Origin of the sequence: Streptomyces sp. TSRI0107 (genome assembly GCF_001905845.1) — a bacterium.
GTDB lineage: Bacteria > Actinomycetota > Actinomycetes > Streptomycetales > Streptomycetaceae > Streptomyces.
This window is the reverse complement of the sequence record NZ_LIVZ01000005.1, coordinates 572,325-626,176: the sequence shown is the minus strand read 5'-3', so window position 1 is coordinate 626,176 and position 53,852 is coordinate 572,325. Positions and strand designations below refer to the sequence as shown.

Sequence of the window (53,852 nt, the reverse complement as noted above, 5' to 3'; positions counted from 1 at the left end):
GAGGAATAGTCCCCTCGCACACAGCGTCCTCGCTGTGTTTTTTCAAAGGAACCTCGACCATCGGTCATCCGATGGACGGGGTATCAACATATCTGGCGTTGACTTTTGGCACGCTGTTGAGTTCTCAAGGAACGGTCGCTTCCTTTGTACTCACCCTCTCGGGCTTTCCTCCGGGCGCTTCCCTTCGGTCTTGCGTTTCCGACTCTATCAGATCTTTTCTCGATCCGATTTCCTCGGTGCTTTCCAGGTTCCCGCTCTCGCGTTTCCCTTTCCGGCGCTTCCGACTTTATCAGAGTTTCTGAGTCGGATTTCCCGCCCCCTTGAGGGGACTGGTTCCGGCGCACGAGGCGGCCGGGTTCCCTCCGGGGCAGGGCCGTAAACGTACTGGAGCGGAGCGCCCCGATGCAAATCGAGGTGCCCCGCTCCGAGTTCGCGCGGACGACCAGGTGTCCGACGGGTCAGACCTCCACGACGACCGGGAGGATCATCGGCCTGCGCCGATAGGAGTCCGAGACCCACTTGCCCAGCGTCCGGCGGATGAGTTGCTGCAGCTGGTGGGGCTCGACCACGCCGTCCTGAGCCGAGCGCTCCAGGGCTTCCGTGATCTTCGGGAGGACCGCGTCGAAGGCGGAGTCCTCGATGCCGGAACCGCGCGCCTGGACGTGCGGGCCGCCGGTGATCTTGCCGGTGGAGGAGTCCACGACGACGAAGACCGAGATGATGCCCTCCTCGCCGAGGATCTTCCGGTCCTTCAGCGCCGGCTCGCCCACGTCGCCGACCGAGAGGCCGTCGACGTAGACGTATCCCGCCTGGACCTTGCCGGAGATCTTGGCCTTGCCCTCGACGAGGTCGACGACCACGCCGTCCTCGGCGATGACGATGCGGTCGTGCGGGACTCCGGTCATGGCGCCCAGCTCGGCGTTGGCGCGCAGGTGGCGCCATTCGCCGTGGACCGGCATCAGGTTCTTCGGGCGGCAGATGTTGTAGAAGTACAGCAGCTCGCCCGCGGACGCGTGGCCGGAAACGTGCACCTTGGCGTTGCCCTTGTGGACGACGTTCGCGCCCCAGCGGGTCAGGCCGTTGATCACGCGGTAGACCGCGTTCTCGTTGCCGGGGATCAGCGACGACGCCAGGATCACCGTGTCGCCGTGGACGATGCGGATCTGGTGGTCCCGGTTCGCCATCCTGGACAGGGCGGCCATCGGTTCGCCCTGGGATCCCGTGCAGACCAGGACCACCTCGTGGTCCGGGAGGTCGTCGAGTGTCTTGACGTCCACGACGAGGCCCGGGGGGACCCGCAGGTAGCCGAGGTCACGGGCGATGCCCATGTTGCGGACCATGGAGCGGCCGACGAAGGCGACCCGGCGGCCGTACTCGTGCGCGGCGTCCAGGATCTGCTGGATGCGGTGGACGTGGCTGGCGAAGCTGGCCACGATGATCCGCTTGCGGGCGCCCGCGAAGACCTGGCGCAGCACGTTGGAGATGTCCCGCTCGTGCGGCGTGAAGCCGGGGACCTCGGCGTTGGTGGAGTCGGTGAGCAGGAGGTCGATGCCCTCCTCGCTCAGCCGCGCGAACGCGTGCAGGTCGGTGAGGCGGTTGTCCAGCGGGAGCTGGTCCATCTTGAAGTCGCCCGTGTGGACCGCCATGCCGGCGGGGGTGCGGATGGCGACCGCCAAGGCGTCCGGGATGGAGTGGTTGACCGCGATGAACTCGCAGTCGAAGGGGCCGATGCGCTCCCGGTGCCCCTCCGCCACCTCGAGGGTGTACGGACGGATGCGGTGCTCCTGGAGCTTGGCCTCGATCAGGGCCAGGGTCAGCTTGGAGCCGATCAGCGGGATGTCCGGCTTCTCGCGAAGGAGGAACGGGACGGCGCCGATGTGGTCCTCGTGGCCGTGGGTGAGGACGATGCCCTCGATGTCGTCGAGACGGTCCCGGATGGACGAGAAGTCCGGGAGGATCAGGTCGATGCCGGGCTGCTCCTCCTCGGGGAAGAGCACGCCGCAGTCGACGATCAGCAGGCGGCCGCCGTACTCGAAGACCGTCATGTTTCGGCCGATCTCGCCGAGGCCGCCGAGCGGGGTGACGCGCAGGCCGCCCTCGGGCAGCGGCGGGGGCGGGCCGAGTTCAGGATGCGGATGACTCAAAAGACTCTCCTCAACCACACGCGCCACGTACCGGTCGGGCACGTGGCGCGCGTGACGTTCGTGCAGAAGCAGTTGTCGTTGTGGGGTGCAGGCACCGGTGGCCTGCGCTATTCAGTTGTGGAGCTTGTTGCTGCGAAGCGTCGGCTCCGCGAAGTCTGATGTCAGAGTTCTACCCCGCCGGCAGCAAGATCGATCTTGAGCTGCTCGATCTCCTGGGGCGTGAGTTCGACCATCGGGGGGCGCAGCGGTCCGCCGGGCAGGCCCTGGAGGGTGAGCGCGGCCTTGGTGGTCATGACGCCCTGGGTGCGGAACATGCCGGTGTAGACCGGGAGCAGCTTCTGGTGGATCTCGGTCGCCTTCTGGACGTCACCGGAGACGAAGGCGTCGACGAGGGCGCGCAGGTCCGGGGTGACCACGTGGCCGACGACGGAGACGAAGCCGACCGCGCCCACGGAGAGCAGCGGGAGGTTCAGCATGTCGTCGCCGGAGTACCAGGCGAGGCCGGACTGGGCGATGGCCCAGCTGGCGCGGCCGAGGTCGCCCTTGGCGTCCTTGTTGGCGACGATCCGCGGGTGCTCGGCGAGCCGGACCAGGGTCTCGGTGTTGATCGGGACGCCGCTGCGGCCGGGGATGTCGTAGAGCATGACCGGCAGCCCGGTGGCGTCGGCGACGGCCTTGAAGTGCCGGTACAGGCCCTCCTGCGGGGGCTTGTTGTAGTACGGCGTGACGACGAGGAGGCCGTGGGCGCCGGTCTTCTCGGCGGCGCGGGCCAGCTCGATGCTGTGGTGGGTGTCGTTGGTGCCGACGCCGGCCACGATGTGGGCCCGGTCGCCGACGGCCTCCAGGACCGCTCGTACGAGGTCCGATTTCTCCGCGTCGCTGGTGGTGGGGGACTCGCCGGTGGTGCCGTTGATGATCAGGCCGTCGTTGCCTGCGTCCACCAGGTGCGTGGCGAGCCGCTGCGCGCCGTCGAGGTCGAGTGCGCCGTCCGCCGTGAAGGGCGTGACCATGGCGGTGAGGACCCGCCCGAAGGGGGTCTGCGGAGTGGAGGTCGGAGCCATGGGTTACACGCTACTCGTTGCTCAAGGCGCGGTCTGCCCTCGGGGGGCGGGATAAGTCCTGACATATGCGGAGCCCGGCACTGCCTGCTCGGGGGTTCAAGCAGTGCCGGGTCCGTTTGATCAGGCTAGATGAACTTCTCTAAATGCCGCAATACGGACACTTCATGCGGCTGACCGTTACGGCGCCACACGTCCGTTCGCGTTGAAGGCGGCGTGGGTGAGCGGCATGAGCCTGGCCCACTCGGCCTCCATGCGCTCACCGACCATCTCGATCTCGCGCTGCGGGAAGGACGGGACCTTGGCCAGCTCGTGCTGGGTGCGCAGGCCGAGGAAGTGCATCAGCGAGCGGGCGTTGCAGGTGGCGTACATCGAGGAGAACAGGCCGACCGGGAGCACCGAGCGGGCGACCTCGCGGGCGACGCCGGCGGCCAGCATCTCCTGGTAGGCCTCGTAGGCCTGCCGGTAGGAGTCCTCCATGACGCGGCCGACCAGTTCCTGCTGGGCCTGGGTGCCCTCGACGAAGCGGTACTTGCCGGGGCGGCCCTCCTGGACCAGCTTGCGGGACTCGTCCGGGACGTAGAAGACCGGCTGGAGCTCCCGGTAGCGGCCGCTCTCCTCGTTGTACGACCAGCCGACGCGGTGCCGCATGAACTCGCGGAAGACGAAGATCGGGGCGCTGATGAAGAACGTCATCGAGTTGTGCTCGAAGGGGCTGCCGTGCCGGTCCCGCATCAGGTAGTTGATCAGGCCCTTGGAGCGCTCCGGGTCCTTGTCCAGCTCGTCCAGGGACTGCTCGCCGATGGTCGAGACGCGGGCGGCGAAGAGCACGTCGGCGTCGGACGCGGTGTGCTTGACCAGTTCGACGGTCACATCACTGCGGAAGCTGGGCTTGAGGTCGTCGGCGGGGGTGTCGGTCACGGCTCGGAGGGTTCCCTTCCATCACTTCTCGGGCGGCGCCCACTCTACGGCCCGCCACTGACAACGGGGCGTTCGGTGCCGGGGCGCGACATTCGCCTGTGAACTTGGTGAAAGAGGGCACCTTCCGGGGCACTCGCGCGTCTGTACCAGAGACAGCCATCCGTACGAACCTCTCAGAGGAGGATGTACTTCCCATGTTCCGTCGGCGCGAGCCCGTACCCTTCGCCTTCGTCGCCGAAGCCGACAGGTTCCGCAGCAATGTCACTCCCCCGCCCCGTGAGCGGGCGTCCCTCGGTGAGGTAGCCGGGCGCTGGCTGATGGGGCTCACGATCGTCGCCGCGCTGGTGGGGTCTCTGGTGGTGGGGATGCCGGCGCTGGAGCTGGATCAGTCGTCCACGCCGGCCCAGCAGTCCCAGGCGTCCGACGGGCGCTGAGCCCCCACTGCCCCGGACGGGCCCCCTAGGGTGGTGAGCCGGGACACAGGTCGATAACCTCACCGGGCACAGCCCACGCCTGGATCGAGTGAGGATTCGCCGTGCCCCTGCCCTTCCTGACGGCCGACCGGGCCCTCGACGCGGCGGACGACGTCGCGTTGCCGTTCGACGACCGCGACCGCTGGCGGCGGCCCTACCGGCCCGGCCCCTGGCGGGTGGGCGCGGCCGCCATCTGGCTGCTGCTCGCCTCGTACGTGCTGTTCGCGGCGGTCATCATCGCCCTGACGGGCACGCCGGCCGCCGCCGGCGCGGTGCTCGGCGTCGCGCTGGTGGTGATCGCCGTGGCGCTGCGGCTGCTGCGCATGGGCGTGTGGGTGAGCGCGCGGGGTCTGCGGCAGGTGGGCTTCCTCGTCACGCGCACGGTGCCCTGGAACCAGGTCTCGGCGGTACGGACGGCGCAGCAGCCGGTGCGCTGGCTGGGACTGCCGCGTACGGTCCAGGGGCAGGCCCTGACCCTCGTACGCGGGGACCGGCCCGCGGCGGATGTGACGCCGCTGATGACCACGCACAACGCCGATTTCCTGGCGCGCGTCGAGGCGTTCGACCGGGCGGCGGACACGGTGGAGGCGTGGGCCGCGGAGTACCGGCACGGCTGAGCCCGGTTTCCGGTCGGTGGATGTGCGAAGGGGCCGGTCCGCGAAGATCGCGGGCCGGCCCCTTCGGCGTACGGCTCAGGCCTGGACGGGCTTGCCGTCGTGCAGGGCGATCGCGCGCTGCATGGCCTTGCGGGCCCGCGGGGTGTCGCGGGCGTCGTGGTAGGCGACGGCGAGGCGGAACCAGGCGCGCCAGTCGTCCGGGGCCGCCTCGGTCTCGGCCCGGCGCCTGGCGAAGACCTCGTCGGCGGAGTCACGGTCGATCCGGCCGCTGGGCATGCGCTTCAGCTCGTCGACGGGCAGGCCGCCCTCGGCGTCGAGTTCCGCGGCGAGGGCGTTGGCCCGGCGGACGAACTGGGTGTTCTTCCACAGGAACCACAGCCCGATGACCGGCAGGATCAGCACCGCGACCCCGAGGGTCACGGTGAGCAGCGTGCCGGCCTGGATGAGCATGACGCCACGGCTGCCGACAAGGAGGAAGTAGAAGACCAGGACGGCGGCCGTGACGGCGTAGGACAGCTTGGCTCGCATGGCTCGGGTCAGCCCAGGTCCAGGAAGTTTTCCAGGCCGAACGTCAGACCCGGGGTGGTCACCACGCGGCGGGCGCCCAGCAGGATGCCCGGCATGAAGCTGCTGTGGTGCAGCGAGTCGTGCCGGATGGTGAGGGTCTCGCCCTCGCCGCCGAGCAGCACCTCCTGGTGGGCCAGCAGGCCGCGCAGACGGACCGCGTGGACGGGGACGCCGTCGACGTCGGCGCCGCGCGCGCCGTCCAGGGCCGTGGCGGTGGCGTCCGGGGCCGGGGCGGTGCCGGCCGCGCGGCGGGCCTCGGCGATGAGCTGGGCGGTGCGCGTGGCGGTGCCGGACGGGGCGTCCACCTTGTTCGGGTGGTGGAGTTCGACGACCTCGACCGACTCGAAGTACGGCGCGGCGATCTGCGCGAACTTCATGGTCAGCACGGCCCCGATGGAGAAATTGGGCGCGATGAGCACACCGGTCTCCGGGGACTCGGCCAGCCAGCCCCTGAGCCGCGCGAGGCGCTCGTCGGTCCAGCCCGTCGTACCGACGACGGCGTGGATGCCGTGCCGTACGCAGAACTCCAGGTTGTCCATCACCGAGTCCGGCGTGGTGAGTTCCACGGCGACCTGGGCGCCGGTCTCGGTCAGCGTCTCCAGCTTGTCGCCGCGGCCGAGGGCTGCCACCAGCTCCACGTCCTCGGCGGCCTCGACCGCCCGTACCGCCTCAGAGCCGATCCGGCCCTTGGCGCCGAGGACCGCCACGCGCAGCTTGCTCATGTCTGTTGCTTCCTTACGGGACTGGGGTGGATCAGGCGACGGCGTCGTGCAGCCGGGCCGCCTGCTTGTCCTTCAGCGGGCCGATGACCGACAGCGAGGGCCGTCGTCCCAGGATGTCGCGGGCGACCGAGCGCACGTCGTCCGGGGTGACCGACGCTATCCGGGCCAGCATGTCGTCGACGGACATCTGCTCGCCCCAGCACAGCTCGCTCTTGCCGATGCGGTTCATCAGGGCGCCGGTGTCCTCCAGGCCGAGGACCGTGGAGCCGCGCAGCTGGCCGATGGCACGGTCGATCTCCTCGTCGGACAGGCCGTGCTCGGCGACGTGGTCGAGCTCGTCGCGGCAGATCTTCAGCACGTCGTGCACCTGCGACGGCCTGCAACCCGCGTACACGCCGAACAGGCCGCAGTCGGCGAAGCCGGAGGTGTACGAGTACACGCTGTAGGCCAGGCCGCGCTTCTCGCGGACCTCCTGGAAGAGCCGCGAGGACATGCCGCCGCCGAGGGCGGTGTTCAGCACGCCCATGGCCCAGCGGCGGTCGTCCGTGCGGGACAGGCCGGGCATGCCGAGGACGACGTGCGCCTGCTCGGTCTTGCGGCCGAGCAGTTCGACGCGGCCCGCGGTGCGCAGGACGCGCTGTCCGCCGCGCGGGGCGATCGGCTCGGCGGCCGGGTCGCTGAGCGCGCCGGCCTTCTCGAAGGCGGCGCGGACCTGTCGTACGACCTTGTTGTGGTCGACGTTGCCGGCGCAGGCGACCACCAGGTGGGTGGGGTCGTAGTGCTTCTTGTAGAAGCGGCGGATGCGGTCGGCGGTGAGGGCGTTGACCGTGTCGACGGTGCCGAGGACCGGGCGGCCGAGGGGGTTGTCGCCGAACATGGTGTGCGCGAACAGGTCGTGCACACAGTCGCCCGGGTCGTCCTCGGTCATCGCGATCTCTTCGAGGATGGCGCCGCGCTCGACGTTGACGTCCTCCTCGAGGATCAGCGAGCCGGTCAGCATGTCGCAGACGACGTCGATGGCGAGCGGCAGGTCGGTGTCGAGCACGCGCGCGTAGTAGCACGTGTACTCCTTGGCCGTGAACGCGTTCATCTCGCCGCCGACGGCGTCGACGGCCGAGGAGATGTCCAGCGCGGTCCTGCGCGAGGTGCCCTTGAAGAGCAGGTGCTCGAGGTAGTGCGTGGCGCCGTTCAGGGCCGGGGTCTCGTCGCGGGAGCCGACGTGCGCCCAGATGCCGAAGGTCGCCGAGCGGACCGACGGCAGGGTCTCGGTGACGACGCGCAGACCGCCCGGGAGGGTGGTCTTGCGGACGGTGCCGATGCCGTTGGTGCCCTTGATCAGGGTTTGGGTACGGGCGACGGCCCGCGCCTCCGAAGAGGTGCGGGCCGTCGCCTTGGAGCCACGGGACGTCACTGGTCGGTGTCGTCCTTCGCCTCGTCGCCGGAGCCGTCGGACTCGCCCTCGCCCTCGACCACGGGGACGAGGGAGAGCTTGCCGCGGGAGTCGATCTCGGCGATCTCGACCTGGACCTTCTGGCCCACGCCGAGGACGTCCTCGACGTTCTCCACGCGCTTGCCGCCGGCCAGCTTGCGGATCTGCGAGATGTGCAGCAGGCCGTCCTTGCCGGGCAGCAGGGAGACGAAGGCACCGAAGGTGGTGGTCTTCACGACCGTGCCCAGGTACCGCTCGCCGACCTCGGGCATCGTCGGGTTGGCGATGCCGTTGATCGTGGCGCGGGCGGCCTCGGCGGACGGGCCGTCGGCGGCGCCGATGTAGATCGTGCCGTCGTCCTCGATGGTGATCTCGGCGCCCGTGTCCTCCTGGATCTGGTTGATCATCTTGCCCTTGGGGCCGATGACCTCACCGATCTTGTCGACCGGGATCTTCACGGTGATGATCCGCGGCGCGTTCGGGGACATCTCGTCGGGCCGGTCGATGGCCTCCATCATCACGTCGAGGATGTGGAGACGCGCGTCGCGGGCCTGCTTCAGGGCGGCGGCCAGGACGGAGGCCGGGATGCCGTCCAGCTTGGTGTCGAGCTGGAGGGCGGTCACGAACTCCTTGGTGCCGGCGACCTTGAAGTCCATGTCGCCGAAGGCGTCCTCCGCACCGAGGATGTCGGTGAGGGTGACGTAGTGCGTCTCGCCCTCGATCTCCTGGGAGATCAGGCCCATGGCGATACCGGCGACGGGGGCCTTCAGCGGCACACCGGCGTTCAGCAGCGACATGGTGGAGGCGCAGACCGAGCCCATGGACGTCGAGCCGTTCGAGCTGAGCGCCTCGGACACCTGGCGGATCGCGTAGGGGAACTCCTCGCGCGTCGGCAGCACCGGCACGAGCGCGCGCTCGGCGAGGGCGCCGTGGCCGATCTCGCGGCGCTTCGGGGAGCCGACGCGGCCGGTCTCACCGGTGGAGTACGGCGGGAAGTTGTAGTTGTGCATGTAGCGCTTGCGGGTCACCGGGGAGAGGGTGTCCAGCTGCTGCTCCATGCGGAGCATGTTCAGGGTGGTGACGCCCAGGATCTGGGTCTCGCCACGCTCGAACACGGCCGAGCCGTGAACCCGCGGGATGGCCTCGACCTCGGCGGCCAGCGTGCGGATGTCGGTGACACCGCGGCCGTCGATGCGCACCTTCTCCTTGATCACACGCTCGCGGACCAGCTGCTTGGTCAGCGAGCGGTACGCGGCGGAGATCTCCTTCTCGCGGCCCTCGAACTCCGGCAGGAGCTTCTCGGCGGCGAGGCCCTTGACACGGTCCAGCTCGGCCTCGCGCTCCTGCTTGCCGGCGATGGTGAGCGCCTGGGCGAGCTCGGGCTTGACGGCGGCCGTCAGGGCCTCCAGGACGTCGTCCTGGTAGTCGAGGAAGATCGGGAACTCGGCGGTCGGCTTGGCGGCCTTCGCGGCGAGGTCCGACTGGGCCTTGCAGAGCACCTTGATGAAGGGCTTCGCGGCGTCCAGACCGGCGGCGACGACCTCCTCGGTGGGCGCCTCGGCGCCGCCCTCGACCAGCTTGATGGTCTTCTCGGTGGCCTCGGCCTCGACCATCATGATCGCGACGTCGCCGTCCTCCAGGACGCGGCCCGCGACGACCATGTCGAAGACGGCGTCCTCGAGCTCGGTGTGCGTCGGGAAGGCCACCCACTGGCCGCGGATCAGCGCGACGCGGACGCCGCCGATCGGGCCGGAGAAGGGCAGACCGGCCAGCTGCGTCGACGCGGACGCGGCGTTGATCGCCACGACGTCGTACAGGTGGTCGGGGTTGAGGGCCATGATCGTGGCGACGACCTGGATCTCGTTGCGCAGGCCCTTCTTGAAGGACGGGCGCAGCGGGCGGTCGATCAGACGGCAGGTGAGGATGGCGTCCTCGGAGGGACGGCCCTCACGGCGGAAGAAGCTGCCGGGGATCTTGCCGGCGGCGTACATCCGCTCCTCGACGTCCACCGTCAGCGGGAAGAAGTCGAGCTGGTCCTTGGGGTTCTTGGATGCGGTGGTGGCCGACAGCACCATGGTGTCGTCGTCCAGGTACGCGACGGCGGAACCGGCGGCCTGCTTGGCCAGGCGGCCCGTCTCGAAGCGGATGGTACGGGTGCCGAAGGTGCCGTTGTCGATGACGGCTTCGGCGTAGTGGGTCTCGTTCTCCACTAGCGTTTTCTCCTCGTCTTCGTCCCTGCTGCCCGTGTGGCAGTGGGACGGTCGCGGAGCTGCGCGCCGTGCTGTGCGGGCCGGTCTTCGATCGAAGCCCTCGGGGCTCGCTTCCCCCCGGGGGCCACTACCGAGGACCGGCGGCGGCGTGGTGCGCTACTCCTCAATCTTGTCGTGCTGTGTCGTACGTCATGCGTTGTGCTACCACACTACAAAGGTGCGGTGACACTCCGCACGTACAGCAAAGGGAGCGGCCCCCTCGAACGGGAACCGCTCCCTTCACGGCGTCTTACTTGGCGCCCGCCGCACCACGGCGGATGCCGAGGCGGTCGACCAGCGCACGGAAGCGCTGGATGTCCTTCTTGGCGAGGTACTGCAGCAGGCGGCGGCGCTGACCGACGAGGATCAGCAGGCCGCGGCGGGAGTGGTGGTCGTGCTTGTGGGTCTTCAGGTGCTCGGTCAGGTCGGAGATCCGACGGGACAGCAGAGCGACCTGGACCTCGGGGGAGCCGGTGTCACCCTCCTTGGTACCGAACTCGGAGATGATCTGCTTCTTCGTGGCGGCGTCGAGCGACACGCGTACTCCTCATGGGTCTGTGAGTGGCCACCGAGTGCCCCCGGTCTACATCTCGGGGGAGCTTCCGTTACTCGGGAGGCGGGGATCCGCTGGGCGCGGCCTCCAGAGCAGGGCTCCGGGGGCGCGTACACAAACGGCCGTCACTCAGGGTACCAGCACGTGGACGGCGCCCGTCGCGGGGTCCGGGAACCCACCGGTCGGCGGGGTCGCGGCCACTAGGGTGAGCCGTCGGATCGTACGCGAGCAGCACGCGGGGAAGGGGTCGCTGAGGCATGGCGGAGACGGAAGCGGAGATCAAGGCGCGCAAGGAGCGGGAGCGGGACGAGCTCTACGCGCTCGACATCTCCGGCGTCGAGTGGCACGGCGCGCCGGGCACCGAGGAGCACGAGGAGCGGGTCGAGATCGCCTACCTGCCCGGCGGCGCGGTGGCGATGCGGTCGTCGCTCGACCCCGACACCGTGCTGCGGTACACCGAGGCGGAGTGGCGGGCGTTCGTGCTGGGGGCGCGGGACGGGGAGTTCGACCTGGAGCCCAGCCCCGGGGAGTAGGGGGTACGCGCGCGTGGGCCGTGTCCGAAGCCCACGCGCGCGTACGCCGTCGTTCTACGGCTGCCTTTTGGCAGCGTCGCTCTCGACGCCCAGGGCCAGCCACACCCATGCCTTGCCGCTTCCGGACGGGAGCTCGGCCGCTCGGGCGCCGAAGAAGAGGCGGCCGTCCTGGACGACGGTGTCGGCCAGCGACAGGGAGGTCAGGGGCGTGCCTTCGGCGGGCAGGTCGAAGTAGAGGTACGGGGTCTCCGCGCCGGTCTTCGGGTCGAGGCTGACCAGGCCCATCGGGGAGATGTCGTCGCTGCTCGTGCGCAGCGCGAGGAGCTGGTCGCCGCTCATCCGCAGGGGGCGGAGCAGGGCGTCCCGGCCGGATTCGAACTTCTTGACGGAGTTGCCCGTGACCAGGTCGAAGCCGACGATCCAGTTGGCGTTCTTGATGATGTCGCCCTGTTCCTTGCTGGTCAGGAACACCTGCCCGGCGCCGACCACGACGGACGGGCACTCGTCGGCGGCGAGGTAGTCGAGCTCGTCGGTGCACTCGGCGACGTACGCGCCGCCTTGCAGCGGGACGGTGGTGCGGTACTTGCCACGCTCGTCCAGCGAGATGATCTCGGTGATGTCGATGTCGCCGGCCGAGGTGGCGAGGACGACGGGGGCGGCGGAGACGATCCGGACGTCGCCGACGCCGGCGACGGGCTCGTACGTCCACTTGGCCGCGCCGGTCCTCGGGTCGAGTCCGCGTACCTCGAACGTGCCACCGTCGCCGTCCGCCTGACGGCAGGAGTACCGGACGACGAGGGCACGGCCGCCGCCCGCGCCGCTGGAGTGGCAGTTCTCGCCCGGCTTCGCCCGCCAGCGCAGTTTGCCGCCGTCCATGTCGTACGCGTCCGTGCCGCCGCCCCAGGTGACCGCGACGGTGGCGTGCGTCAGGGTGACGCCCGGCTTCTCCTGGCCGACGGCGTCGTCGGGGGTGTCGGCGCCGGTCCCGGAGACGGGGAAGTCGGACTGCCACACCAGCTTGCCGTCGTCGAGGTCGACGAAGGCGACGTGGTTGCAGAGGGAGTCCTTGTCCCCGCTGTCGCGGAAGAGGACGGCGGTTCGGTTCTCGACGGTGACATGGCGGGTCTTGCCGCAGATCGGGCCGCCGAGCCGGAGCTTCCAGGCCTCGTCGCCGACGGCCGCGTCCGTGCCCATCTTCAGGCCGATGAGGGTCTGGTTGACGCCCCGGGCGAGGATCTTGTCCGTGGCCCACAGGCCGGGCAGCTCGTAGCGCTCGCCGGGGCCCATGTCGTCGGCGGAGAACCGGACGGCCATGACGCCCCGGGGGCTTGCCGGGCGCCGCTCGACGGTCTCGCGGACGTCGAGCCTGTCCTGGCCGGCCGCGGCCGCGGGCTTGGGGTCCTCGGGCGCCGTCTCGGGCCACCACAGCCACGCGGCGGCGGACGCCGCCAGCACCGCGACCGCGACGACGGCGGTGAGCAGGATCGTACGGCGCTTCCTGCGCTGCCGGTCGGCCGTCACGGACTGGGTGAACACGGACGGAGGCGGGCCGAAGCTCACGCTGGGTGATCCCTTCGCTGGTCGTCGCGGGCGGCGGCTCAGTTGCCGGCCATGGACCGCGCGGACGCGTACACGTCGAACACGGCGAGGGCCAGCGGGACCAGCGTCAGCAGGACGAACGTCTCGGCGATCTCCGTGAAGCGTCCCCAGAAGGGGGTGACGCCGCTGCGCGGGGCGATCAGACCGATCGCGGTCAGCAGGGCGGCGGTCGCGGCGATCGCGGCGGCGAGCCACACCGAGCGGATGTCGAGGCCGGTGGTGTCGCCCTGGAGGGCGTCGCGCAGGAACTCCACGGGCGGGTTCAGGGCGAGCCCGAGGCCGAGGAAGACGAGGGCGGCGAGACCGGCGGCGAGCGTGGCGCCGACCTGCGCGGTGTACCGGAACAGGTGGGCGCGCATCAGCATGGCGATGCCGGTGGCGAGGGCGAGGAGCTGCGCCCACACGTTGTCGGAGAAGCCGAGGACGATGGACGCGCCGACCGTGACGAGCGCGCAGCCGCCGACGAGGCCGACGAGGAGTTCGTGACCGCGGCGGACCTGGGCGGCGATGCGCTGGGCGTCGACGGGCTCGTGCTGGGCGGTGGGCTCCTCGGTGGTGTAGCCGCGGCCGGGGTTCGGCGGTTCGAAGCCGATGGGCAGCCGGGCGAAGCGCATGGACAGGCCGGGCAAGAACGCGAGGGCGCAGACCGCGAGCGGCGCGCAGACGGCGGCCGTCTCGATGGGCTTCAGATGCGTGAGCATCGCGACGAACGTGGTCAGCAGGCCGATCGTGGCGGCGAACACGAACGCCACGAAGGGGCCGTCGCCGCTGGGCGACACCAGCGTGAGGACCAGTGCGGCGACGAGGACGGCCGCGCACGCGAGCAGGAACTGCAGGCGTCCGATGCCCTGGCCCTCCGACAGCGGGAGCAGTCCGGAGCCGGCCACGGCGATGTTCGGCAGGGCGCCCAGACCCAGGGCGACGGCCGAGCCGCGGTCGTCGTAGACCCGGGCGCGGACGCACGCGATGGTGACCAGCAGGACGCCGGTGACGGCGGCCAGGATGCCCTGGAGGCTGTTCATGTCGTGGCGGATCTCCGAGCTCCACACCACGAACGCGAGCAGCGCGGGCAGGACTCCGCCGGCGACCAGGCCGGCGGCGCGGGTGAGGGTGCCGCTCCACAGGGTGCGGTCCTCGGTCACGGCGGAGGCGACCGCCTCGGAGACGTCGTCGTGCACCGCGGGCGGCAGCGACTCGGCGAACGGACGCAGCGTCAGCAGCTCGCCGTCCAGGATGCGCTGGGCCGCGAACGAACGGGAGCCGTCGAGGACGGTGCCGTCCCGGCGCACGAGGTGGTAGCCGACCGGGGCGCCCTCGGCGGGGCTCTGCCGGGAGAGCCGCAGGATCTCCGGGTAGAGATCGGCGACTGACACGTCGTCGGGCAGCGCCACGTCGATACGGCTGTCCGGTGCCACGATGGTGACTCGGCAGAACCCGAACCCGGTGCCGGCCCCGGAAGGGGCTCCGGTGCCCGCTCCGCCGGTCGCGCCGGTCGGCGCGGAGGCCGTCATGCTCACCTGCTGTTCCCCCTCGTCGGTGGTACGGCGTTCGCGCCGTCGAGCGCGCGATCGCCTGTAACGATCCTGTGTAGGTTGTGCGCTGCCGCCCGTGCCGCCGGTCGCACGCGCCGTGCTGCCCGGGTTCAGGCGGCGGGCACTCACCACGAACAGTGCGGAATGTCTGGTTTTCTGGCGCCCGATTCGCAACTGCTCACACGTCTCACGGGCACCCTACCGCCCACCGTTGTCAGTGGTTGTCAGTAGGATCGCGCTTCGCGATCGACGTTCGCCGGACACGGGGCGGCGCACGGAACGGTCGGTCCGGCAAGGGAATTGGTGCGAAGTGAGCCACATCGTCGTCAAGCGCCCACCGAGGGCTCTGCCGCGGGAAGTGCCCACGAACGAGGTCGTCTTGCAACCGCCGCCGGAGCTGCCGCGCGGGGAGCGGGAAGGCGCCCTGATGCAGCTTCTGCCCATGCTCGGCATGGGCGGGTCCGTGGTGTTCTTCTTCAACCCGCAGGCCCAGCCCTTCATGAAGATCATGGGCATGGTGATGATCGCCTCCACCATCGCGATGGGCATCGCGATGCTGATCCGCTACCGGCGGGGCAGCCAGGGGCAGATCGCCGACATCCGCCGCGACTACCTGCGGTACCTGTCGCAGACCCGGCGTACGGCGCAGAAGACCGCCAAGACGCAGCGCGACGCCCAGTACTACCTGCACCCTTCGCCGGAGCAACTGTGGGCGCTGGTCGCCGAGGGCAGCCGGGTGTGGGAACGCCGGGCCGGCGACGAGGACTTCGGGCAGGTGCGCGTGGGCCTCGGCGCGCAGTCTCTGGCCACCCCGCTGCTCCCGCCGGAGACCGCGCCGGTGGACCAGCTGGAGCCGCTGACGGCGGGCGCCATGCAGCGCTTCCTGGCCACGCACAGCACCCTCGAGGACCTGCCGATGGCGGTCTCGCTGCGGGCCTTCTACCACGTGTCGATCAGCGGTGAGCCGGTCACCGTGCGCGGCGCCGCCCGCGCGGTGACGGGCGCCCTGGCCTCGCTGCACTCCCCCGAGGACCTCGTCATCGCCGTCGCCACCGGGCGGGAGTCCGCGCCCGAGTGGGAGTGGGCGAAGTGGCTGCCGCACGTACAGGCCAGGGGCGAGGCGGACGGCGCCGGCAGCCTGCGTCTGATCACCACGAACCCCATCGAGCTGGAGGACCTGCTGGGCGCCCGGCTCCAGGGCCGCCCGCGCTTCCACCCGAGCGCGCCGCCGGTGCCCGAACAGCCGCACCTGGTGGTCGTCCTGGACGGTGTCTCCCTGCCGCCGACCTCGCTGCTCGCCAGCCCGGAGGGGCTGCAGGGCGTGACGGTCCTGGAGGTCGTGCCCGGCGAACTCACCACCGGACGCGGCGACCTGTCCATCGTCGTGCACCCGCGCGAGCTGCGCCTGGAGTCGGCGCACGGCATGGTCTACGAGGGCACCCCGGACGTCCTGTCCTACGAGGCGGCGGAGGCGCTCGCCCGGCAGCTGGCGCCGCTGCGCATGGCCTCCGGCGGGGACGACGACGAACCGCTGCTGGCCAACCTGGAGTTCACCGATCTGCTGAACCTCGGGGACGCGGCCACCGTCGACCCGCGGCGCACCTGGCGGCCGCGTTCGCAGTCCGAGCGGCTGCGGGTGCCGATCGGTGTCGGCGAGGACGGGCGGCCCGTGATGCTCGACCTGAAGGAGGCGGCGCAGGAGGGCATGGGCCCGCACGGCCTGTGCGTCGGCGCGACCGGTTCCGGCAAGTCGGAGCTGCTGCGCACGCTGGTCCTCGGTCTCGCGGTCACCCACTCCTCCGAGACGCTGAACTTCGTCCTCGCCGACTTCAAGGGCGGTGCGACGTTCGCGGGCATGTCCCAGATGCCGCACGTGGCCGCGGTCATCACCAACCTCGCCGACGACCTGACCCTCGTCGACCGCATGGGCGACTCGATCCGCGGTGAGCTCAACCGCCGCCAGGAGATGCTGCGCGACGCGGGCAACTACGCCAACATCCACGCCTACGAGAAGGCCCGCGCGGCCGGTGCCGCGCTCCAGCCGATCCCCTCGCTCGTCCTCGTCATCGACGAGTTCAGCGAACTGCTCACCGCCAAGCCGGACTTCATCGAGATGTTCGTGCAGATCGGCCGTATCGGCCGGTCGCTGGGCGTGCACCTGCTGCTGGCCTCGCAGCGCCTGGAGGAAGGCCGGCTGCGCGGCCTGGAGACCTACCTCTCCTACCGGATCGGTCTGCGCACCTTCTCGGCGGCCGAGTCGCGTGCCGCGATCGGCGTCCCGGACGCCTACGAGCTGCCGAACGTGCCGGGTTCAGGTTTCCTGAAGTACGGCACGGACGAGATGGTCCGCTTCAAGGCGGCGTACGTCTCCGGCGTGTACCGCTCCAGCGCCCAGCAGGCCGCGTCGTACGGCGGCCCGCTCCCGGTGGACCGCCGGCCCGTGCTGTTCACGGCGGCGCCGGTGCCCGTGCAGTACGTGGCGGTGCCGCAGCAGCGGCAGGAGGAGGAGCCCGACCAGACCGACGACGCGCTCGCCGACACCGTGCTCGACGTGATCGTGCGGCGGCTGGAGGCGCAGGGCCCGGCGGCCCACCAGGTGTGGCTGCCGCCGCTGGACAGCCCGCCGTCGCTGGACTCCCTGCTGCCCGGCCTGGCCGCCGTGCCCGGCCGTGGCCTCACCCAGCCCGGGTACGAGGGCGCGGGCCGGCTCGTCATCCCCGTCGGCATCGTCGACAAGCCGTACGAGCAGCGCCGTGACCCGCTGTGGACCGACTTCGGCGGCGCGGCTGGCCACATGCAGATCCTCGGCGGTCCGCAGTCCGGCAAGTCGACCCTGCTGCGCTCGATCGTCGCCTCGTTCGCGCTCACCCACACCCCGCAGGAAGTCCAGTTCTACGGCCTGGACTTCGGTGGTGGCGGTCTGGCGTCCGTGGCGGGCCTGCCGCACGTCGGCGGCGTCGCCTCACGCCTCGACCCGGAGAAGGTCCGGCGTACGGTCGCCGAGGTGTACGGCATCATGACCCGCCGCGAGGAGTACTTCCGCACCTCGGGCATCTCCTCGATCGCCGAGTTCCGCGCCCGCCGCGCCCGCGGCGACATCTCCACGACCGACCAGCCGTGGGGCGACGTCTTCCTGGCCATCGACGGCTGGGGCAACTTCCGCCAGGACTACGACGGTCTCGAACCGGCGGTCCTGGACATCGCGGCGCGCGGCCTCGGCTACGGCATGCACCTGATCCTCACCGCGTCGCGCTCCATGGAGGTCCGCTCCAACCTCAAGGACCACCTGATGAACCGCCTGGAGCTGCGGCTCGGCGACCCCATGGACTCCGAGTTCGACCGCAAGGTCGCGGCGAACGTGCCGACCGGCGTCCCGGGCCGCGGCCAGACCCCGCAGCGGCAGCACTTCATGGCGGCGGTACCCCGCATAGACGGTCTGTCCTCCGACACCGACCTGGCCGAGGCGACGCAGGCGCTCGCCGCGGAGGTCTCCCGGCACTGGCAGCAGCCGGGTGCCCCGGAGGTACGGCTGCTGCCGCGCGAGTTCCCCGCGCAGCAGCTCCCGCCGGGCAACCGCTTCCCCAACCGCGGCGTCGCCTTCGGCCTCGACGAGGACAACCTCGAGCCGGTGTTCGTCGACTTCGAGCAGGACCCGTTCTTCCTCGTCTTCGGCGAGAGCGAGTCCGGCAAGTCGAACCTGCTCAAGCTGCTCATCCAGCGGATCACCGAGCGCTACGACGGCAACGAGGCGAAGCTCTTCGTGGTCGACAACCGGCGTTCGCTGCTCGGCGTGACCCCGGACTCGCATCTGGCGGAGTACATCCCCATGTCCAACCAGATGCAGCACCACATGGACGCGCTGGTCAACCTGATGCAGCGCCGCACGCCGACCGCCGACGTCACCCCCGAGCAGCTGCGCGACCGCAGCTGGTGGCAGGGCCCCACGGTGTACATCGTCATCGACGACTACGACCTGGTGTCCACGTCCAGCGGCAACCCGCTGGCCGGCCTCACGGAGATGCTCCCGTTCGCCCGGGACGTCGGCGTCCGCTTCATCATCGCCCGCTCCACCGCGGGCGCGGGCCGCGCGGCCTACGAGCCGTTCATGCAGCGCATGAAGGAACTCGGCGCCCAGGGCGTGGTCCTCGCCGGCGACTCCGGCGAGGGCGATCTGCTGGGCGGCGTACGGCCGCGCCCGATGCCCGCGGGCCGGGGCGTGTTCGTGTCGCGGAAGCGGGGGAAGCCGTTGGTTCAGGTGGGGTTGGTGGCGGATCCGCTTCGGTGAGGTCGTCGCCGGTTCGGCTTCGGGGTCGCTCTGCTTCGGTGGGGCGGCCCCGTTGCCGTTGGGCGGGGGTCAGAAGACGGGGAGGGCGTGGAGCGAGGCGCCGTGCCTGACGAAAGCCCTGTTGCCGCCGACCGCCAGGTCCTTCCGCTCGGCCTCGGGCAGTTCGTAGGTCCAGCCGGGAAAGCCGTCCTCCACGTTCACCGCGTGCACACTGGTGTCGATCGAGTCGTCGATCATCCACACACCGGTTCCCTGGACGAGGAGACGGCCGGCAGCCATGCCGTCACGCCTGGAACTCCATATCTTGGCACCGTCGCCGACGAGACGCCGTTCCGGGAACATGCCGCCCGTCGAGTAGACGGAGCCCTCATGGACGGTCACCGGTCCCCATTCGGCGGGGATGTCGTACATGTCGGTGGTCCGCTGCGACCAGACCTCGGTGCCGTCCGACGCCTTCCACGCGCTCAGCGTCCTGCCGTTGACGTACACGGTCTCACCGTCGACGGCAGGTACGATCGCCGCCTTCTCGGCCTGGTCGCGCCGCTCCCAGGCGAAGCGCCCGTCCTCCGACGCCAGGGCCAGGACATGGCCGTCCGTGGTCGGGAGCACCAGACGGCCGCCGCCCGGCACCGCCTTTTTGGAGAGTTTGCCGCGATGCGCCGCCGGGAGCTTCGCCGTCCAGCGGATCGTGGCGTCCGAGCGCCGCACACCGCGTACCCGGCCGTCTTCCGTCAGGACGTACACGAGCTCCTTGTCCGCGGCCAGCAGGGCCTTCGCGCCGACGTCCGCGGTCCATCTGGGCTCACCGGTCGACGGCACGAAGGTCACCAGCGTCCCCTTCGTGTCGATGGCGGCGATCAGCTGATCGGACAGCGACAGATACTCGCCGGACAGCAGACCCGACCGCTCCCAGCGCCGCTTGCCGTCGACGACGTTGTGGGCCGCGACACCTCCGAACGCTCCGATGACGACGACGTCCCGCACAGGCAGCGGAGCGGGGGATTCGGAGTCCACCACCGTGTCGACGCTCCACAGTGCCTTCGGGGACCCGTCGACGATGTAGTCACCCGCATCCGCGTCGAGCAGACGGGCCTGCGGTGTCCGCACGGCGTCCGGCAGGGAGAACAGGGCCTCTCGCGCTTCCTTGCGTGACTTCTCCTGGAGCTGCCACCACCCCGTCGCGGCGCCGCCCACGGTCAGTACGGCGCCGCCGGCGGCCAGGCCGGTGAGCAGTCGGCGTCGGGACACACCGGGGGAAGCGGTGGCCGTGGCGGGGGCGTCGGGCACCGGCGGCGCGGCGAGCCTCCGCATGCGGCTCTCACGGTCCTTGATCTCCTCCGCCCACGGACCGCCCATCCACACTCGCTTGCCGCTCTTGGGAGCGCCGAACGCCGCGGCGATCTGTCCGAGGCCCGGTCGTGCGGCCTCTTCCTTGGCGAGGCAGGGCGCGATCAGAGCGTGCAGGTGAGGCGGCAGTCCGTGCCACTGCGGCTCACCGTGGACCACCTCGTACTGCACCGCGGCCACGTGGCCGCCCTGGAAGGCGCGCTGCCCGGTCGCCGCGTAGACGAGGACGGCACCCAGGGAGAACACGTCCGCGGCGGGCGTCACCCGCCGGCCCAGGACCTGCTCGGGGGCGCCGTACCCCGGTGTGACCGGGACCTGACCGGTGGTGGTGAGCGTCAGCCCGTGCTCGGGGCGCGCGATGCCGAAGTCGATGAGCCGCGGCCCGGTCGCCGTCAGGACGATGTTCTGGGGCTTGAGGTCGCGGTGGATGAACCCGGCGGTGTGGACGTCCGTCAGCGTGCGGGCGATCGACGTGGCCAGGGCACGCAGCCTCTCCTCGTCGAGCGGGCCGTACTTGTCGACCGCCTCGTCCAGCGTGAGTCCGGCGAGGAACTCGGTGGCGATCCAGGGCCGCCCGCCCTCGGTCTGGGCCCCCAGCACCGCCGCCACGCCGGGACTGCGGACCGCCTTGGCCGCGAGCGCCTCCCGGACGAAGCGCTGGGACAGGTTCTGGTCGTGGGCGAGTTCCGGTCGGAGCACCTTCACCGCGGCGACGGCTCCGGCCCGGTCCTGGCCGACGTAGACCTTGCCCATGCCGCCCTCGCCGAGCACGCCGAGCAGGCGGTACGGCCCGAGGCGGAGGGGGTCGCCGGTGCCCAGGGGTTTCATCGCTGATCAGCCTTCTGTCGGGATCGGGGTCGTCGGGTCCGGTGGCCGCTTACTCCAAGTGGCCGCTTACTCCAAGGGGAAGGCGGCGAGGAACTTGCCGCCGAGCGCGACGGTCACCTCTGCCTTCTCATGAGCGACGAAACGGTCGCCGGTGGTCCCGTAGGAGCGAGTGGGTGTACGGGACGAGAGATCGATCGCCCAGAGTTCCGAGGACCGCCTGCTGTAGACGTGGTCGGTCCCGATGACGGGGGCCGCCGTCAGGTCCGCCTTCGCTCCCCCGCCGCCTTTCTCCTCCCAGGTGACCCGTCCACTGCCGGCGTCCACCGCGACCAGGCCGAGGCCCTTCTCGACGGCGTACACCACACCGTCCTTGACGGCCGGAAGGCCATAGGTGCGACCGGGGCGTTCCGTCGAGGAGTCCCACACCTGGCTGCCGTCGCTCAGCCGGAGTGCCTGGAGGCGGCCGGTGCCCAGGTAGAGGTTGCGGGAGTCGGCCGCGAGGGGCTGCCGCAGGCGGTCCGGTGACCGGCCGTCGAGCGGCTTCTCCCAGCGGACGGCACCCGTGCGGGTGTCATGGACGACGACGCGCACCTTGCCGTCGTTGGTCTCCCGCAGCGCCACCAGATGGCGGCCCACGACACGAGCCGTGAGGAAGTACAGGCGCTCCGATCCGTCCGCACGGCCGGGCAGCGGCACGGTCCACAGCCGCTTTCCGGTGCCGAGGTCGACGGCGAGCAGGAACCAGGACTGCGACGCCCGGAAATAGACATCGTGCTTGCCCCGGCCCGCCGCGACGTACGCGACGCCGTCGGCCGTGCACAGGAGCTGGTCATAGAGCATGGCGCCGTTGAGATCCGTGAACGACGCGAAGGTTTCCCCGGCCTTGCCGGTCGCGGGGTTCAGGGACACGAGCATCATCGGAGGCCCGCCGGCCTTGCCCTCCTCCTCGTCGGCCCCCTCCGCGAGCCGCACGATCCGCTCGCCGTCCGTCGCCACGATCCACGGTGGCTCGGAGTTCCCCGTCGTCCACCGGACGTCCCCTGTAGTGGCGTCGATTCCGGCCAGCCCCGAGCCTGTCACCACGCTGACCAGGTCCCGTACGACGAGCGGCTCGGCCGGATGGTCGTACGCCGGGTCGGAGATCTGCCGCTGCCAGATCGAGTCGAGGTCCTTGGTGGGCAGCACGCTGTTGCTCGGGCCGACGACGGGTGGAGCCGGTTCCGAAGCCGGCCGCCGGCTCCACGCCCAGGCTCCCGCGCCGGCGGCCACCGCGGCCACCGTCAGGCCGCTGCCCGCCAGCAGCAGTCGCCGCCGGGACATCACTGCGGGCTCCGGCGCGTCACCTGCCTCCTCAGGAGACGGGGCGGGGAGCCGCTGCGGGGTGATGTGCCAGACCTCGGTCGCGCGACGGGCGATCTCCGCGAGCAGCGCATCGGGGAGATGGCCGGCGAAGTGACCGGTGCCGTCGTGGAGCCGGGCGGCCAGTTCGGCGGTGGTCGGTCGCTGGAAAGGGTTCTTGTCCAGGCACTGCGCCAGGACGGGAACGAGAGCGGCGGGTACGCCGGTGAGGTCCGGGTCGGCGTACCGGACCCGGTAGAGCAGGTCCTGGGTCTGGCCGTGACCGAACGGCGCCCGCCCGGTGGCCGCGAAGACGAGCACTCCGGCGAGCGCGAAGACGTCTCCCGCCGCGTCGTGGTCCTGCCCGGTCGCCTGCTCCGGGGACATGAAGGCCGGCGTGCCGACCGCGGCGCCGACCCGGGTGAGCCGGTCGTCGCCGATGGCCCGCGCGATGCCGAAGTCGATGAGCTTCGGCCCGTAGGCGGTGACCAGGATGTTGGACGGCTTGAGATCGCGGTGGACGACTTCCGAGCCGTGCAGCCGGCCGAGCGCCGAGCACAGGGCGGCGCCCAGCGCGCGTACGGCCTCCTCGGGCAGCGGCCCCGAGGTCTCGACGGCCTCGTCCAGCGGCGGCCCGAGTACGTACTCCGTGGCCAGCCAGGGCGTGGGGGCGAGCGGATCGGCGTCCACCACCCGTGCGCCGAACTCGCCGCCGATGACCCTGGCCGCGTCGGCTTCCAGCCGGAAGCGGGTACGGGCGGCCGGATCGGCGGCGATGGCGGCGTGCATGGTCTTGAGCGCGACCGTACGCCCGCCGGCGGAGCGTGCCGCGTACACGGTCCCCATGCCGCCGCTGCCCAGCCGGGCGATGAGCCGGTAGGGGCCTAGGGCGACGGGGTCGTCGTGGGTGAGGGGGAGGGGCATGGGCTTCTTGTTCGTCAGTGGCCGGGGGTCCGTCAGTGGCCGGGGAGGGCGACGGCGGGGGCCGGGGCGCGGGGCTGCGGAGGCAGCTGGATCTCCGCGGAGAGCACGGCCGCCGACTGATGGGCGAGGGCGGCGACGACCGGTGCAGGCAGCCAGCCGGGGGTGAGCAGTGCCTCGGCTCGGGTCCCGGGACTGGAGTCTGCCGGAACCTGCACACCATGTTCCGCCAACACCTCGATGAGTTCCACGAGTTGCGGCCGGTGGGCGGGATCACGGGCCAGGCAGCGCGGAACGATCGAGCGGAGTACCGGGGGCAGTTCCTCCCGGGCGGGTGCCGTGTGACCGGTGGCGGCGTAGGCGAGGGTCGCGCCCAGGGCGTAGACGTCGCCCATGGGCCGCGGTTGGCCACCGGCCGCCTGCTCGGGCGGAAGGCTGCCGGCGTCCAGCCCGGGCACCTCACGGCGGGGCGTCCCGTCCGGGGCGGCCGCGCGAACGGCTCCGAAGCAGGTGAGCCGGGGGCCGTCCGCGGCGAGGAGGACGGCGGCGGGGCAGATGCCCGCGTGGGCCAGCTGCTGCCCGTGCAGAACGGCCAGGGTCTCGGCCAGTGCGACTCCCAGGGCACGCACGGTGCGTTCGGGCAGGGTCCCCCCGTACACGGAGAGCGCGGTGGGGAGCGGAAGGGCGGGAAGATAGGGCCGGGCGTGCCAGGGCCGGTCGCCGTGGGCGGCCAGTTCGGTGGTCGGGAGGATCCAGGGACCGACCAGGTAGCGGGCGGTGTCGGCCTCGGTCATGAACCGCTGTGCGTCCGTGGTGGCCAAGGGCGTGCCGACCAGGACGGTGCGGTCTCCGTCGGGGCTGCGGGCGATGAAGCGGTGCTCGGGCGGGGCGGCGCCCGGGGCGGTGCTTCCGCTGTCCAGTCGGGTGACGACGGTGTACGGACCGATCTGTCGCTGTTTCCGCATCTGCCCCGTCACCTCCCCCGCTCCTGCCGCAACCGCAGGACCGCGATTCCCGTGGTGGCGAGACCGATGACCGTGGCCGCGGCGGAGAGGGAGAGCCAGAGGGGGTGGTAGTGGTTGCGGAACGGTGTCGCCGATGCCTCGACGACCGACGCCTCCGCCGAGGACCGGTCCGCGTCGTCGTCCGGTGCAGACGAGTTCTCCGCGGCGGAGTCGGCCAGCAGGTCGCCGCCGTTCTCCTTCGCGAGCGGGTCGACGTCCGCGGGACCGGGGTCGTAATCGGCGTTCTCCAGGACCTTGCGGGGGCGCACGAGTCCATAGCCCGCATACCGGCTCGGGTCGTCCTTCGCCCACGAGCGGCCGGCCGTGTCGATCAGCGACCGGGTGACCTGGTTCACCGTCCAGTCGGGGTGCGCGGACCAGATCAGCGCGGCCGAGGCGGAGGCGAGGGCGGCGGCCGTCCGTGTGTCCGGTTCGCCGACGCAGTAGGAGCGGAAGGTCTCGTCACACCAGCGCGGGATCTTCTCGCCGGGTGCCGCCAGGTCGGCGTACCCCTGTGCGGTGCCCTTCGACACCGTGCCGGAGGAATCGCTGGACGTCACTCCCACCACGTAGGGACGGTCGGAGGGAAAACCGACTTTCCGCTCCTCTCCGATCCCGACGGACGCGATCACCAACTTGCCTTTGGAGGCCGCGTATTCGATCGCTGCCTCATCGTTGCCGGTGACCCACTTCCAGGTGAGCGACAAGTTGATGATCTTCGCATCCGTGTCGGCTGCCGCCGTGATGGCATCCGAGAGGTCGGGGGTCTTCTCCTGCTCCTTCGCCCCGACTTGCAAGGCGTCCAGCTCTACTCGGTACGGAACGATCTTGGCGCCGGGTGCCAGACCCTTCAGGCCGCCTCCCGCTCCCGTACCCGCGATCAACTCGGCCACGGTGGTGCCGTCGCCGGTGTAGTCGTCGGTGGTGCGGTAATCCACGGCCTCGGGGACCTCGTCGACGAGGACCTGCCCTTTCAGCGAAGGCGTGTCGGCGTTGACGCCGGTGTCGATGACGGCGACCTTGACGCCCTCTCCCGTGCTGACCTTCCACATCCGCTCGGCCTGCATCGGCTTCAGATACCACTGCTTCGACTGGGCGTCGGCCGCGGCTGCGTTCGGGGCGAGTCCCGTGGTCGTGGTGACGACCACGGCCAGGGCCCCCACCAGAGCGCCGCCCGCGGCACGCACGCGCCGGCCCCTCTCTGACGTCATGGTGTTCCTCGCCCCGTTCCGTGCACAACAGCAGGGTGGGCGCCTCCCGCGCGCGCCCACCCTGTGATCGTCCTGCGAACCAGCCGTCCTCTTACAGGAAGTAGCTGGCGGCCTTCTTGTCGCCTTCCATGTACGTACCACCGGACTGGCCGACGACGTGGCCGATGCCCGTCAGCGCCTGGTGGATGTCGTTGGCCTCCTTGTCCCAGCGGGCCAGCTTGTCGCCGAAGGAGCCCTGGGCCTGACCCGCCCAGTACTGCTTGCTGCTCTCGACCAGCTTGCGGAGCTCCGCCAGGTCCTGCTCCAGCGCCTTGGCCTCGTTGCCGATGTTGGTGGCCGCGAAGTCCAGCGCGTCATAAGAGACGGAAAGCCCGTCACCGTTGAGGCTCATGCCTGCCTACCTTGTCTCGCTCGTGTGCGGTGGATGATGTGGGTGAACCGTCGTGCTAGATGTCCTGAACCGAACGACCTCGGTTCAGGCCGCTCACATCGAGTTGAAAGCAGACGGCTGAACGGTGGGGGCACCGTCCTGGAGGTTGATCCGGTTGACCGCCGCGCGGACCTCGTCTTCCTTGCTGTCCTTGATGTTGCGCGTCGTGGTCATGGCCTCCATGACCTCACCGAGGATGTTGCCGATCTTGACCAGAGACTCGTTGATCTCGTACTGCTTCTTGTCGAACTCAGCACGACCGATACCCTGCCACTGGCCGCCCTCAAGGCTGTCGATGACGCCCTGAAGGTTGTGCACCCGCTTGCGGATGGCCTCGTACTTCTCGTACATCTGCTTCTGCAGCTTGACTACTGCTGCATCTTCGAGCTTCTGGTCCATAGCCATGGCCAGCCTTCCCTTCGTCTGTCTGTCTTCGGGTCGAATTGGTTCAGATGGCGAGGCCGCACCCAGTCGCCCACGCTCGCGTGGCCACTCGGCTCGGACCGCTGGTTCAGATCACCTGGCGCGCCGCGCCCGCAGCACGGCCGCACCGGCTCCACCGATCACGATCACCGCTGCCGCGCCGCCCAGCGCGATCCACAGGGTGTTGTTGTCGTCGGTGGCCGACTTCGTGTTCGATCCTGCCGCCGATGTGCCGCCGGTTGAAGACTTTTCCGGGGCCTGTGACGCGCCTGATGCAGAAGCGGAGGGCTCGGACGAGGCGTCGTCCCCACTGCCTGTGTTGTCAGTGTTGCTCGCGTCCCGTGCCCCCGCCTTGGCGAGCACGTCACCCTTGTTCACCTTCGCCAAGGGGTCGACGTCCGGCGCGCCGGCGTCGTAGTTGGGGTCCGCCAGGACGACTCGCGGACGGATCAGTCCGTAGCCCGCGTACATGCTCGGATCGTCCTTGGGCCAGCCGCGGCCGGCGGTGTCGAGCAGGGCACGGGTGACCTGGTTGACGGTCCAGTCCGGGTGGGCGGACCAGATGAGGGCGGCGGAGGCGGAGACGAGAGCGGTGGCCTGGCTGGTTCCGGATTTCTCACAGTACGACTTGAAGTTCCCGTCGCACCAGGTGGGAACCCCCTCACCGGGCGCTACCAGGTCGGAGAAGCCGTGTGACGACTTCTCCGAAAACTTCGTCACCTCGTAGGAAGAGTCGACCGCGCCGACACCGAGTACGTAGGGGTGTATGGCGGGCGCGTCGGGAAAGCCGTCGTTACCGACGGCTGCGACGAGCAACTTTCCCTTTGAAGCAGCGTAATTGACCGCGGCCTTGTCCTCGTCGCTGAACATGCCGCCGATGGAGATGTTAATGATCTTGGCGTCGCTATCCGCTGCCGCCCTGAGGGCTTGGTGTGTCTGGGGCGCCCTCTTGATGTCCTCGTTCGCCTGACCATCGGTCGCCACCCGGAAAGGGATGATCTTTGCCCCAGGCGCCAACCCTTGGATGCCGCCTCCGTCACCCGTACCTGCGATCAGCTCCGCCATGCTCGTTCCATGGCCAGTGTCGTCGACGGTCACTTTGTACGACACCGACTTGGGAACCTCGTCGACCAGCACCTGCCCCTTCAGCGACGGCGTGTTCGCGTTCACCCCGCTGTCGATGACGGCGACCTTGACACCCTCGCCCGTGCTGACCTTCCACATCTGCTCGGTCTTCATCGGATCCAGGTACCACTGCAGCGACTTGGCGTCGGCGGCAGCGGCGTTCGGCGCCAGCCCCACGCCCACGGCAGCCAGGGTGCCGACGATCGCGCCCACAGCACGCACCCGCCTGCCGCACCATGTCCCGAGGAGCGTCGTCCCTGACTTCATGGCGTTGTCAATCCTCGCTAGCACTCAGTTGACGACCGGCGGCACATCGCGCCGGGGCTTGTTGGGCAGGTGCGTCTCTTCGTCCTCGACCACATAGTCGGGACGCTCCGACCCCTGCGTCTCGTTCTCCTCGCCAGGCTTGCCCTTACCAGGCCGCCGGACGAGTCCCGCGCCACCGCGCGTCATGCCGTTGCGCTCCGCTTGAACAGCGGAGTTACGCCCTGCCGGGTTGGCTGTCACAGGCTTGGTCCCTCCCGTGGCACCGCCACGAGAAGCACCACCGGCGCCGGCACCAGGCCTTACGCCGGCCTGAGGCGCGCCGAAGACGCCACGCTGTCCGGCACCGCCAGTCGACGGCCGGGCACCAGCGGTCGGACCCGCACCGATCACCGTGCCGCGAGGGACTTTCGGCCCGCCCTTCGCCGACGCGCCACCCGTGGTCGCGGGGCGTCCGCCGACCACTCCGTTCGCCCGCCCGGCACCAGTGGCCGGACCGGTGTTCGCCCGCGGTGCGGCCGTGCCGCCGGGGCGGGGAGTGCCTCCGTGCACGCCCGACTGCCCCATCGGGAACGGCTTGGAACCGGGACCGGTTCCCTTGGCAACCGGCTGGCCCGTCGCCGTGGGACGACCCATCTGGTTGGCACCGGGACCGGTGGTGCGCCCATTGGCCGGGTTGGTCAAACCGGGCTGAGTACGCCCCTGGGCGGTGATAGGAGTACGCGGCCCGCTCGTCCCACCCGTGGTCTTGCCGTTGGCCCTGCCCGGGACAGTGGGCGCGTAGTTGTCGAAGGTGCCGGGCTGTCCGCCCGTCGCAGGCGGCGTTCCGGTGACCGGAGGCATGTTCCCGGTGGGCTGCGTCGTCGTGGTCGGCGGCAGAGTGCCGACGCTGTCGATGGTGGTACCGACAGCGTCGTCGGGGTACGTGACCGTCCCCCTGTCGGAGGTGCGGGGAACCTGTGTGTCGGTTACGCCGTCCACACCGGAGCGGCCCTGCGACTCCGTCGGCGCGTGGTAGGTGGCCGCATCACCCCTCGCACCACCGGCCGCTGCACCGGCTGCCCCCGGTCCACTGTATGTGCGTTCGGGCTGCGGCACCCCCATACCCGGCAACGACCCGAACGTCGGGGGCTTCTCCTGCAATGCCGAGAGCTGCTGGCTGGAGACCGCGTAGTAAGACGCCAACCGGTTCATCTGGTTGATCGCCTCTTGGCGGTCCTTCTCCACCTTGACGGCAGCGTCGTACTCGTCCTTCTTCTCAGTCTTCTCGGCCTCGGTGAACTTATCGGGTCGCTTCAGGTTCCGCGGGTCACGCTTCGGCATCGCCGCTCGCACCGAGGCCAGCCCCACCGCGGCGGCAGAGAGCTGGTCTCCCGCCTTTCCAGCGAACTCGCTCACTCCATCCGCGCTCTTGACGAGTGCAGCGCCGTAATCATCGAAGGCGCTGCCGCCCTGGCCCTCCCATGTGATCTTGTCGATGCGACCTCTGAGCTCATCCGCTGCCGCCTTGATGGCGTCGCGCGCGTCCCACAGCGCCTTGCCGGACGACTCCAGGTCCTCGGGGTTCGTCTGCTCGACCAGGTCGACCATCTCGTTGAGGTCGAGATCCTTCGCACCGAAGTCCGTGCTACCGAAGACGGCCTTGCCCGGAGCGGTGGACCCCACCACCGCTCGCAGGGAGTCGTTCACAAACCCGGTGAGGAACCCGTCGCCCTTCGAGTGCTCGACGTTCCGGGCAATGTCGGCGAAGTTGTTCTGGTTGGAGGCACGCTCCACGTCCTGCTTGTGCTGCTCGTCGGTCATCGTCAGAGCCCCATCTCGGACTTATCCTTGCGGGCGTGCTGGCCCCTCTTGTCGTCCTGCATCGATTCGAGCTCCCAGCGAATCTCCTGGAACCGCCGACGCTGGTCGTCCTCGAGCTTGTCGTAGCCGTTGGCCGCGCCCTTGACGCCGATGCTGATCGCCTCGATGTGCAGGTGCAGCGTCTTGGACAAGGTGGTGAGCTGCTCGTGGACGCTGTTGTACTGGGCGTACAGACTCTGCGCTTCAGGGAAGAGGTCGGCCCGCCCGCTGCTCAGCGACGACGCCCTGATCGTCTGGGCTCCCACCTTCGTCGGGTTGCCGGCCGATTCCTCCAGGTCCCGGAGTACCGCGTCCACGCGGTCGACGAAGTCCTTCAGCAGCTTGCTGCTGACCTCCAGGTCCTTCCTGCTGGCGTCCGCTGGAAGCACGACGCTCCTCCCCGTTTCCCCGTGACAACCATCGGCCCCGATCAGATCTGGACCGACCACTCGCTCGCCGTACGATCGCAAAGCGAGCCGCGTCAGACAACGCGTTTACCACTCTAGTCAACCTGCACAACGGGTCCAACCGTGGTGTGTCTTAACTCAGTTACGAGTCTCGTGTACACGCCACCGTTTGACCTATTTGCCGCTTTGCCGCGACGTCGGCCGCCCTGCTGCGAGGCCGCCTCTGCGATCTTCGCAACACCTACACAGGTTTCGCAGCCCCCTTGTGCCACCGCATCCGCCCTCCCGCCCCCCTCGAACCTTCACCGCGGACATAGCGCACACATCAGACCTCCCCCCGGCCCCCCCGCTACCAGGTTGCTAGGTTGGCTTTCAACTACAGCACCGGAACCAAGTCATCCAACCGGCACGAGCTCCGGGAGCCGAGCAGTACGGGGGAAGGGGTCCACCCATGGCATGGGACGAGTGGGAGCAGCTCAAGAGTCAGGCTGCGGAGCAGCAGTCCACGCAGATGCAGTTGAACCAGCTCGACCCGGGCGACGGTTCGCCGGGTACGGCGGGAGGGCCGTCGTCGTACGGCGATCTGAAGGTCGCGAACGCTTCGCTGACGAAGATCAGCAAATCCGCGCACTCCCTGTACAACGCGCTGTGGGACAAGGCCCGCGTCTCCGTCCCCAGCAGTGACTCCGCGGCCAGTGACCTGTCGAAGCAGGGCTTCGCGCTCGGGGCGGGGCTGCAGCACGTGTCGAACCGGTGGGAGGAGCAGCTCCGGTCCCTCATGGACGCGTGCGCGCAGATCACGAACCATCTGCAGGTCACGAAGAAGATCCACGCCGGCGACGACAACTTCATCGTGCGCCAGATGAGCAGCATCGACACCCTGGACGCCGGCTTCGACGAGCGCGTCGGGCAGCCCGGCGAGAAGAACCCCGTGTACGGGGAGAAGAAGGACGAGAAGAAGAAGGACGAGTAGCGGCGGCGGGGGGGGACGCCGGTGTGTTTCGCGGCGTCCCGCCCGGAGCCCGGCACGCAGCTCACCGACTCACTCAGCCACTGCTCGACACTTCTGCACTTCCGGAACTTCTGGGGATAGAGACCGATGGACCTCGAAACTCTGCGCGACGCCAACTTCAAGCTGCTCGACGACGCCGTCACGGACTGGTCGACGCTGGTCAAGCATCTGGAGACGCTGAAGAAGGACGCCGAGGACGAACTGCACCAGGCCGCGAACAAGGCGGACTGGGCCGGTGTGAACGCACAGGTGTCGAAGGAGTTCATCGGCAAGACGGCCGGTGAGTTCAGCGACGCGCACACGCAGGCGACGACGATCCACAAGATCCTCGAGGACACGCGGACCGAGCTGAAGGGCTACCACCAGGAGCTCGTCGACGCGATAGACGGCGGCCGGAAGAACAACCTGACGGTCATCGGCTACGAGGGCGGCTTCACCGTCACCACGAACGTGCCGCCGGAGGGCCGGGCGCAGCAGGACAAGGACAAGCAGTCCGAGATCACCGCGCTTCGCGACCAGTTGCAGAAGATCCTCGACAAGGCGACCGAGAGCGACAACTCGGCCAAGACCGTCCTGCAGGCCATCGCCGACCAGAGCAAGCTCGGCTTCTCGGACGCCTCGTACAAGGACCGGGACAGCGCCGCCGAGGCCGTCAAGCAGGCCGACGAGCTGGCGAAGCTGGCGCGGAAGGACCCCAAGGACCTCAGCCCCGAGGAGTTCGACCGGATCCTCAACGGGCTCAACAAGTACGGCAACGACGATCTGTTCGCCGAGCGGTTCGCGACAACGCTCGGCCCGCAGAAGACGCTGGAGTTCTGGACCGGCGTCAACGATCCGCACCGGGGCAACTACGAGCTCGGGCAGGAGCGGCTGGACAAGTTCGACGATCTGCAGCGCAGCCTGGGCACGACGCTCGCCAACGCCACGCAGAGCGACTCGGTCGCGATGACCGAGTGGAAGCGCACGATGGTCGACATCGGCGACAAGCCGATCTACGGCAACAACGGCGGCGGCCCCATGGGCTTCCAGGTCATGAGCAACCTGATGCGGACCGGGGACTACGACGACCAGTTCCTGAAGGACTACGGCAACAAGCTCATGGCCACCGAGCGCAAGCTCACCGGCAACGGCGAGCACGAGAACAGGGCGTGGCAGCACATGGGCATGGACCCCTGGCTGAACCGCATCGGCGAGGACAGCGGCTCCGACCCGTTCACCGGATACCTGAAGGGCCTGTCCAACAGCCCCGACGCCGCGACGGACTTCTTCAACCAGGAGTTCATCAACAAGGACGACAAGGACAACCCGTTCGAGCGGGACACCGACGGCAACGGCAAGAACGGCAAGGTCACGCTCTCCAACTTCCAGTACCTCTTCGAGGAGCGGGAGTGGCCGAAGGAGACCAACCTCAAGGGCGACGATCTCCGTACCGGCGAGAACAACCTGGCCCTGGCGCTGGAGGCGGCCACCACGGGTCACCCCGCGGGCGAGATGCCGACCATCGACACGCCGGCCCACAGCGCCGACCAGGCCAAGCTCATGGAGAGCCTGGTCGCGTCGATCGCGGACGATCCGGAGCGGCTCACCGGCCGGGGGTTCATGACCGACAGCGTCGGACAGATCACGTCCGAATACCTGCCGGACATCAACCGGTCCATGACCGATGTCGAGCGGGACCCGGAGTCGGACAAGTGGCGGGAGGTGGAGAAGCTGTATCCCGTCGCCGGTTCGGAGGCCAAGCTGGATCACGCGTCGGTGAGCAAGCTGCTCTTCGCCGTCGGCCAGAACCCGGAGGGGTACGCCGCCGTCGAGGTCGGCCAGAAGGCGTACATGGGCAAGCTGATGGACTACCACCTGAACCCGGACCTGCCGGAAGCCCAGCGGCTCTCCGAGGACGAGGAGCTGGTCATCCGGCAGATCGCCGGCCGGTCCGGCGAGGTGTCCGGCACGCTCGCGCTGGGCGCGCAGGAGTACATCGGCAAGGAGGCCTCGGACAAGGACAAGGAGTACGAGCACGCCGTCGCCCAGAAGAAGAACATCATCTCCGGCACGGTCGGCACCGTGGTCGGCGTCGGTACGTCCTTCGTCGCCACCCCGTGGGTCGGAGCGGCGGTCGGCGGCGCGGCCGGCACGGTCACCAGCACCGTCCTGGAGTCGGTGTTCAAGGACGCCGAGGGGCACGCCATGGACCAGGCGCAGCAGACCGGCGGCGAGTACTGGCAGGAAGGCCTGACGCGGAACCTGACCATCACGGAGGACGCCGCCCGGACCGCGGCGGACAAGTACCACACGATGGACACCGGCGACGCCGGCATCACCGCCCGTGAGGCGGCACGCCAGGGCTACATCAACGCACGCGCCATCGTGGACGGACAGGCGCCCGGTAGCATCGCCGCCTTCTGATCGTCCCGGCCCGACGAAGGGGATCTTGTGAGTGTTCGCCCTACGCCGTCGCGACAGCGAGGCATGGTTGTCGTACCGGCGATCGCCGTCCTTGTCGCCGCGCTCTCAGGGTGTGGCGGTGACGAGTCCGGACGCGACTACGCGGTCCCGGAGGAACTGTGCGGAGTCGCCGTCGACGCCGGTGACCTCGGCCCGTTCCTCCCTGACGGCCAGAAGGTCACCGTGCGGGACAGGTCCGGCGGGGGCACGAAGGTGTGCGAGGTCGTCGTGGACGACACGCTGGCTCTGCGGGCCACGCAGGCGTGGGTGGAGGAGGGGAAGACCACCGCGTACTTCGCCTCCGGTCAGACGCTCAAGGCCCCTCGGGAGTCGGCGGAGGGCGACCGTTTCCGGTACTCGGGGAACGAGGCGTTCGGGAAGACGAAGGGCTGCGTGGACGAGCAGCACGGCCAGGAGCTGTACACGGCGGTTCAGGCCCAGGGCTCGGACCACGAGGACGCCGACGCGATGAAGCGGCTGATCACCGCCTACACGAGTGAGGTCGAGGGCTCGGCCTCGTGCGAGGCGGAGGGCTCGGAATGAGAGAGCTCCGTCGAGGAGCGGGCCGTCTGCGCCGACACGCTGTGGCGTCCTGCGCGGCCCTCGCGCTCCTGGCCGGCTGCGGCAGTGCGGACGGCAGCGGCAGTGCAGACGGCGGCGGCGGCGCCGCGGAAGACGCCGGCCCGCTCAGTGCCCGGCAGGCCGAGGCCACGCTGCCCGGCGCGAAGGCCGCCCCTGGGTGGAAGGTCACCGTGGAGCCCGTCGCGTACCCGCAGAAGAAGGCGCGGGAGCTGCGCGTGGCCAGGTGTTACGAAGGGCCCGAGGAGTGCTCGAAGCCCCGGGTCACCGGGGTGTCGGCGCTCGCGGGCGGCCGCGGCAGGCCCCGGCTCGACTTCGTGCTCATGGCGTACGAGGACGCGCAGGCCGCGCGGGCTTCGTACGAACCGGTGTGGAAGGCCTGGAGCGGACAGAGCGTCGAGCCCCGTGAGCTGGATCTCGGCAAGGTCGGGGACGAGAGCGATGCCGTGAGCGGCGTGAGTCCGTCGCTCGTGGACGGGGCGCGGACCGCGTTCGTCCAGGCGCGGGTCGGCAGCGTCATCATGGTGACGGTGGGGGAAGCCGGGGCCGGCGTCGAGTTGCCGAAGACGCTCGAGAAGTTCGCCACCCTCTTCGCCGAGCGCGCCGAACAGGCTCAGGGCGGGAAGAGCCCTTCCGTCACGCTGGACGACGTCGCCTGAGGGCTCAGCAGGCGCCCTCACGCGACGTCACGGCGAGCCGGTAGGCCAGCTGGGTCCAGGTGCCCTCGTCGAGGCCCGGCGGCGTGTAGTCGTCCTTCTTCGAGCGCACGCGCTCGATGTGGACGCAGAATTCCGCGTCGGCGCCGTTCGCGGAGACGCTGAAGTACGCGTCGGCGTCCGTGTTGCCGTCGGCCGGGTCGGCGTCGACACCGCTCTGGGGGGCGTCGCCGCCGCCGTTCTCGGCCACCTCGGTCTCGATACGCGTTTCGTGGTCGTCGGTGTGGACCACCGGTTCGCCGGACTCGTCGACCCGGTACAGGCTTCCGTCGAGCTCATACGCCGCCTGCTCCACCGCGCTCTTCAGCTCGTCGTCGCTCCACTTCGAGCCGTCCTCGACGCCGAGCCCCCGGGCGCCGACGACGACGCAGCCGATCGCGACACCGATCAGTGCGATGCGGGCGACGACGAACGCCGCGTCCGGGACCTCCGGCGCGGACGGGTTCAGGGACTCCCGCCAGGACCGCACCCGCCGCGCCTTCACGCAGGCCATGAGGATCAGCAGGGCCGCCAGGACGAAGAGGATGACGGAGAGCCACGTCATCACGCCGGGCCCCCGAGGCCTCGCCGCCGGCGCCGCGCGTCCCGTACCGCCACCGCCGTCCCGCTGAGCCCCGCGACCAGGACGAGGCCGCCGACCACGACGTACGTGCCGAGGCGGGTGTTGCGTTCCTCCGGTGTCTCGCCGAAGTGGACGGGGGCCACCGAGGGGGCCTCGGCGCCGACCAGGTTCTGCTCGGGGCTGGGGGACTCGACGGGGTTGGCCGGGTCGACGTCGGTGAGGGCCTTCACCGGGTCGACCACGCCCCAGCCGACGAGGATGTCGTGGCCGGGGATGGTGCGTTCCGCGGTCTGTTCGATCTGGGCGACGATCTGCTGGGCCGTCCACTTGGGGTACTTGGCCTTCAGCAGGGCGGCGACTCCGGCAACGTAGGGGGCCGAGAAGCTGGTGCCGTTGTCGGAGCAGTGGCCGTTGCCGGGGACGGTGGAGATCATGTCGACGCCGGGTGCGGCCACGCCCACGAACGTGCCGGACTGGGAGAAGGGGGCACGCTCGTTGTTGCGGTCCGAGGAGGCCACGGCGAGGACGCCCTTGTACGACGCGGGGTAGGTGACCTTGACGTTGCCGCCGAGCCCGTCGTTGCCGGCCGAGGCGACGACGACCACCTGCTTGCCGAGGGCGTAGTTCACCGCCTGTTCCAGTTTCTCGTCCGGTTTGACGGCGTTGGCCGTGTCCTGGGAGATGTTGATGACGTCCGCGCCCACGTCCACGGCGTGGCGGATGGAGTCGGCCAGGGTCAGTGCCGTGCCGTTGCCCTCCGCGTCGTTCTGCTTGATCGGGATGATCGTGGCCTCGGGAGCCAGGCCCACGAAGCCGGTTCCCTTGACGGGGCGGGCGGCGATGATGCCGGCCACCCGGGTGCCGTGGCCGACGGTGTCCGTCGTGCCGCTCGCGTTGCCGCGGTCGATCTCCTCGCCCTTCTTGTTCTTCTTGGGGAGGAAGTTCTTGCCCTTGGACGCGTCGACGGCCTTGGTGAGTTGGGGGTTCTTGACGTCGACGCCCGTGTCGATCACGGCGACCTGGACGCCCTCGCCCTTCGTCTGCGCCCACAGCTCGTCGAGGTTGACGCGTTGCAGCGACCAGGGACGGCCCTCGTACTTCTTCGAGGGGAAGGTGCACTGGCCGCTGTCGTCCGCCCGGGCCTCGGGGGCCGGGAGGGCGAGTTGGGTCGTCGCGGTGAGGGCCGTCGTGGCGAGCAGCGTCGCCACCAGCGAGCGGCTCCTGGGCCTCATGTCGCCTGCTTTCAGCATCGGTTCGCTCTCCTACGGACGCCCGCGGCTACGAGCCCTGCGGCTGCCGCGCCGCCGCCTCGGACAGGCGGGGGCCCGTGGGCAGGAACCTCGACCAGGCCACGGGGACGGGGGTCGGGTCGACCTTCTCGTAGCCGAGCCGGGTCTGGGCGATCTTGGCCTCGGTCAGCGCCTGCTCGCGCTGCTCCTTGGAGGTGCCGATGCCCTTGTCCTCGGTGGCGCTGTCGCTGTTGGACTGCAGGGCGTAGCGCAGGCCGGTGTCGGTGACCAGGAAGACGCTGCCCGCCTTGGTCTCGGTGCCCTGGAACTGGCGGTAGAGCTGTCCGGAGCCGGCGGTGACGTACGCGCTGGAGGAGCCGGTGGGCAGCTGCGCGGGGAAGTCGGTGCCGACCCAGGTGGACAGGGTGGTCGTGCCGTTCTTCGCGTCGACCGAGCGCAGGACGTTGCAGACCGTGTTGCGGCCGGTGGTGGCGCTGGTGCCGTTGTTGACGGTCTTCGGCTTGTACGTCGGCCACTTCTTCTCGCCGCGGAAGGTGGTGCTGTCGACCACCGCGCCGGGGCTGACCTGCTGCGCCTCACCGGTCTGGCCGACGGCGACGAGCTTGCCGCTGTTCAGCAGGAGGGTGGCGGTGAACTCGCTGATCCGGGCGACCTCGCCGGGAAGGACGACGTAGTACTGCATGCGCGTGCCGTCGTAGGCCTTGATGACCATGCCGACCTTGTCGTACTTCCCGAGGCTGTCGGAGGCGCCGGCCTCGGCGCCGGGCGTGCCGTCGATCGAGGGGATCGTCAGGGGGTCGCCCTTGTGCAGGGTGTCCAGCCAGTTCTGGGAGACGCGCTGCGGGGCGCGGCCCTGGGTGTCGAGGGCCTTGAGGAGTTCCTTGTCCTCGGGGTCGGCGAGCGGGTAGGCCCAGCCGCGGGAGTCGACGACGTACTGGGTCTCGCCGTCCGGGCCGACGACGTACATCAGATCGCCACCGGAAAGCTTGTTGCGGCCCTCCGTCTTGCCCCACTCCTTCTCGGCGAGGACGAACGCCGCCTTCTGGATGGCCCGGCCGCCGTCGCTGGGGCGTTCGCAGACCGCCCAGCGCTTGGCGGCCTCCGCCTCGCCGGTGGAGGGCAGCCGGTCGGGGGCGTACGGGATGCCGATGGTGGCGCCGTGCGGGGGCTTGCCGCTGTCGAGGACCTTCTCGTCGACCGTGATGATGCTGTTCTTGTCGGGCTTCAGCAGCAGTTTCGCGGAGGCCATGTTGAGCACCGGGTGCAGCTGCTTCTTGCCCTTCGTCTCCAGGACGACGTAACGCGTCGTCGAGTCGCTGGCGACGATGACGTGTTCGTTCGGGGTGTCCCAGCCCCTCGGGGCGGTGGGACTGAACAGGCCGATCGCGCCGAACACCGCCAGGATCACCACGCCTACGACCACACCGGGCCATACCGCGCTCAGCGGCTTCGGCGCGCCCTCCTCCGAACCCGACGGCGACGGCCGCAGGAACGAAGCGAGTGTGCGACGCTTCGCGAAGGTGTAGGCGTTGAGTTCATCGCGGCGTGATGCCATCTGTGTCCGCTCTCTCCCCGTTGCGGAGCCCTGGGGACGGTGATGGTCACCGTCGCCCGCCCGTGGTTGCCTCTGGTGCCTCGGTTGTCAGACCCGGCCCCTACTATGCCTGTTGCGTGGCCGTGCGTGTGTCATGGGTAGGGCGCTCAGGACTCGCAGGAGCGTGTGGACAAGGGTTTTCGGTAGAGATTCGGGGGTTTTGGAGTGATGGCTTCCGCACGGCGGACCCGGTCGCGATCGCAATCGAGGTCACGATCGGGCAGCGCCGGTCCGGCGGCGTCCCGCGGCGGTACCGCGGCATCGGGCTCCGTCACACCGCATCTGAGGGCACGTTCGGGGCGCGGAGGCTCGTTCGCCGTGCAGCGGCTGGTGCTGCTCGAACTGGCGGCCGCGCTCGTCGTCTGCGGCTGGGTGATCGGGACGTACGCGCTGATCCCGGCCGCCGTCGTGGCCGTGATCCTGGTGGTGCTCGCGCTGGTACGGCGCCGGGGGCGCTCCCTGCCCGAGTGGCTGGCCGGCGTGCAGGCCCTGCGCTCCCGCCGCCGCAAGGCCGCCAACACACCGGTGCCGCCGGGCACCGACTCGGGGCTGGCCCCCGCCGTCGAGTGCGACCCGAGCCTGCGCACCTACAGCTACAGCCGCGGCAACGACCGTGACCAGCGGCCCGTCGGCATGGTCGGCGACGGCGGCTTCCTCACCGCGGTCCTCCAGGTGGAGGCGGACTTCGGGGCACTGCGCGCGGAGCGCGGCCGCCGCCCGCTCCCCCTCGCCCTGGTCCGGGACGCACTGGACGTCGACGGAATCCACCTGGAATCCGCACAGATCGTGGTGCACACCCAGCCCGCGCCCGCGCCGCACCTGCCCCAGCAGTCGGTCGTCGTGACCAACTACACACAGCTCCAGGCGCAGACCGCCTCCCCGGCCGTCCGCATCATGTGGATCGCGCTGAAGCTGGACCCCGAGCTGTGCCCGGAGGCGGTGGCCGCCCGCGGCGGCGGGCTCGTCGGGGCGCAGAAGAGCCTGGTGCGGTCGGCGGAACATCTGGCGAGCCGGCTGACGGGTGCCGGGTTCCGGGTGAGCGTGCTCACCGAGGAGGAGGTGAGCGCCGCCATCGCCACCTCCGCCTGCGCCAACCCGATGGTGACCGCCCAGGCCGGGCAGAGCGAGGCGCCCCGGCGGCGGACCGAGGAGACCAGTCGCAGCTGGCGGTGCGACAACCGCAGACACACCACGTACTGGGTGCGCCGCTGGCCCTCGCTCGGCGGCTCCGGCACCGGTCTGCCGCAGCTGGTCGCGCAGTTGACCGCGGTGCCCGCGCTGGCGACGACGCTGAGCCTGACGCTGGCCCGGGGCGGACAGCAGGAGGTGTCCCTCACCGGGCATGTGCGGGTCACCGGACGCAGCAGCACCGAACTGGCCGCGTCCCGCCGCGAGTTGGAACGCGTGGCGCGGCAGGCGCGGACCGGACTCGCCCGCCTCGACCGGGAGCAACTGCCCGGAGTCCTGGCCACCCTGCCGCTCGGAGGTGCCCGCTGATGGCCGCCATGACGACACCGACCTCGCCCGCCAACTCCCCCGCGGCCCCGGCTCCGGACCAAAGCGCGCCGTCCCGCGGTCTCGCGGAGCGGCTGCGCACCGGCTTCGGGCTGCTCGGGCCCCGGCATCCGCGGCACACGCTGCCGGTCGACCAGCTCGACGCGCTGTCGCTGCCCATCGGTGACGACGGCGTCGTCGTCGGCGTCACCGCCGAGGGCCAGCCCGCCGTGCTCGGGGTGAACCGTCCCACGCCGTACGACGTGCTGCTGATCGGCGGTCTGTGGACGGCCCAGGTGCTCGCGCTGCGCGCCGCGGCGACGGGCGCGCGGGTCGCCGTCGAGACCGGCCGTGCCCAGCACTGGGCGCAGGTCGTGCAGGCGGTGGGCGGCGGCCAGTCCGGGATGACCGTGCACGACGTGGGCCGGGTGCCGCCGCTCGGCGCCTCGGCGGGCAGTCCGGTCCTGGTGATCCGGGACTGCGGTATGCGGCCGCCGCGCGGGCGCGTGGTGTCGGCGCCCTGGCAGTCGGTGCTCACCCTGCTGCCCTATCTCAGCCCGGTGGCACCCCGGTTGATGCGTCAGGCGCGGCTCATCGGAGTGCAGCGGGTGTCGCCCGACGAGGCGGCCGAGATCGGCCGGGTGATCGGCCTGCCCCGCGCCGAGTACGAACCGCTGCCGACCCTCGCCGACGGGGTGACCCTGTGGTGCACCGACGGTGACCGGCAGTACGTGATGACGCAGCCCACGGACGCCGAGATCGGTCTGCTGGGCGTGGCCCGCCGCATGGACTGACCGCGAACCGGCGGAGGTTCCGCCGACTTTGTGTCGGACGCACAGCGGAGGGGCGGACGCGCCTGCCGTGTCCGCCCCTTTCTTGATTAGGCTGGGGCGGGGCACGAAGCGAGGACCCAACAGGGTGACGCGCGATCCGGGGGTGACTCGGGGTGACCCAGGGGGACAGCCCACTGACTCGTACGACAGCAATGGTCGCCTCAGCACGCTATGAGGGTGCTCGACCACACCAGGAGGAACTGTGAGCAGCGATCGGGACGGGATGCGCGGGGGCTGGGCGACGCCCGGCGATGACCAGCCCGACGCGGAGACGGCCATCGAGACGACCGGCGAGTTCACCATCGACTACGCGCCGCCTGCCTGGTACACGCAGAACGCGTCGGGAAGCTCGAACGGGGCGGGAATTCCGGGCGGGTCGGGGGCCGGGGTTCCCGGGGGTTCGGGGGCCGCGATTCCCGCACAGCCCGCGCAGCCCGTACCGCCCGCGCAGCCCGCTCCTCCCGTGCCACCGGCTCCGTCCGTTCCGTCCGTTCCATCCGCTCCGCCCGTCGCGCCCACGAATCAGCCCGCGTTCGACCCGTCGGCTCAGCCGGCTGTGAACGCTCCGTTCACCACTCCCCCGCCCGCGCCGCCCGTCGGGAACCCGATGGCCGTGCCCAGGCTGCCCGAGGGCAGCGGGTTCGAGCCCCAGCAGCCGGTGCCGCCACAGCCGGAGGCACCCGCGCAGCCGACTCCCGTGGCAGCTCCGGTGAGTTCGGGGCAGGACGGTCCCGGGCAGGACGGTCCCGGGAACGGCGATCTGGAGAGCGGCGCCACCATGCGCTTCTCCGCGGCCGCGCTGAAGCGGGAGATCGAGGAGCGGGCGGCGGAGGCCGCGGCGGCGACGGCCGCGCAGCAGGGGACGACCGACGAGAGCGCGGCCGATGAGCCCGCCGTGGTGGCCGGTGAGGGCCCTGCCGTCGCCGGTGAGGCGCCTGCCCACGACGGTGAATCCGCTGCCGGCGCCGGTGAGTCCGCTGCCGTCGACAGCGAAAGTGACGGCGCCGAGGGCGCTGACACGGACGCGGAAGCCCCGGTGGCGGAGTCCGACGACACCGTCGAGGGTACGGACGCTGAGACGGACCCAGACACGGACACGGACACGGACGCCGGTGCCCAGGCCTCGGCGGCCGAGCCGGACGAGGCTGGATCCGAAGAGGCCGGTCCCGAGGAGGCCCCGGCCGCCGCCCCGGAGGGTGCCGAGCCCGTCGCCGAAGAGCCCGAGGCCGAGGCGGCGGACACCGCCGAGCCCCAAGCGGCCGCTCCGGCCGAGCCTGCGCCCTCCGACCCGGCCCAGCAGCAGGCCCAGCAGGCCCCGCAGGCCCAGCCGTTCACGCAGGCTCCCCAGGACCCGCAGGCCGCGCCCGCCGCCTGGACTCCCCCGCCCGCGGCGCAGGGCGTGCCGCCCCTGCCGCCGTCGTACCAGCCCGCCGCCCCGGCCCCGGCCGCGCAGTGGCCGGCGCAGCCGCAGCCCCAGCCGCAACCGCAGCCCGAGCAGCAGGGCGGGGCGCCGGGCCAGCCGTACGTGCCCGCGCAGCAGCCCCCCTTCCAGCCGCAGGCCCCGCAGCCCGCGCCCGCCGCCTGGAACCAGCCGCCCGCCGCACCCATGCCCCCGGCACAGCCCGGCTACGGGTTCCCGCAGCCCGGCGTGCCCCAGGCCCAGGGTGGCTACGGCTTCCCGCAGCCCACGCCCGAAGGCCCCGGCACTCCGGCCCCCGCCCCTGCCGCCCCCACCGCCCAGGGTGGTTACGGCTTCCCCCAGCCCGGCGGTTACGGCTTCCCGCAGCCGCCCGCCCAGCAGGGCCAGCCCGGCGTGCCCCCGCAGGCGGCGCCGCAGCAGCCGCAGGCACCCGAGGCGCCCCAGGTGCCCGGCCAGCCCGGTCACCCCGCGGAGCCGCAGCCCGCGCAGGCCCCCCAGGACCAGCACGTACAGCCGGGCCAGCAACCGCCCGCCGTGCCGTCCCAGCCCCAGCCCCAGGCGCAACCCCCGTACGCCCAGCCCCCGGTCGACCCCCGCGCGGGCGCCGCGTGGCCGCAGCCCCTGCAGCACGACCAGCGGCAGCCCACCAACCCCGGTGCCGCGCCGCTGGGTTACACCGCGGCCGTGGAGCTGTCCTCCGACCGGCTGCTCAACAGCAGGAAGCAGAAGGCGAAGAGCAGCCGTCCCGCGGCCGGTGGCCGGTTCAAGCTGGGCGGGAAGAAGGAGGAGGCCGAGCGGCTGCGGAAGCTGGAGCTGATCCGCACGCCGGTGCTGTCCTGCTACCGCATCGCCGTCATCAGCCTCAAGGGCGGTGTGGGCAAGACGACCACGACCACCGCGCTCGGCTCCACGCTCGCCACCGAGCGGCAGGACAAGATCCTCGCGATCGACGCCAACCCGGACGCCGGTACGCTCGGGCGGCGGGTGCGCCGTGAGACCGGGGCCACCATCCGTGACCTCGTCCAGGCGATCCCGTACCTCAACTCGTACATGGACATCCGGCGGTTCACCTCGCAGGCCCCCTCGGGCCTGGAGATCATCGCCAACGACGTCGACCCGGCCGTCTCCACGACCTTCAACGACGAGGACTACCGGCGCGCGATCGACGTGCTGGGGCGGCAGTACCCGGTCATCCTCACCGACTCGGGCACGGGTCTGCTCTACAGCGCCATGCGCGGTGTGCTGGACCTCGCCGACCAGCTCATCATCATCTCCACCCCGTCGGTGGACGGTGCCAGCAGTGCGAGCACGACGCTCGACTGGCTGTCCGCGCACGGGTACGCGGACCTGGTGTCCCGTTCGATCACCGTCATCTCCGGTGTCCGTGAGACCGGCAAGATGATCAAGGTCGAGGACATCGTCACGCACTTCGAGACGCGCTGCCGGGGTGTCATCGTCGTGCCCTTCGACGAGCATCTGGCCGCCGGTGCGGAGGTCGACCTCGACATGATGCGGCCGAAGGTGCGGGAGGCGTACTTCAACCTCGCGGCCATGGTCGCCGAGGACTTCACCCGCCACCAGCAGGCGCACGGCCTCTGGACCAACGACGGCAACCCGCCGCCGGTCGCGGCCCCGCCGATGCCGGGCCAGCAGATGCCCGGCCAGCCGATGCCGGGTCAGCCCATGCCCGGACAGCAGATCCCCGGCCAGCCCTTCCCCGCACAGCCGATGCCCGGCCAGCCGACCCCGGGACAGCAGATCCCCGGCCAGCCCGGCGCATACCCGCAGCCCGGCCAGCAGCCGTACGCCCAGGGCCAGCCCTACGCCCAGCCGGGCCACCCGGGCCAGCCCGGTCAGCCGGGCCAGCCCGGTCAGCCCCAGCCCTACCCCCAGCCCGGCCAGCAGCCCTACCCCCCGCACGCCGCCCAGCCCGGCCAGCCCGCCCAGCAGCCGTACCCCCAGCAGCCCGGCTACGGCTACCCCCAGCAGGGCCAGCCGGGCCAGCCCGGTCAGCCCGGTCAGCCGGAAGCCCCGCAGCAGTAACAGCCCCCGACCATGACGAAGGCGGCCGGTGCCCCAAGGCACCGGCCGCCTTCACGTCGTACGAGAAGGAACCAGAAGGAACTACTCCGCGCCCTGCTCCGCCACCAGCTCCCGGCACCGCCGCACATCCTGTGCCATCTGCTCGAGCAGCGCGTCCAGCGTCTCGAACTTCGCCTGGCCGCGCACGAAGGCGAGGAAGTCGACGGCGACATGGAGGCCGTACAGATCGAGGCCCACGCGGTCGATGGCGTACGCCTCCACCGTGCGCTCGGTGCCGTCGAACTGCGGGTTGGTGCCGACGGAGATGGCGGCCGGCATGGCCTCGCCCTGGGCGTGCAGCCAGCCGGCGTAGACGCCGTCGGCGGGGATCGCGGTGTGCGGCAGCGTCTCGACGTTGGCCGTCGGGAAGCCGAGCTCGCGCCCGCGCTGGGCGCCGCGCACGACGACGCCCTCCACGCGGTGCGGCCGGCCGAGGATCTCGGCGGCGCCGGCCACGTCGCCCTCGGCGACGAGGCGCCGGGTGAGGGTGGAGGAGAACGGCTCGCCGCCGCCCGCCTCACCGGTGACGTACAGGTCGACGACCTCGACCTCGAAGTCGTAGATCTTGCCCTGCTCGGCGAGGAACTCGACGTTGCCCGCCGCCCGGTGGCCGAAGCGGAAGTTGGGGCCCTCGACGACCGCCTTGGCGTGCAGCTTGTCGACCAGGACCTTGACGACGAAGTCGGCCGCGGACAGCTTCGAGAACTCGGCGGTGAAGGGCAGCACGAGCACCGCGTCGACGCCCAGCTCCGCCATCAGCTCGCAGCGGCGGTGGTGCGGGGCGAGCAGCGGTGGGTGGCTGCCGGGGCGGACGACCTCGCTGGGGTGCGGGTCGAAGGTGACGACGACGGCGGGGACGCCCAGGTCGCGGGCGCGCTCCACGGCGTGCCGGATGATCAGCTGGTGTCCGCGGTGGACTCCGTCGTAGGAGCCGATGGTGACGACGCTGCGCCCCCAGTCCTGGGGGATGTCCTCCAAGCCACGCCAGCGCTGCACTGTGACCGCTCCTCGAACCCGTGTCTGACTCTTACGGATGCCTCTTATGCAGGTCTAAGGGTGCCATGCCGGGTGCTCGCCGCCCGCATCGGCATGGGAGCTGTGACCCGTCGCACCCAGGGAACGCCCGCCACGACCCCGGCGAACGCCCGCCACGACCCCGGCGAGCGCCCCGCGAACACCCGGTGAACCGCGGCCGGCGGTCACACGGGCACCCGCGCGTCCGCCAGATTCTCCAGCATCCGGCGGGTGCTGGGACCCACGACGGCGGCCCAGTCGCCGGGTGCGTCGGCCAGCCAGCCCGCCATCCGCGCGGCGAAACCCGGCACCTCACGGCCCAGGTCGACCAGGCTCCGGTCGAACCGGGTCGCCCCGGCGGGAGTGCGGACGAGGCGGAGACCTAGGTCGCGGACCGTGCCACGCAGCTCGTCCGGTTCGTCGGGGGCGTGCCGGACGGTCGCGTCCAGCAGCGCCTCCAGGACGTCGGGCTCCTGCTCGCGGGCCAGCAGGAAGGCGCGCAGCTCGCGGCGGAGGGGGCGGGAGGCGGGGGCGCCGGGCTCGGCCAGTACGGCGGCGAGGGCGGCGCGCACGGCGGTGGGGCCGCCGTCCAGCAGGCCGGTGAGCAGCGGGAACAGTGCGACGCGGGCGTCGGGCCCGTGGTCCAGGCGGCGGTGGGCGTACGCGGCGACGGGTTCGGCGAGGTCCGGGCGCAGGCCCACGGCCTCACGGACCAGGGCGGCGATCCGCAGGGCCAGGTCGGGGGCGGTGACGTCGGCGAGCGTACGCAGGACCTCGCCGATGTCCTCCGGGCGGCGCAGCCGGGCGCGGAAGGCGTCGAGGACCGGCTCGGGGTGGGTGGTCAGAGCGGTCGCGAGGGCGCTCGGCGGGAGCTGGGGGTCTCCGGCCACGAAGTGGTCGAGGGCGCGGGGCAGGTGGTGGGCGCGGGTGCGGGGGTCGCGGACGAGGAGCGCGAGCGCGCCGCCGTGCAGGTCGTGGTCGTCGGGGCGGGCGAGCAGGGCGAGGGCCGCGTAGCGCAGCAGCTCGCCGTCGGCGTCGCCGCGCAGGTGCGGGGCGACGCGCAGCCCGTACGTGATGGCGGCCGCCCGCCGCGCGGGCCGCTCGTCGTGCGCCCAGCGGTCCACGGCCCGGCAGACCGCCGACGGCTCCTCCTCGGCGAGGACGGCGAGGAGTTCGTGGGCGCGCGGGTGCCCGCAGTCGGCCAGGACTTCGGTGAGGTCGTCGAGCGACCGGTGCCGGTGGGTGTGCAGCAGCGCCTGCGCGGCCGCGGCCACGGTGGCGTGCGGGGTCGCGGGCAGCGGACGCTCGTCGTCGAACCAGCGGGTGAGGTGGGGCTGTACGGCGGTGGGTGCGGCCGTGAGGAGGCGGGCCACGGCGTCCAGGTGGCGCGGGGCCGGGGCCTGGTGCGGGGCGGGGTCGGCGAGGACGAGCCGGCGCAGCAGGTCGAGGCGTTCGGCGTCGGGCAGCCGCAGGGCGGTCCAGAAGCCGGGCCCGAACTCGTGAGGCACGGGGCGGTGCAGGCGGTGCCAGTCGACGATGCTGTCGGCGAGCGGGCGCAGCACGGCGAGGTACGGGGTGGCGTCGGGGACGCGTCGCAGCACCTCGGCGAGCAGGCGGGCGGCCCACCAGGAGCGCGGGTCGGCGTCCAGGGCGTGCGCCAGCTCCTTCAGATGGCGGGCGAGCCGGTCGGTGCCCTGCTGGCGGGCGACGCAGAGGAGGGACTGCACGACCGGGCCGACGCGGTGGTGCGGGACGGGCGGGGGGTGGGCGTGGCCGGTCGCGCGGGGGCGGTGGACCAGGGCGTGCAGCGCCTCGTCGAGGTCGAGGTGCATGCCCTGGATCCAGTCGGCGAACTCCTCGTGGGCGAAGCGGTAGCCGTCGCCCGCCGGGACGAGCAGCCCTTCGGTGAGGACGGCGGAGGCCCAGCCGGTGCCTCCGCCGAGCCGTGCGGGGGCGGGCCCCCGGGGGAAGACCGCCTCGAACGACGGGCGGTCCAGTTCGCCCTGGCCGGGTCCGAGGCTGCGGCGGGCGGCCTCGTGGACCTGGCCGCAGACCCGGGCCGCGAGGCGCCGTACGGCGGTGCCGCGCAGGCCGTTCTCGGCGGCCAGCCGGACGGCGACGCGCAGGCACATCAGGTCCAGGTGGGCGGCGAAGACGTCGTTGCGGTCGAGCGGTGCGCCGGCGGCCGCGTCGGGGACGGCGGCGCGGATCTCGGCGAGCAGGCGGAGGGTGAGGGGGTGGCGGGCGTCGGGGCCGGCGAGGGCGGTGTCGGGGATGCCGTGACGGGCGCGGGCCTCCCTGGCCTCGGCGGGGGTGAGGTCACCGAGGGGCAGGCAGGGCGGCAGTCCGTCCGGGGGTGACTCGCCGGACTCGCCGGCCGTGGGGGCGTGCAGCGTCTCCGCCGGGAAAGCGGCGCCCGCCGTCTCCCAGTACTCCGGGCGGCAGGCCACCACCAGCCGCGTCCCCGTCTCGCGCAGCCAGGCCGCCGTGCCCTCGGTCCAGGCGGGGAGCCGGTCGGCGAGGGCGGGCGGCATCTCCTCGGGCCCGTCGAGAAGCAGCAGCAGGGGACGGCCCGCCGTGCGGGCGACCCGGGCGAGGCGTTCGGGGCCGGCGTCGACCGGGGCGGCGGGCGCGGAGGGGCCGGACCCGGCGACGATGCGGGCGGCGCGGTCCAGGGCGCGCCGGGCGGCGTCGGCGACCGAGGTGTCGTCGTCGCGCAGGTCGGCGCCGCGCAGCCACAGCGTGGGCGCCGGTGCCGCGTCGCGGTGGCGGCGGGCGGCGAGCGCCGCGAGTTCCGTCGTACGGCCGCTGCCCGGCGCTCCGACGAGGGCGAGCACCGCGGCCGGGCCGTGGGTGAACGCGGCGAACTCGGCGGCGGCGGCCGCCCGTTCGACCGGCTCGGCCCGTTCCGGCCGCGCCGCCCCGGTCCCGGACGTGCCGCCGTCCAGTGCCCCGGGCGGGCCGTCCTGCCCGACGGAGGTGGCGGTCAGCTCCAGGACCCCCGCGAGGTTCAGATCGGCGCCGTACGCGGGGACGGTGGCCGCGTTGCGGGCCAGCAGGTCGGCCAGCGGGCCGTCGGCGGCGGGACGCAGGGACACGGCGAAGCCGGACTCGCGGTCGCCGGACCTCAGGGCCGTGCCGAGGAGGGCGACGACGGCCCCGGTGCCGGTGTCCACGACCGGTCCCCCGGCGGCCCCGCCGCCCAGCCGCAGCGCGTCGCGGCCCGCGGTGCCGATGGCCAGTTCCAGGGCGTCCTCGAGCTGGTGGTGGCGGCCGGTCGAGGTGTAGGTGACGCCGGTGGCGCCGAGCACCCGTGCCTCGCGCCAGCAGCCGGCGGCGACGCGGACGTACGTGCCGGTGTCGATGCGTTCCCGCACGGTGAGCGGGAGCGGGTCCACGCCCAGTCCCTCGGCGCGTACGAGTGCCAGGCCCCGCTCGGGCAGCGGGGTCACCGCGTCGGCGGTCACCACCCGTCCGCGCGTCCGGTCGGCGGTGCGCAGCACGAGCCGGGGCAGGCCGTCGACGGCTTCGTGGCTGGTGAGCAGCGTGCCGTGGTGGTCGGCCGCGATCCCGATGCCGCGCAGACGCCCGGCGAGGTCGTGGATACGGACCAGGGCGTGGTCCCAGGCGGGAGGCGGGGGCGGAGGCGGGGGCGGTGGGACGGCGGCCGCGCGCACCACGGACCCGTGGTCGTCGCGCACCGCGTAAGCGTGGTCTTCCCTCGGATGCGAGCTTGCATCCGCACCCCGATCCCGCCTCGGATGCGAGCTCGGATCCAGACCCCGATCCGGCCTCGGATCCGGACTCCGGTCCGGCCTCGGGTCCGGAATCGGATCGGGCCTGAGATCCGGTCCCGGATCCGGTCCGCCCCGCCGGCCCCGTGCCGCCATGGTCGAACCTCCCGCCGTACGCGTGCTTTGCGTCCGACGGTAGGGGCGTGATGATCAGCGGGACAGATCGCGAGGTGAACGCGCCCCCTTCCGCTCCCCCGGTTCACTCCGAGCGCCTGCCCGGGCGGGTGAACCTACGGGGACCAGTGGATACACCCTAGGGGTGGGGGAACCGAGGGGGGACCGTGGAGCGGCGGCCGTGCCACACCCCGTGACCGCCGCCGCTCCACGGGCAGCCCGCCCGCTCGGTGCGGTCAGCCGAAGACGGCGAGGCTCTTCGCCTTGCCCCGCTGCTCCTCGACCAGTGCCAGGAAGCGGCCCTCGGGGTCGAAGACGGCCACCGCGCCGGCGCCCGCGTACTCGTCGGGGATCTCCAGCCGGACACCGTTGGTGAGCAGCCGCGCCCGCTTGGCGTCCACGTCCCAGCGGGGGAACGCGGCCGTGGCGGCCTCGGCGATCGGCATCACCGTCAGCTCCTGCTGGAGCTGGTCCAGCGTCTTCGCGGAGTCCAGCTTGTACGGCCCGACCCGCGTCCGGCGCAGCGCCGTGAGGTGGCCGCCGACGCCGAGGTCGGCGCCGAGGTCACGGGCCAGGGCGCGGATGTAGGTGCCGGAGGAGCAGACCACCGACACCACCAGGTCGAGCACGGGCGTGCCGTCGTCGGCGACGGCGTCCCGGACGTCGTACACCGCGAACGACGACACGGTCACCGGGCGGGCCGGGATGTCGAAGTCCTCGCCCTCGCGGGCCCGCTTGTAGGAGCGCACGCCGTTGATCTTGATGGCGCTGACCTTGGACGGCACCTGCATGATGTCGCCGGTCAGCTTGGCGATGCCGGTGTCGATGGCGTCGCGGGTGACCTTGGACGCGTCGGTGGTGGCGGTGACCTCGCCCTCGGCGTCGTCCGTGACCGTGGTCTGGCCCAGGCGGATGGTGCCCAGGTACTCCTTCTCGGTCAGGGCGAGATGCCCGAGGAGCTTGGTGGCCCGCTCCACGCCGAGGACGAGGACGCCCGTCGCCATGGGGTCGAGGGTTCCGGCGTGTCCGACGCGCCGGGTCTTCGCGATGCCGCGCATCTTGGCGACGACGTCGTGCGAAGTGAAGCCCGACGGCTTGTCGACGATGACCAGGCCGTCGGGCGGGGTGGGCTTGCGGTTCATTCGGCGATGTCGTCCTCGTCCTCGCCCGGCTTGCGGTAGGGGTCCGCCTCACCGGCGTACTGGGCGCCGGAGGCGGACTCGCGCACCTTCGCGTCGGAGGCGCGCGCCTTGTCGAGCAGGTCCTCGATGGTCCGGGCGGTGTCGGGGAGGGCGTCGGCGACGAAGGTGAGGGTCGGGGTGAACTTCACCCCGGCCGCCCGGCCGACCTCGGAGCGCAGGATGCCCTTGGCGCTCTCCAGACCGGCCGCGGCGGCCTTCCGCTCCTCCTCGTCCCCGTACACGGTGTAGAAGACGGTCGCCTCCCGCAGATCGCCCGTCACCCGGGTGTCCGTGATGGTGACGTGCGAGCCGAGCCGCGGGTCCTTGATCCCGCGCTGCAGCTTCTGGGCCACCACCTCTCGGATGAGGTCCGCCAGCCTCTTAGCCCGCGCGTTGTCGGCCACTGGTCCGTCTCCCGTTCTTTCTCTTCTTACGTTCTCGGGCTGGGTTCGTCAGTCGTCTTCGCCGTGGAAGCGCCGGCGTACCGACAGCAGCTCCACCTCGGGACGGCCGGCGACCAGCCGTTCGCACCGGTCCAGTACGTCGGTCAGGTGCCCCGCGTCGCCGGACACCATGGCGAGGCCGATGACGGCCCGCCGGTGCAGATCCATGTGGTCCACCTCGGCCGCGCTCACCGCGTACTTCCGCTGGAGTTCGGCGACGATCGGGCGGACGACGGAGCGCTTCTCCTTCAGCGACCGTACGTCACCGAGGAGGAGGTCGAAGGACAGCGTCCCCACATACATGTATGTAACCGGTTCACCCGCCGGTACGGGATCGATGGCCCTGCCGTTCGGGCAGGGACATCAAGAACGGTACCGCGCGGCCGCTTCCGGCTCGACCGGGTTTCGCCGGGGCTGCGCCCCGGCTCGCGCGGTTCCCCGCGCCCCTTCGGGCACGGACAGTGGCCGACGGGAGAAATCTCCCGTCGGCCACTGTCAGGCACTAGGCCTTACGCGCGCGGCTTCTCGCGCATCTCGTACGTCGCGATGACGTCGTCGACCTTGATGTCGTTGAAGTTGCCGAGGTTGATACCACCCTCGTAGCCTTCGCGGATCTCGGTGACGTCGTCCTTGAAGCGACGCAGGCCCTCGATGTTGAGGTTCTCCGCGACGACCTTGCCGTCGCGGATGAGGCGCGCCTTGGTGTTGCGCTTGACCTCGCCCGACCGGATGAGCACACCGGCGATGTTGCCCAGCTTGGACGACTTGAAGACCTCGCGGATCTCCGCCGTACCGAGCTCGACCTCCTCGTACTCCGGCTTGAGCATGCCCTTGAGGGCCGCCTCGATCTCCTCGATCGCCTGGTAGATGACCGAGTAGTACCGGACGTCCACGCCCTCGCGCTCGGCCATCTGCGCCGCGCGGCCGGCCGCGCGGACGTTGAAGCCGATCACGATGGCGTCCGAGCCCATCGCCAGGTCGATGTCGGACTCCGTGACCGCACCGACACCGCGGTGCAGGACGCGGATGTCGACCTCTTCGCCGACGTCCAGCTGGAGCAGCGAGGACTCGAGGGCCTCGACGGAACCGGAAGCGTCACCCTTGATGATCAGGTTCAGCTGCTGGACCTCGCCCGCCTTCAGGACCTTGTCCAGGTCCTCGAGCGAGACGCGGCGCGTGCGCTTGGCGAAGGCCGCGTTGCGCTCGCGGGCGGCGCGCTTCTCGGCGATCTGACGGGCCGTACGGTCCTCGTCGACCACCAGGAAGTTGTCGCCCGCACCCGGGACGTTGGTCAGGCCCAGGACCTGAACCGGCGTCGACGGGCCGGCCTCGGCGACGTTGTTGCCGTTGTCGTCGAGCATGGCGCGCACACGACCGTAGGCGTCGCCCACGACCATCGTGTCGCCGACCCGCAGCGTGCCTCGCTGGACGAGGACCGTCGCCACGGCACCGCGGCCGCGGTCGAGGCGGGACTCGATCGAGATGCCCTGCGCGTCCTGGTTCGGGTTGGCCCGCAGGTCGAGCGAGGCGTCGGCGGTGAGGACGACGGCCTCCAGGAGGCTGTCGATGTGCAGACCCTGCTTGGCGGAGATGTCGACGAACATCGTGTCGCCGCCGTACTCCTCGGCCACCAGGCCGTACTCGGTCAGCTGACCGCGCACCTTGGTCGGGTCGGCACCCTCGACGTCGATCTTGTTGACCGCGACGACGATCGGGACGTCGGCCGCCTTGGCGTGGTTGAGCGCCTCGACCGTCTGCGGCATGACGCCGTCGTTGGCCGCGACGACCAGGATCGCGATGTCGGTCGACTTCGCACCACGCGCACGCATGGCGGTGAACGCCTCGTGACCCGGGGTGTCGATGAAGGTGATCTTGCGCTCTTCGTCGTTGACCTCGGTCGAGACCTGGTAGGCACCGATGTGCTGGGTGATGCCGCCGGCCTCGCCCGCGATGACGTTCGTCTTGCGGATGGCGTCGAGCAGTCGGGTCTTACCGTGGTCGACGTGACCCATGACGGTGACGACCGGCGGACGGACCACCAGGTCCTCCTCGTCGCCCTCGTCCTCGCCGAACTCGATGTCGAAGGACTCGAGCAGCTCGCGGTCCTCCTCCTCCGGGCTGACGATCTGAACCTCGTAGTTCATCTCGCCCGCGAGGAGCTGGAGGGTCTCGTCGGAGACGGACTGGGTCGCGGTGACCATCTCGCCGAGGTTCATCATGACCGCGACGAGCGACGCCGGGTTGGCGTTGATCTTCTCCGCGAAGTCGGTGAGCGACGCGCCGCGGGAGAGACGGATGGTCTCGCCGTTGCCGCGCGGCAGCATCACGCCGCCGACGCTCGGGGCCTGCATGGCCTCGTACTCCTGGCGCCTCTGCCGCTTCGACTTGCGGCCGCGACGCGCGGGACCACCCGGGCGACCGAACGCGCCCTGCGTGCCACCACGGCCACCGGGACCGCCGGGACGGCCGCCGAAGCCGGGACGGCCACCGCCGCCGCCGAAGCCGCCGCCACCGCCGGGAGCACCCGGACGACCGGCGAAGCCGCCGCCACCGCCCGGACGACCGGCGCCACCGCCGCCGCCGGGACGGCCGGCGAAGCCGCCGCCACCCGGCCGACCGGCGCCGCCGGGACGACCCGCACCACCCGGACCGCGGCCACCGGGGCCGGGACGCGGGCCGGCAGCGGGACGCTGCGGCATCATGCCGGGGTTCGGACGCGGGCCGGCGGGGCCGCCGCCGGGACGCGGACCGCCCTGCGGACGCGGCATCGAGCCCGGGGTCGGACGGGAGCCGCCCGGAGCCTGCGGACGCGGACCGCCGCCCTGGCCGCCGGGGGCCTGCGGACGGGGACCGGCGCCGGGGGCACCGGGGCCGCCGGGACGCGGGGCGCCCTGCGGACGGGGCGCCTGCGGGCGCGCCATGCCGGCGTTGCCGCCGGACGTGAAGGGGTTGTTGCCCGGACGCGGACCGGCCGGACGGGCACCGGGACGCGGCGCCTGGGAGCCGGGACGGCCACCCTGCGCGGCGGGGCGCTGACCACCCTGCTGACCCTGACCGGGCGCGGGACGCCCGCCGGGCTTCGGGGCACCCGGACGGGGACCGCCGGGCTTGGGCGCGGCGGACGGAGCCGGAGCCGACGGCGGAGCGGTGAACTCCGGGGCGGCCGGCGCCGGACGCGGCGCGGGCTTCGGACCCGGCACCGGACGCGGGCCGGGGGCCGGCGCGGGCGCCGAGGCCTGCTGGGCCACCGGGGCCGCGGGCTGCGGGGCCGTCGGCGGCTTGGGGGCGGCCGGCTTCGGAGCAGCCGGACGAGCCGCCTGCGCCGGGGAGGGCGCGGCGGGCTTGGGGGCGGCCTTGCGCGGGGCGGGCTTGGCGGACTTGCCGCTGCCGCCGCCCTGGAAGGCGTCAGTCAGTTTGCGTACAACCGGCGCTTCGATGGTCGAAGACGCCGAACGGACGAATTCACCGAGTTCCTGGAGCTTGGCCATGACGACCTTGCT

General features: G+C 71.3%; 39 protein-coding genes (1 of these 39 only partly in view). 11 read left to right on the top strand and 28 right to left on the bottom strand.

Going from position 1 to position 53,852, the window contains the following annotated elements:
* Window positions 1-458: 458 nt before the first annotated feature.
* From AMK31_RS16515 to thyX, 3 genes are all read right to left on the bottom strand, one after another.
* A complete protein-coding gene (locus AMK31_RS16515; RefSeq protein ID WP_073941273.1) occupies window positions 459-2,144 on the bottom strand; it encodes a ribonuclease J in 1,686 nt (561 codons plus the stop codon).
* Window positions 2,145-2,305: 161 nt separating this feature from the next.
* Window positions 2,306-3,205, bottom strand: coding sequence for a 4-hydroxy-tetrahydrodipicolinate synthase (gene dapA, locus AMK31_RS16510; RefSeq protein ID WP_073941272.1), 900 nt, complete (start codon window positions 3,203-3,205; stop codon window positions 2,306-2,308).
* Window positions 3,206-3,382: 177 nt separating this feature from the next.
* Entirely contained in the window at window positions 3,383-4,123 is a 741-nt protein-coding gene (thyX, locus tag AMK31_RS16505; protein WP_073941271.1) for an FAD-dependent thymidylate synthase, read from the bottom strand.
* A 194-nt stretch (window positions 4,124-4,317) separates the two neighbouring features.
* On the opposite strand from thyX, the gene AMK31_RS16500 reads away from it, so the two are divergent.
* A complete protein-coding gene (locus tag AMK31_RS16500; protein ID WP_073941270.1) occupies window positions 4,318-4,557 on the top strand; it encodes a hypothetical protein in 240 nt (79 codons plus the stop codon).
* Window positions 4,558-4,658: 101 nt separating this feature from the next.
* A complete protein-coding gene (locus tag AMK31_RS16495; RefSeq protein ID WP_073941269.1) occupies window positions 4,659-5,213 on the top strand; it encodes a hypothetical protein in 555 nt (184 codons plus the stop codon).
* Between the two features lie 75 nt (window positions 5,214-5,288).
* Here the strand turns inward: AMK31_RS16495 and AMK31_RS16490 are convergent, their stop codons facing one another.
* The 5 genes from AMK31_RS16490 to rpsO all read right to left on the bottom strand — a co-directional run bounded on the left by AMK31_RS16490 (window position 5,289) and on the right by rpsO (window position 10,718).
* Complete coding sequence (locus AMK31_RS16490) at window positions 5,289-5,741, bottom strand: tetratricopeptide repeat protein (protein WP_073941268.1); 453 nt, start codon at window positions 5,739-5,741, stop codon at window positions 5,289-5,291.
* A gap of 8 nt (window positions 5,742-5,749) precedes the next feature.
* Window positions 5,750-6,502, bottom strand: a complete 753-nt coding sequence (gene dapB / locus AMK31_RS16485) for a 4-hydroxy-tetrahydrodipicolinate reductase (RefSeq protein ID WP_073941267.1) — start codon at window positions 6,500-6,502, stop codon at window positions 5,750-5,752.
* A 31-nt stretch (window positions 6,503-6,533) separates the two neighbouring features.
* The gene (locus tag AMK31_RS16480; protein ID WP_073941266.1) at window positions 6,534-7,913 is read right to left on the bottom strand and encodes a M16 family metallopeptidase; all 1,380 of its coding nucleotides are present in this window, start codon (window positions 7,911-7,913) and stop codon (window positions 6,534-6,536) included.
* A complete protein-coding gene (locus tag AMK31_RS16475) occupies window positions 7,910-10,141 on the bottom strand; it encodes a polyribonucleotide nucleotidyltransferase (RefSeq protein ID WP_073941265.1) in 2,232 nt (743 codons plus the stop codon). The genes AMK31_RS16480 and AMK31_RS16475 overlap by 4 nt, the downstream gene beginning before the upstream one ends.
* 289 nt (window positions 10,142-10,430) lie before the next feature.
* Window positions 10,431-10,718 (bottom strand): 30S ribosomal protein S15, encoded by a 288-nt coding sequence (gene rpsO, locus AMK31_RS16470; protein ID WP_004982702.1) that lies wholly within the window; start codon window positions 10,716-10,718, stop codon window positions 10,431-10,433.
* Window positions 10,719-10,990: 272 nt separating this feature from the next.
* Here rpsO and AMK31_RS16465 point away from each other — a divergent pair, with 272 nt between their 5' ends.
* Window positions 10,991-11,266: a DUF397 domain-containing protein gene (locus AMK31_RS16465; RefSeq protein ID WP_073941264.1), complete on the top strand. Its 276-nt coding sequence runs from the start codon at window positions 10,991-10,993 to the stop codon at window positions 11,264-11,266.
* A 54-nt stretch (window positions 11,267-11,320) separates the two neighbouring features.
* On the opposite strand, the gene AMK31_RS16460 is transcribed toward AMK31_RS16465, so the two are convergent.
* Together AMK31_RS16460 and eccD are read right to left on the bottom strand one after the other, a co-directional pair.
* Window positions 11,321-12,826 (bottom strand): outer membrane protein assembly factor BamB family protein, encoded by a 1,506-nt coding sequence (locus AMK31_RS16460; RefSeq protein ID WP_073941263.1) that lies wholly within the window; start codon window positions 12,824-12,826, stop codon window positions 11,321-11,323.
* A 38-nt stretch (window positions 12,827-12,864) separates the two neighbouring features.
* Entirely contained in the window at window positions 12,865-14,376 is a 1,512-nt protein-coding gene (eccD, locus tag AMK31_RS16455; protein WP_073941301.1) for a type VII secretion integral membrane protein EccD, read from the bottom strand.
* A gap of 331 nt (window positions 14,377-14,707) precedes the next feature.
* Between eccD and eccCa the strand changes: the two genes are divergently transcribed.
* On the top strand, window positions 14,708-18,682 hold the full coding sequence (gene eccCa / locus AMK31_RS16450; RefSeq protein WP_073941262.1) for a type VII secretion protein EccCa: 3,975 nt from the start codon (window positions 14,708-14,710) through the stop codon (window positions 18,680-18,682).
* A gap of 69 nt (window positions 18,683-18,751) precedes the next feature.
* Here eccCa and AMK31_RS16445 read toward each other — a convergent pair whose 3' ends face one another.
* The 9 genes from AMK31_RS16445 to AMK31_RS16405 form a co-directional block, all read right to left on the bottom strand.
* Window positions 18,752-20,857 carry a serine/threonine-protein kinase gene (locus AMK31_RS16445; protein WP_073941261.1) on the bottom strand — a complete coding sequence of 702 codons (2,106 nt, stop codon included), beginning with the start codon at window positions 20,855-20,857 and terminating at the stop codon, window positions 18,752-18,754.
* 66 nt (window positions 20,858-20,923) lie between these two features.
* Window positions 20,924-23,119 carry a protein kinase domain-containing protein gene (locus tag AMK31_RS16440; RefSeq protein ID WP_073941260.1) on the bottom strand — a complete coding sequence of 732 codons (2,196 nt, stop codon included), beginning with the start codon at window positions 23,117-23,119 and terminating at the stop codon, window positions 20,924-20,926.
* Window positions 23,120-23,151: 32 nt separating this feature from the next.
* Entirely contained in the window at window positions 23,152-24,081 is a 930-nt protein-coding gene (locus AMK31_RS16435) for a serine/threonine protein kinase (protein WP_073941300.1), read from the bottom strand.
* An 8-nt stretch (window positions 24,082-24,089) separates the two neighbouring features.
* The gene (locus AMK31_RS16430) at window positions 24,090-25,331 is read right to left on the bottom strand and encodes a S8 family serine peptidase (RefSeq protein WP_079186847.1); all 1,242 of its coding nucleotides are present in this window, start codon (window positions 25,329-25,331) and stop codon (window positions 24,090-24,092) included.
* 91 nt (window positions 25,332-25,422) lie between these two features.
* On the bottom strand, window positions 25,423-25,722 hold the full coding sequence (locus AMK31_RS16425; protein WP_073941259.1) for a WXG100 family type VII secretion target: 300 nt from the start codon (window positions 25,720-25,722) through the stop codon (window positions 25,423-25,425).
* Window positions 25,723-25,815: 93 nt separating this feature from the next.
* Window positions 25,816-26,166: a WXG100 family type VII secretion target gene (locus AMK31_RS16420; protein WP_073941258.1), complete on the bottom strand. Its 351-nt coding sequence runs from the start codon at window positions 26,164-26,166 to the stop codon at window positions 25,816-25,818.
* A gap of 111 nt (window positions 26,167-26,277) precedes the next feature.
* Entirely contained in the window at window positions 26,278-27,531 is a 1,254-nt protein-coding gene (locus AMK31_RS16415) for a S8 family serine peptidase (RefSeq protein WP_385310807.1), read from the bottom strand.
* 69 nt (window positions 27,532-27,600) lie between these two features.
* Window positions 27,601-29,376 carry a WXG100 family type VII secretion target gene (locus AMK31_RS39840; RefSeq protein WP_073941257.1) on the bottom strand — a complete coding sequence of 592 codons (1,776 nt, stop codon included), beginning with the start codon at window positions 29,374-29,376 and terminating at the stop codon, window positions 27,601-27,603.
* Between the two features lie 2 nt (window positions 29,377-29,378).
* Window positions 29,379-29,804: a DUF2563 family protein gene (locus AMK31_RS16405; protein WP_073941256.1), complete on the bottom strand. Its 426-nt coding sequence runs from the start codon at window positions 29,802-29,804 to the stop codon at window positions 29,379-29,381.
* Between the two features lie 469 nt (window positions 29,805-30,273).
* Between AMK31_RS16405 and AMK31_RS16400 the strand changes: the two genes are divergently transcribed.
* The 4 genes from AMK31_RS16400 (at window position 30,274) to AMK31_RS16385 (ending at window position 34,514) form a co-directional block, all read left to right on the top strand.
* On the top strand, window positions 30,274-30,795 hold the full coding sequence (locus AMK31_RS16400) for a hypothetical protein (protein ID WP_073941255.1): 522 nt from the start codon (window positions 30,274-30,276) through the stop codon (window positions 30,793-30,795).
* 126 nt (window positions 30,796-30,921) lie between these two features.
* A complete protein-coding gene (locus AMK31_RS16395) occupies window positions 30,922-33,237 on the top strand; it encodes a hypothetical protein (protein WP_073941254.1) in 2,316 nt (771 codons plus the stop codon).
* A gap of 63 nt (window positions 33,238-33,300) precedes the next feature.
* A complete protein-coding gene (locus tag AMK31_RS16390) occupies window positions 33,301-33,819 on the top strand; it encodes a hypothetical protein (RefSeq protein ID WP_079186843.1) in 519 nt (172 codons plus the stop codon).
* Window positions 33,816-34,514, top strand: a complete 699-nt coding sequence (locus tag AMK31_RS16385) for a hypothetical protein (protein ID WP_143204239.1) — start codon at window positions 33,816-33,818, stop codon at window positions 34,512-34,514. Before AMK31_RS16390 ends, AMK31_RS16385 begins: the two co-directional genes overlap by 4 nt.
* Window positions 34,515-34,518: 4 nt before the next feature.
* On the opposite strand, the gene AMK31_RS16380 is transcribed toward AMK31_RS16385, so the two are convergent.
* From AMK31_RS16380 to eccB, 3 genes are read right to left on the bottom strand one after another with little or no spacing between them, the layout of a single operon-like run.
* The gene (locus AMK31_RS16380) at window positions 34,519-35,115 is read right to left on the bottom strand and encodes a hypothetical protein (RefSeq protein WP_073941251.1); all 597 of its coding nucleotides are present in this window, start codon (window positions 35,113-35,115) and stop codon (window positions 34,519-34,521) included.
* Window positions 35,115-36,365 (bottom strand): type VII secretion-associated serine protease mycosin, encoded by a 1,251-nt coding sequence (gene mycP / locus AMK31_RS16375; RefSeq protein ID WP_107468632.1) that lies wholly within the window; start codon window positions 36,363-36,365, stop codon window positions 35,115-35,117. Before mycP ends, AMK31_RS16380 begins: the two co-directional genes overlap by 1 nt.
* Window positions 36,366-36,411: 46 nt before the next feature.
* Window positions 36,412-37,938 carry a type VII secretion protein EccB gene (eccB, locus tag AMK31_RS16370; RefSeq protein ID WP_073941250.1) on the bottom strand — a complete coding sequence of 509 codons (1,527 nt, stop codon included), beginning with the start codon at window positions 37,936-37,938 and terminating at the stop codon, window positions 36,412-36,414.
* Window positions 37,939-38,145: 207 nt separating this feature from the next.
* Here eccB and eccE point away from each other — a divergent pair, with 207 nt between their 5' ends.
* The 3 genes from eccE (at window position 38,146) to AMK31_RS16355 (ending at window position 43,767) form a co-directional block, all read left to right on the top strand.
* The gene (gene eccE, locus AMK31_RS16365) at window positions 38,146-39,474 is read left to right on the top strand and encodes a type VII secretion protein EccE (protein ID WP_073941249.1); all 1,329 of its coding nucleotides are present in this window, start codon (window positions 38,146-38,148) and stop codon (window positions 39,472-39,474) included.
* On the top strand, window positions 39,474-40,265 hold the full coding sequence (locus AMK31_RS16360; RefSeq protein WP_073941248.1) for a hypothetical protein: 792 nt from the start codon (window positions 39,474-39,476) through the stop codon (window positions 40,263-40,265). Before eccE ends, AMK31_RS16360 begins: the two co-directional genes overlap by 1 nt.
* Before the next feature lie 241 nt (window positions 40,266-40,506).
* The gene (locus AMK31_RS16355) at window positions 40,507-43,767 is read left to right on the top strand and encodes an SCO5717 family growth-regulating ATPase (protein ID WP_073941247.1); all 3,261 of its coding nucleotides are present in this window, start codon (window positions 40,507-40,509) and stop codon (window positions 43,765-43,767) included.
* Between the two features lie 81 nt (window positions 43,768-43,848).
* Here the strand turns inward: AMK31_RS16355 and AMK31_RS16350 are convergent, their stop codons facing one another.
* The 6 genes from AMK31_RS16350 to infB form a co-directional block, all read right to left on the bottom strand.
* Window positions 43,849-44,802, bottom strand: a complete 954-nt coding sequence (locus tag AMK31_RS16350) for a bifunctional riboflavin kinase/FAD synthetase (RefSeq protein ID WP_073941246.1) — start codon at window positions 44,800-44,802, stop codon at window positions 43,849-43,851.
* Between the two features lie 203 nt (window positions 44,803-45,005).
* Window positions 45,006-48,434, bottom strand: coding sequence for a hypothetical protein (locus AMK31_RS16345; protein ID WP_073941296.1), 3,429 nt, complete (start codon window positions 48,432-48,434; stop codon window positions 45,006-45,008).
* Between the two features lie 530 nt (window positions 48,435-48,964).
* Window positions 48,965-49,870 carry a tRNA pseudouridine(55) synthase TruB gene (gene truB, locus AMK31_RS16340; protein ID WP_073941245.1) on the bottom strand — a complete coding sequence of 302 codons (906 nt, stop codon included), beginning with the start codon at window positions 49,868-49,870 and terminating at the stop codon, window positions 48,965-48,967.
* Window positions 49,867-50,313, bottom strand: a complete 447-nt coding sequence (rbfA, locus tag AMK31_RS16335) for a 30S ribosome-binding factor RbfA (protein ID WP_073941244.1) — start codon at window positions 50,311-50,313, stop codon at window positions 49,867-49,869. The genes truB and rbfA overlap by 4 nt, the downstream gene beginning before the upstream one ends.
* Window positions 50,314-50,361: 48 nt before the next feature.
* The gene (locus AMK31_RS16330; protein ID WP_073941243.1) at window positions 50,362-50,655 is read right to left on the bottom strand and encodes a DUF503 domain-containing protein; all 294 of its coding nucleotides are present in this window, start codon (window positions 50,653-50,655) and stop codon (window positions 50,362-50,364) included.
* 206 nt (window positions 50,656-50,861) lie between these two features.
* Window positions 50,862-53,852 carry the 3' portion of a translation initiation factor IF-2 gene (infB, locus tag AMK31_RS16325; protein ID WP_073941242.1) on the bottom strand. 48 nt of this gene lie beyond the right edge of the window, so 2,991 of the gene's 3,039 nt are visible here — the last part of the coding sequence; the start codon falls outside the window, past its right edge; its stop codon occupies window positions 50,862-50,864.

Bases quoted from the DNA above. Each gene is read 5' to 3' on its own strand.
- dapA (WP_073941272.1), bottom strand. From the start codon at position 3,205: ATGGCTCCGACCTCCACTCCGCAGACCCCCTTCGGGCGGGTCCTCACC.
- AMK31_RS16500 (WP_073941270.1), top strand. From the start codon at position 4,318: ATGTTCCGTCGGCGCGAGCCCGTACCCTTCGCCTTCGTCGCCGAAGCC.
- AMK31_RS16490 (WP_073941268.1), bottom strand. From the start codon at position 5,741: ATGCGAGCCAAGCTGTCCTACGCCGTCACGGCCGCCGTCCTGGTCTTC.
- dapB (WP_073941267.1), bottom strand. From the start codon at position 6,502: ATGAGCAAGCTGCGCGTGGCGGTCCTCGGCGCCAAGGGCCGGATCGGC.
- AMK31_RS16465 (WP_073941264.1), top strand. From the start codon at position 10,991: ATGGCGGAGACGGAAGCGGAGATCAAGGCGCGCAAGGAGCGGGAGCGG.
- eccD (WP_073941301.1), bottom strand. From the start codon at position 14,376: ATGACGGCCTCCGCGCCGACCGGCGCGACCGGCGGAGCGGGCACCGGA.
- AMK31_RS16445 (WP_073941261.1), bottom strand. From the start codon at position 20,857: ATGAAACCCCTGGGCACCGGCGACCCCCTCCGCCTCGGGCCGTACCGC.
- AMK31_RS16440 (WP_073941260.1), bottom strand. From the start codon at position 23,119: ATGCCCCTCCCCCTCACCCACGACGACCCCGTCGCCCTAGGCCCCTAC.
- AMK31_RS16435 (WP_073941300.1), bottom strand. From the start codon at position 24,081: ATGCGGAAACAGCGACAGATCGGTCCGTACACCGTCGTCACCCGACTG.
- AMK31_RS16430 (WP_079186847.1), bottom strand. From the start codon at position 25,331: ATGACGTCAGAGAGGGGCCGGCGCGTGCGTGCCGCGGGCGGCGCTCTG.
- AMK31_RS16425 (WP_073941259.1), bottom strand. From the start codon at position 25,722: ATGAGCCTCAACGGTGACGGGCTTTCCGTCTCTTATGACGCGCTGGAC.
- AMK31_RS16420 (WP_073941258.1), bottom strand. From the start codon at position 26,166: ATGGCTATGGACCAGAAGCTCGAAGATGCAGCAGTAGTCAAGCTGCAG.
- AMK31_RS39840 (WP_073941257.1), bottom strand. From the start codon at position 29,376: ATGACCGACGAGCAGCACAAGCAGGACGTGGAGCGTGCCTCCAACCAG.
- AMK31_RS16400 (WP_073941255.1), top strand. From the start codon at position 30,274: ATGGCATGGGACGAGTGGGAGCAGCTCAAGAGTCAGGCTGCGGAGCAG.
- AMK31_RS16395 (WP_073941254.1), top strand. From the start codon at position 30,922: ATGGACCTCGAAACTCTGCGCGACGCCAACTTCAAGCTGCTCGACGAC.
- AMK31_RS16390 (WP_079186843.1), top strand. From the start codon at position 33,301: ATGGTTGTCGTACCGGCGATCGCCGTCCTTGTCGCCGCGCTCTCAGGG.
- AMK31_RS16385 (WP_143204239.1), top strand. From the start codon at position 33,816: ATGAGAGAGCTCCGTCGAGGAGCGGGCCGTCTGCGCCGACACGCTGTG.
- AMK31_RS16380 (WP_073941251.1), bottom strand. From the start codon at position 35,115: ATGACGTGGCTCTCCGTCATCCTCTTCGTCCTGGCGGCCCTGCTGATC.
- mycP (WP_107468632.1), bottom strand. From the start codon at position 36,365: ATGAGGCCCAGGAGCCGCTCGCTGGTGGCGACGCTGCTCGCCACGACG.
- eccB (WP_073941250.1), bottom strand. From the start codon at position 37,938: ATGGCATCACGCCGCGATGAACTCAACGCCTACACCTTCGCGAAGCGT.
- eccE (WP_073941249.1), top strand. From the start codon at position 38,146: ATGGCTTCCGCACGGCGGACCCGGTCGCGATCGCAATCGAGGTCACGA.
- AMK31_RS16360 (WP_073941248.1), top strand. From the start codon at position 39,474: ATGGCCGCCATGACGACACCGACCTCGCCCGCCAACTCCCCCGCGGCC.
- truB (WP_073941245.1), bottom strand. From the start codon at position 49,870: ATGAACCGCAAGCCCACCCCGCCCGACGGCCTGGTCATCGTCGACAAG.
- AMK31_RS16330 (WP_073941243.1), bottom strand. From the start codon at position 50,655: ATGTATGTGGGGACGCTGTCCTTCGACCTCCTCCTCGGTGACGTACGG.